This window comes from Leptolyngbya sp. AN10 (assembly GCF_050565645.1).
Taxonomy (GTDB): Bacteria; Cyanobacteriota; Cyanobacteriia; order Leptolyngbyales; family Leptolyngbyaceae; genus Leptolyngbya.
Genome location: NZ_JBNXVP010000047.1, coordinates 1 through 51,602 on the forward strand (window position 1 = coordinate 1; position 51,602 = coordinate 51,602).

At 46.7% G+C, this 51,602-nt stretch carries 54 protein-coding genes and 1 pseudogene; 27 read left to right on the forward strand and 28 right to left on the reverse strand.

What is annotated here, in order from left to right:
* The first annotated feature begins 141 nt into the window (after positions 1 to 141).
* Entirely contained in the window at positions 142 to 351 is a 210-nt protein-coding gene (locus ACQ4M5_RS35520) for a hypothetical protein (protein WP_430680511.1), read from the forward strand.
* Positions 348 to 689: a type II toxin-antitoxin system VapC family toxin gene (locus ACQ4M5_RS35525; protein WP_430680512.1), complete on the forward strand. Its 342-nt coding sequence runs from the start codon at positions 348 to 350 to the stop codon at positions 687 to 689. The genes ACQ4M5_RS35520 and ACQ4M5_RS35525 overlap by 4 nt, the downstream gene beginning before the upstream one ends.
* A gap of 249 nt (positions 690 to 938) precedes the next feature.
* Here the strand turns inward: ACQ4M5_RS35525 and ACQ4M5_RS35530 are convergent, their stop codons facing one another.
* On the reverse strand, positions 939 to 1,142 hold the full coding sequence (locus tag ACQ4M5_RS35530) for a hypothetical protein (RefSeq protein WP_430680513.1): 204 nt from the start codon (positions 1,140 to 1,142) through the stop codon (positions 939 to 941).
* Positions 1,143 to 1,289: 147 nt separating this feature from the next.
* On the opposite strand from ACQ4M5_RS35530, the gene ACQ4M5_RS35535 reads away from it, so the two are divergent.
* From ACQ4M5_RS35535 to ACQ4M5_RS35555, 5 genes are all read left to right on the forward strand, one after another.
* A complete protein-coding gene (locus ACQ4M5_RS35535) occupies positions 1,290 to 2,177 on the forward strand; it encodes an alpha/beta fold hydrolase (protein WP_430680514.1) in 888 nt (295 codons plus the stop codon).
* An 87-nt stretch (positions 2,178 to 2,264) separates the two neighbouring features.
* A complete protein-coding gene (gene pyrH, locus ACQ4M5_RS35540) occupies positions 2,265 to 2,993 on the forward strand; it encodes a UMP kinase (RefSeq protein WP_430680515.1) in 729 nt (242 codons plus the stop codon).
* A complete protein-coding gene (gene frr / locus ACQ4M5_RS35545; RefSeq protein ID WP_430680516.1) occupies positions 2,980 to 3,528 on the forward strand; it encodes a ribosome recycling factor in 549 nt (182 codons plus the stop codon). The genes pyrH and frr overlap by 14 nt, the downstream gene beginning before the upstream one ends.
* A 362-nt stretch (positions 3,529 to 3,890) precedes the next feature.
* The gene (locus ACQ4M5_RS35550) at positions 3,891 to 4,664 is read left to right on the forward strand and encodes an ankyrin repeat domain-containing protein (RefSeq protein ID WP_430680517.1); all 774 of its coding nucleotides are present in this window, start codon (positions 3,891 to 3,893) and stop codon (positions 4,662 to 4,664) included.
* 172 nt (positions 4,665 to 4,836) lie between these two features.
* On the forward strand, positions 4,837 to 5,313 hold the full coding sequence (locus tag ACQ4M5_RS35555; RefSeq protein ID WP_430680518.1) for a nucleoside deaminase: 477 nt from the start codon (positions 4,837 to 4,839) through the stop codon (positions 5,311 to 5,313).
* On the opposite strand, the gene ACQ4M5_RS35560 is transcribed toward ACQ4M5_RS35555, so the two are convergent.
* The 13 genes from ACQ4M5_RS35560 to ACQ4M5_RS35620 all read right to left on the reverse strand — a co-directional run bounded on the left by ACQ4M5_RS35560 (position 5,310) and on the right by ACQ4M5_RS35620 (position 17,905).
* Positions 5,310 to 6,038: a DUF928 domain-containing protein gene (locus ACQ4M5_RS35560; RefSeq protein ID WP_430680519.1), complete on the reverse strand. Its 729-nt coding sequence runs from the start codon at positions 6,036 to 6,038 to the stop codon at positions 5,310 to 5,312. The two genes, ACQ4M5_RS35555 and ACQ4M5_RS35560, sit on opposite strands and share 4 nt — an antisense overlap.
* An 84-nt stretch (positions 6,039 to 6,122) precedes the next feature.
* On the reverse strand, positions 6,123 to 8,327 hold the full coding sequence (locus ACQ4M5_RS35565; RefSeq protein WP_430680520.1) for a CHAT domain-containing protein: 2,205 nt from the start codon (positions 8,325 to 8,327) through the stop codon (positions 6,123 to 6,125).
* Entirely contained in the window at positions 8,324 to 10,570 is a 2,247-nt protein-coding gene (locus tag ACQ4M5_RS35570) for a filamentous hemagglutinin N-terminal domain-containing protein (protein WP_430680521.1), read from the reverse strand. Before ACQ4M5_RS35570 ends, ACQ4M5_RS35565 begins: the two co-directional genes overlap by 4 nt.
* Positions 10,571 to 10,765: 195 nt before the next feature.
* Complete coding sequence (locus tag ACQ4M5_RS35575; protein WP_430680522.1) at positions 10,766 to 11,116, reverse strand: thioredoxin family protein; 351 nt, start codon at positions 11,114 to 11,116, stop codon at positions 10,766 to 10,768.
* 47 nt (positions 11,117 to 11,163) lie between these two features.
* The gene (locus ACQ4M5_RS35580) at positions 11,164 to 11,877 is read right to left on the reverse strand and encodes an NnrU family protein (RefSeq protein ID WP_430680523.1); all 714 of its coding nucleotides are present in this window, start codon (positions 11,875 to 11,877) and stop codon (positions 11,164 to 11,166) included.
* A gap of 30 nt (positions 11,878 to 11,907) precedes the next feature.
* Complete coding sequence (locus ACQ4M5_RS35585; RefSeq protein WP_430680524.1) at positions 11,908 to 13,713, reverse strand: serine/threonine-protein kinase; 1,806 nt, start codon at positions 13,711 to 13,713, stop codon at positions 11,908 to 11,910.
* Positions 13,714 to 13,732: 19 nt separating this feature from the next.
* Positions 13,733 to 14,389 (reverse strand): V4R domain-containing protein, encoded by a 657-nt coding sequence (locus ACQ4M5_RS35590; protein WP_430680525.1) that lies wholly within the window; start codon positions 14,387 to 14,389, stop codon positions 13,733 to 13,735.
* 4 nt (positions 14,390 to 14,393) lie between these two features.
* The gene (locus tag ACQ4M5_RS35595) at positions 14,394 to 14,888 is read right to left on the reverse strand and encodes a hypothetical protein (protein WP_430680526.1); all 495 of its coding nucleotides are present in this window, start codon (positions 14,886 to 14,888) and stop codon (positions 14,394 to 14,396) included.
* A 16-nt stretch (positions 14,889 to 14,904) separates the two neighbouring features.
* Complete coding sequence (locus tag ACQ4M5_RS35600; RefSeq protein ID WP_430680527.1) at positions 14,905 to 15,210, reverse strand: hypothetical protein; 306 nt, start codon at positions 15,208 to 15,210, stop codon at positions 14,905 to 14,907.
* Positions 15,207 to 15,887 carry a V4R domain-containing protein gene (locus ACQ4M5_RS35605; protein WP_430680528.1) on the reverse strand — a complete coding sequence of 227 codons (681 nt, stop codon included), beginning with the start codon at positions 15,885 to 15,887 and terminating at the stop codon, positions 15,207 to 15,209. Before ACQ4M5_RS35605 ends, ACQ4M5_RS35600 begins: the two co-directional genes overlap by 4 nt.
* Before the next feature lie 298 nt (positions 15,888 to 16,185).
* The gene (locus ACQ4M5_RS35610) at positions 16,186 to 16,659 is read right to left on the reverse strand and encodes a phycobilisome protein (protein WP_430680529.1); all 474 of its coding nucleotides are present in this window, start codon (positions 16,657 to 16,659) and stop codon (positions 16,186 to 16,188) included.
* Between the two features lie 49 nt (positions 16,660 to 16,708).
* On the reverse strand, positions 16,709 to 17,194 hold the full coding sequence (locus tag ACQ4M5_RS35615; RefSeq protein ID WP_430680530.1) for a 2Fe-2S iron-sulfur cluster-binding protein: 486 nt from the start codon (positions 17,192 to 17,194) through the stop codon (positions 16,709 to 16,711).
* Between the two features lie 6 nt (positions 17,195 to 17,200).
* Positions 17,201 to 17,905 carry a hypothetical protein gene (locus ACQ4M5_RS35620; RefSeq protein ID WP_430680531.1) on the reverse strand — a complete coding sequence of 235 codons (705 nt, stop codon included), beginning with the start codon at positions 17,903 to 17,905 and terminating at the stop codon, positions 17,201 to 17,203.
* 203 nt (positions 17,906 to 18,108) lie between these two features.
* Here ACQ4M5_RS35620 and ACQ4M5_RS35625 point away from each other — a divergent pair, with 203 nt between their 5' ends.
* Positions 18,109 to 19,131: a LysR family transcriptional regulator gene (locus tag ACQ4M5_RS35625; RefSeq protein ID WP_430680532.1), complete on the forward strand. Its 1,023-nt coding sequence runs from the start codon at positions 18,109 to 18,111 to the stop codon at positions 19,129 to 19,131.
* Between the two features lie 53 nt (positions 19,132 to 19,184).
* On the opposite strand, the gene ACQ4M5_RS35630 is transcribed toward ACQ4M5_RS35625, so the two are convergent.
* On the reverse strand, positions 19,185 to 19,874 hold the full coding sequence (locus ACQ4M5_RS35630) for a Bax inhibitor-1/YccA family protein (protein ID WP_430680533.1): 690 nt from the start codon (positions 19,872 to 19,874) through the stop codon (positions 19,185 to 19,187).
* A gap of 793 nt (positions 19,875 to 20,667) precedes the next feature.
* Between ACQ4M5_RS35630 and ACQ4M5_RS35635 the strand changes: the two genes are divergently transcribed.
* The 5 genes from ACQ4M5_RS35635 to ACQ4M5_RS35655 all read left to right on the forward strand — a co-directional run bounded on the left by ACQ4M5_RS35635 (position 20,668) and on the right by ACQ4M5_RS35655 (position 24,697).
* Positions 20,668 to 21,654, forward strand: coding sequence for an RNA polymerase sigma factor, RpoD/SigA family (locus tag ACQ4M5_RS35635; protein WP_430680534.1), 987 nt, complete (start codon positions 20,668 to 20,670; stop codon positions 21,652 to 21,654).
* Between the two features lie 269 nt (positions 21,655 to 21,923).
* Positions 21,924 to 22,412: a hypothetical protein gene (locus ACQ4M5_RS35640; protein WP_430680535.1), complete on the forward strand. Its 489-nt coding sequence runs from the start codon at positions 21,924 to 21,926 to the stop codon at positions 22,410 to 22,412.
* A gap of 18 nt (positions 22,413 to 22,430) precedes the next feature.
* Positions 22,431 to 22,853: a roadblock/LC7 domain-containing protein gene (locus ACQ4M5_RS35645; protein WP_430680536.1), complete on the forward strand. Its 423-nt coding sequence runs from the start codon at positions 22,431 to 22,433 to the stop codon at positions 22,851 to 22,853.
* Between the two features lie 5 nt (positions 22,854 to 22,858).
* Entirely contained in the window at positions 22,859 to 24,037 is a 1,179-nt protein-coding gene (locus tag ACQ4M5_RS35650; protein WP_430680537.1) for a tetratricopeptide repeat protein, read from the forward strand.
* Between the two features lie 51 nt (positions 24,038 to 24,088).
* Positions 24,089 to 24,697, forward strand: coding sequence for a chorismate lyase (locus tag ACQ4M5_RS35655; protein ID WP_430680538.1), 609 nt, complete (start codon positions 24,089 to 24,091; stop codon positions 24,695 to 24,697).
* Positions 24,698 to 24,702: 5 nt separating this feature from the next.
* Here ACQ4M5_RS35655 and ACQ4M5_RS35660 read toward each other — a convergent pair whose 3' ends face one another.
* From ACQ4M5_RS35660 to ACQ4M5_RS35670, 3 genes are read right to left on the reverse strand one after another with little or no spacing between them, the layout of a single operon-like run.
* Complete coding sequence (locus tag ACQ4M5_RS35660; protein WP_430680539.1) at positions 24,703 to 24,921, reverse strand: type II toxin-antitoxin system HicB family antitoxin; 219 nt, start codon at positions 24,919 to 24,921, stop codon at positions 24,703 to 24,705.
* Positions 24,918 to 25,184, reverse strand: a complete 267-nt coding sequence (locus ACQ4M5_RS35665; protein ID WP_430680540.1) for a type II toxin-antitoxin system HicA family toxin — start codon at positions 25,182 to 25,184, stop codon at positions 24,918 to 24,920. The genes ACQ4M5_RS35660 and ACQ4M5_RS35665 overlap by 4 nt, the downstream gene beginning before the upstream one ends.
* A 2-nt stretch (positions 25,185 to 25,186) precedes the next feature.
* Positions 25,187 to 25,399: a helix-turn-helix domain-containing protein gene (locus tag ACQ4M5_RS35670; protein ID WP_430680541.1), complete on the reverse strand. Its 213-nt coding sequence runs from the start codon at positions 25,397 to 25,399 to the stop codon at positions 25,187 to 25,189.
* A 112-nt stretch (positions 25,400 to 25,511) separates the two neighbouring features.
* Between ACQ4M5_RS35670 and ACQ4M5_RS35675 the strand changes: the two genes are divergently transcribed.
* The 3 genes from ACQ4M5_RS35675 (at position 25,512) to sat (ending at position 27,511) form a co-directional block, all read left to right on the forward strand.
* Positions 25,512 to 25,736: a hypothetical protein gene (locus ACQ4M5_RS35675; protein WP_430680542.1), complete on the forward strand. Its 225-nt coding sequence runs from the start codon at positions 25,512 to 25,514 to the stop codon at positions 25,734 to 25,736.
* Positions 25,737 to 25,769: 33 nt separating this feature from the next.
* On the forward strand, positions 25,770 to 26,246 hold the full coding sequence (locus ACQ4M5_RS35680; RefSeq protein ID WP_430680543.1) for a hypothetical protein: 477 nt from the start codon (positions 25,770 to 25,772) through the stop codon (positions 26,244 to 26,246).
* A gap of 101 nt (positions 26,247 to 26,347) precedes the next feature.
* Positions 26,348 to 27,511 (forward strand): sulfate adenylyltransferase, encoded by a 1,164-nt coding sequence (gene sat, locus ACQ4M5_RS35685; protein WP_430680544.1) that lies wholly within the window; start codon positions 26,348 to 26,350, stop codon positions 27,509 to 27,511.
* Between the two features lie 40 nt (positions 27,512 to 27,551).
* On the opposite strand, the gene panB is transcribed toward sat, so the two are convergent.
* Positions 27,552 to 28,331, reverse strand: a complete 780-nt coding sequence (gene panB, locus ACQ4M5_RS35690) for a 3-methyl-2-oxobutanoate hydroxymethyltransferase (protein ID WP_430680545.1) — start codon at positions 28,329 to 28,331, stop codon at positions 27,552 to 27,554.
* Positions 28,332 to 28,405: 74 nt separating this feature from the next.
* Between panB and ACQ4M5_RS35695 the strand changes: the two genes are divergently transcribed.
* Positions 28,406 to 28,663, forward strand: a complete 258-nt coding sequence (locus ACQ4M5_RS35695; RefSeq protein WP_430680546.1) for a type II toxin-antitoxin system Phd/YefM family antitoxin — start codon at positions 28,406 to 28,408, stop codon at positions 28,661 to 28,663.
* A 2-nt stretch (positions 28,664 to 28,665) separates the two neighbouring features.
* Complete coding sequence (locus ACQ4M5_RS35700; protein WP_430680547.1) at positions 28,666 to 29,052, forward strand: type II toxin-antitoxin system VapC family toxin; 387 nt, start codon at positions 28,666 to 28,668, stop codon at positions 29,050 to 29,052.
* A 3-nt stretch (positions 29,053 to 29,055) separates the two neighbouring features.
* Here the strand turns inward: ACQ4M5_RS35700 and ACQ4M5_RS35705 are convergent, their stop codons facing one another.
* A complete protein-coding gene (locus tag ACQ4M5_RS35705; RefSeq protein ID WP_430680548.1) occupies positions 29,056 to 30,084 on the reverse strand; it encodes a ligand-binding sensor domain-containing protein in 1,029 nt (342 codons plus the stop codon).
* 176 nt (positions 30,085 to 30,260) lie between these two features.
* On the opposite strand from ACQ4M5_RS35705, the gene ACQ4M5_RS35710 reads away from it, so the two are divergent.
* The 3 genes from ACQ4M5_RS35710 to ACQ4M5_RS35720 all read left to right on the forward strand — a co-directional run bounded on the left by ACQ4M5_RS35710 (position 30,261) and on the right by ACQ4M5_RS35720 (position 34,864).
* Complete coding sequence (locus tag ACQ4M5_RS35710) at positions 30,261 to 32,348, forward strand: protein phosphatase 2C domain-containing protein (protein ID WP_430680549.1); 2,088 nt, start codon at positions 30,261 to 30,263, stop codon at positions 32,346 to 32,348.
* Between the two features lie 40 nt (positions 32,349 to 32,388).
* Positions 32,389 to 34,014 (forward strand): CHAT domain-containing protein, encoded by a 1,626-nt coding sequence (locus ACQ4M5_RS35715; protein ID WP_430680550.1) that lies wholly within the window; start codon positions 32,389 to 32,391, stop codon positions 34,012 to 34,014.
* A gap of 241 nt (positions 34,015 to 34,255) precedes the next feature.
* Positions 34,256 to 34,864: a hypothetical protein gene (locus tag ACQ4M5_RS35720; protein ID WP_430680551.1), complete on the forward strand. Its 609-nt coding sequence runs from the start codon at positions 34,256 to 34,258 to the stop codon at positions 34,862 to 34,864.
* 57 nt (positions 34,865 to 34,921) lie between these two features.
* Here the strand turns inward: ACQ4M5_RS35720 and ACQ4M5_RS35725 are convergent, their stop codons facing one another.
* The 3 genes from ACQ4M5_RS35725 to ACQ4M5_RS35735 all read right to left on the reverse strand — a co-directional run bounded on the left by ACQ4M5_RS35725 (position 34,922) and on the right by ACQ4M5_RS35735 (position 37,909).
* Positions 34,922 to 35,686, reverse strand: a complete 765-nt coding sequence (locus tag ACQ4M5_RS35725) for a hypothetical protein (RefSeq protein WP_430680552.1) — start codon at positions 35,684 to 35,686, stop codon at positions 34,922 to 34,924.
* Positions 35,687 to 36,184: 498 nt separating this feature from the next.
* On the reverse strand, positions 36,185 to 36,565 hold the full coding sequence (locus tag ACQ4M5_RS35730) for a Mo-dependent nitrogenase C-terminal domain-containing protein (RefSeq protein WP_430680553.1): 381 nt from the start codon (positions 36,563 to 36,565) through the stop codon (positions 36,185 to 36,187).
* 462 nt (positions 36,566 to 37,027) lie between these two features.
* Entirely contained in the window at positions 37,028 to 37,909 is an 882-nt protein-coding gene (locus tag ACQ4M5_RS35735) for a DMT family transporter (protein WP_430680554.1), read from the reverse strand.
* A gap of 150 nt (positions 37,910 to 38,059) precedes the next feature.
* Between ACQ4M5_RS35735 and ACQ4M5_RS35740 the strand changes: the two genes are divergently transcribed.
* Together ACQ4M5_RS35740 and ACQ4M5_RS35745 are read left to right on the forward strand one after the other, a co-directional pair.
* Positions 38,060 to 38,962, forward strand: coding sequence for a LysR family transcriptional regulator (locus tag ACQ4M5_RS35740; RefSeq protein WP_430680555.1), 903 nt, complete (start codon positions 38,060 to 38,062; stop codon positions 38,960 to 38,962).
* Between the two features lie 77 nt (positions 38,963 to 39,039).
* Entirely contained in the window at positions 39,040 to 40,269 is a 1,230-nt protein-coding gene (locus ACQ4M5_RS35745) for a CAP domain-containing protein (RefSeq protein ID WP_430680556.1), read from the forward strand.
* Between the two features lie 271 nt (positions 40,270 to 40,540).
* On the opposite strand, the gene ACQ4M5_RS35750 is transcribed toward ACQ4M5_RS35745, so the two are convergent.
* From ACQ4M5_RS35750 to ACQ4M5_RS35770, 5 genes are all read right to left on the reverse strand, one after another.
* Complete coding sequence (locus ACQ4M5_RS35750; RefSeq protein WP_430680557.1) at positions 40,541 to 44,824, reverse strand: ATP-binding protein; 4,284 nt, start codon at positions 44,822 to 44,824, stop codon at positions 40,541 to 40,543.
* 53 nt (positions 44,825 to 44,877) lie between these two features.
* Entirely contained in the window at positions 44,878 to 45,600 is a 723-nt protein-coding gene (locus ACQ4M5_RS35755) for a Uma2 family endonuclease (protein ID WP_430680558.1), read from the reverse strand.
* 62 nt (positions 45,601 to 45,662) lie between these two features.
* Complete coding sequence (gene mnmE / locus ACQ4M5_RS35760; RefSeq protein WP_430680559.1) at positions 45,663 to 47,021, reverse strand: tRNA uridine-5-carboxymethylaminomethyl(34) synthesis GTPase MnmE; 1,359 nt, start codon at positions 47,019 to 47,021, stop codon at positions 45,663 to 45,665.
* Complete coding sequence (gene rimJ, locus ACQ4M5_RS35765; protein WP_430680560.1) at positions 47,018 to 47,584, reverse strand: ribosomal protein S5-alanine N-acetyltransferase; 567 nt, start codon at positions 47,582 to 47,584, stop codon at positions 47,018 to 47,020. Before rimJ ends, mnmE begins: the two co-directional genes overlap by 4 nt.
* Before the next feature lie 4 nt (positions 47,585 to 47,588).
* Positions 47,589 to 48,995: a protein adenylyltransferase SelO gene (locus ACQ4M5_RS35770; protein ID WP_430680561.1), complete on the reverse strand. Its 1,407-nt coding sequence runs from the start codon at positions 48,993 to 48,995 to the stop codon at positions 47,589 to 47,591.
* Positions 48,996 to 49,089: 94 nt separating this feature from the next.
* Here ACQ4M5_RS35770 and guaD point away from each other — a divergent pair, with 94 nt between their 5' ends.
* From guaD to ACQ4M5_RS35790, 4 genes and pseudogenes are all read left to right on the forward strand, one after another.
* The gene (guaD, locus tag ACQ4M5_RS35775; protein ID WP_430680562.1) at positions 49,090 to 50,421 is read left to right on the forward strand and encodes a guanine deaminase; all 1,332 of its coding nucleotides are present in this window, start codon (positions 49,090 to 49,092) and stop codon (positions 50,419 to 50,421) included.
* Positions 50,418 to 50,603, forward strand: coding sequence for a hypothetical protein (locus tag ACQ4M5_RS35780; protein ID WP_430680563.1), 186 nt, complete (start codon positions 50,418 to 50,420; stop codon positions 50,601 to 50,603). Before guaD ends, ACQ4M5_RS35780 begins: the two co-directional genes overlap by 4 nt.
* Before the next feature lie 271 nt (positions 50,604 to 50,874).
* The gene (locus ACQ4M5_RS35785) at positions 50,875 to 51,018 is read left to right on the forward strand and encodes a hypothetical protein (protein WP_430680564.1); all 144 of its coding nucleotides are present in this window, start codon (positions 50,875 to 50,877) and stop codon (positions 51,016 to 51,018) included.
* A gap of 93 nt (positions 51,019 to 51,111) precedes the next feature.
* Positions 51,112 to 51,477 (forward strand): annotated as a pseudogene (locus ACQ4M5_RS35790) (IS4 family transposase); the annotation flags it as partial.
* Positions 51,478 to 51,602: the final 125 nt, after the last annotated feature.

Here is a 51,602-nt window from a genome sequence, read left to right on the forward strand (position 1 = left end):
CAACTGCATAAGATTGCTTTGGTGTAGGAACTTGAGCATCTCACAATTTGCCCCGCCCAAGCTATTCTTGTCTCACATAAGACTCTCGATAAACTAATCGTTTCAGGACTTTTCTACATCACTAAGGATGAACTTCTCAAAGTGCTAGAGACAGCACCTGATAGCGCCGTAGAGCAAACGCTTCAATACTTGAAATCGATTCTGCCAGATCTTTCGCATGAAGACTCTTCCATTTCACGCAGTCGATCGCGATCGCAGTGGGTCGATCAATTGCGCCAACGTCGAGCTAGGGTTTCGGTCAGTCATGGAGAACAAACGGTGATTGAAATGCGGCAAGAGGAACGATTTTGAGCTATTTGGATACAAGTATTATTGTTCCAGCATATTGTACAGAGCCTCTAAGTAATCGCGTTGACGAAGTTTTGCTACAAGAAGTTGAACTGATAATTAGCAATTTGACTGAAGTGGAATTCTATTCTGCCTTGTCCCGAAAGGTGCGACAACGGCAATTAACGTTAGATGAAGCACAGCAGATCTCGATCGATTTTCAGTCGGATTTAGATGCAGGAATCTACCAGCGATTACAGATTGAAGCGGTTCATTCATTATCAGTGGGCGCGAGACTGGATTTGCCGATTCGATACAGCGTTGAGAACACTGGATGCTTTACATTTAGCGATCGCGCATAAATCTGAAACGAAGATAACAACAGCGGATGTCGGATTAGCTCAGAGTGGGCAGGTTTTGGGGCTGAATGTTGAATTAATTGTGCTCTAGAATGGCACTCCCTTCCTGGCTGAAGCAAACAGCGAAGGTAACTTTGAAATCGAGGTCAAATGCAAATTTCCCAACAAATAACTCGATTCAACTTCGTTCGCAGCCAGAACCGTATCCGCTTCGCTTGTCGTCGCATCCATTCAACCTGTCGTCGTATCCGTTCAACCTGTCACCACGATCGTTAAACCGTTCTTCGTGAAAACCGCAGCATTCACCACGAACATTACGACATTCATCACAAACATTACGACATTCATCACAAACATTACGACATTCATCACAAACATTACGACATTCATCACAAACATTACGACATTCATCACAAACATTACGACATTCATCACAAACATTACGACATTCACCACAAACGTCGCGATTTTCTCAGTAAGACTACTCGCTGTCGCTTCATTGCTGCGGGAAATGCTGAGAAAGAAGCTGATTCAGTCCACGTTGCTAGGTAAGCGCAAACATCGTTTTACAATAATGTAGAAGCCGCATCTCTTGTATTGATAATGTTTGAAAGCTTTCTCCCGTCCGAAGTTGCTCAACTCACTGAAGAAACCTCGATCGCTCTTGCGCGTCAAATTCGTCGATCGCCGATTCCCACTTCAATCAGTCTAGAATCGATCGGAACTGCATACGTGCATCAAGGCACAGGCGGTATTCCAATCCTGCTCATTCACGGCTTCGATAGTTCAGTGTTTGAATTCCGCCGATTGTTACCGAAGCTTGCAGAACATCACGATACTTGGATAGTTGATTTACTCGGATTTGGATTTACCGATCGACCCAAAAACGTCCCTTTCAGCCCAGAAGCAATCAAAACGCATCTCTATGATTTTTGGAAAGAGAAGATTGCTCAACCTGTGATTTTAGTCGGGGCATCAATGGGAGGAGCAGCCGCGATCGATTTCACCCTCTCTCATCCCGATGCAGTCTCAAAGCTCGTTCTACTTGATAGTGCTGGATTTGCAGCGGGACCTGCGATCGGTAAATTTCTCATTCCGCCTTTAGGCTATCTCGCTACCGAGTTTTTAAGAAAACCGAATGTACGGAAAAGCGTCAGTCTCAAAGCTTACTACGATCCAAACTTTGTCACGGAAGACGCGGAGCTTTGTGCTGCTTTACACCTGAAATTGTCTCGCTGGAACGAAGCTTTAATTACATTCACAAAAAGTGGCGGCTACAACTTCTTGAGCGATCGAATTTCTGAAATTACTTGCCCGACATTAATCCTTTGGGGCGATTCGGACAAAATCCTTGGAACGAAAGATGCGAAACGGTTTGAAAGCGCGATCGCAAACAGCAAACTCATCTGGATCAAACAGTGCGGACACGTTCCCCACCTCGAAAAACCCGAACTCACTGCAAACGCTATTCTCGAATTTTCTTACGTCTAAAAAAGTTACGACTCGATCGCCAAACTGGTCACAAAATTCCGATCAACTGCTATCTTTAGTTGGAAACAACTATCGACAAAAAAATACATGGGAGTCACGTATCGGCGGATTCTGCTCAAACTTAGCGGCGAAGCTCTGATGGGAGAGCTATCGTATGGGATTGATCCTGCCGTCGTTCATGGCATTGCTGAAGAAGTGGCAGAATTAGTCAACGAAGGAATTCAAGTCGCGATCGTGGTTGGCGGTGGGAATATTTTCCGGGGAATAAAGGGTGCAGCCGCAGGCATGGAACGCGCCACCGCTGACTATATCGGCATGATTGCCACAGTCATGAACGCCATGACGCTGCAAGATGCCCTAGAGCAAATCGGCATTCAAACCAGAGTCCAAACCGCGATCGCAATGCAAGAAGTGGCGGAACCGTATATCCGCCGTCGCGCAATCCGGCATTTGGAAAAAGGTAGAGTCGTTGTCTTTGGGGCGGGTTCTGGTAATCCGTTCTTCACCACGGATACGACCGCTGCCCTCAGAGCCGCTGAGATCAATGCAGAGGTCTTGTTTAAAGCTACAAAGGTAGATGGGGTATATGATTCTGATCCGAAGAAAAATCCAGATGCCAAACGGTTCAAGAGTTTAACCTACTCGCACGTTTTAACGCAGGATTTGCAGGTGATGGACAGCACAGCGATCGCATTGTGCAAAGATAACAATATCCCCATTATCGTATTTGACTTGTCTGTGCGCGGAAATGTTAAGCGGGCAGTCACAGGAGAATCTATCGGAACCATTGTCGGAGGTTTTTGTGAAGTTTGCTGATGTTGAAGACCACATGAAAAAGGCGATCGATTCGGTTCGTCGGGATTTCAATACAATCCGAACAGGTCGCGCCAATTCGAGCTTGCTCGATAAAATCGTTGTTGAATATTACGGCTCAGACACGCCGCTGAAACAGTTGGCAAACATCTCTACGCCCGATTCGACGACGATTCAAATTCAACCCTACGATCGCAGTGCGATGAACTCGATCGAGAAAGCGATTTCACTCTCAGATATCGGTTTAACACCGAATAATGACGGTCAATCGATTCGGTTGAATATTCCACCGTTAACTAGCGATCGACGCAAGGAATTGGTCAAACTGGCGGCGAAATATGCGGAAGCGGGCAAAGTTTCGATCCGAAATATTCGACGCGATGGTGTTGATGCGGTGAAGAAACAGGAAAAGGATAAGGAGATTTCTGAAGACCAATCTCGTGATACTCAAGAGAAAATTCAGAAGCTGACTGATAAGTATATTGCTGAAGTTGAAAAGGTTTTAGCAGAGAAAGAAAAAGACATTATGACGGTCTAAGAGGATGTTTGAGAAGTAATCGTTGATCGCATTCACCCGCCCGGAAATAAATCTCCGGGCTAATCGGGGGAAGCCCACTAAACTGGGCTAAGAACTCCGTATTACGCTCTTAGTCCGCTTCAGCGGGGTTTCCTCCATTAGCCCGGAGATTCATTTCCGGGCGGACTCGCAACGCAGCAAAGCCGCTTTTTATCCTTCTCAAACATCCTCTAAGGTCCAACTTAGAGAAAGAGAGCGATCGCATTAACGCGATCGCTTTTTTGTTTTACATAAACACACTGTGCCGCCTACAAAACTGGAGGATAGGCAGGAACTCATCAGCATAGTTCAATCTCAATAGACTCAGTACTAAGGTTTAGATTATGTCTAGAACAAGCAGATGGGTTTATGCACTTCGATTTCTTGTCATTCCAATTTGGGGCTTTTCTGCTTTTGCGTTTTGGGGCTTGAACTGCATTCTGATTCTGGCATGGCTATCTCTGCTCCCGGAAGCCGTTGCGAGTCTTGCACTGATTCTTGCCAGTCGAACTGGAATAATCGTTTTGATTTGCGCCGCGATCGGGGGGAGTAGCTTATTGCTTTGGCGATCGCTCCCAGCAAAGCAAGCAGCAGGAATTGCTGTTTTAGTTCCAATTCTACTTTGGGTTTGCGGTCTATTCTTCGGTAGAGTTGATTATCAAGGAACTGATCCTTATGTGTTTGCTCCAGCCCAGCGTGGAGAGGTGCAAAACACACGCGAACAACTGGTGATTAAAACAGCGCAGTATGGATTACTCAATGAACTCCAGGCTTTAATTCAAGTAGGTACATCGGTAAATGTTCGCAATCCTAAAGGACAGTCCGCTTTGTACTGGGCGAGAGAACCAAAACAGGTGAACATACTTTTGCAAGCAGGTGCAAAACCTGACGGAGCGAGCTTAGTAGAGGCAGCGTTTTGGGGAAGACTGGACACGATGAAACTGCTGATTGCTGCCACTCCTGATGATGGCAAAGCACTGATCGCAGAAGTGGGAGATCAAGCTTTGGATGCGACAACAGGTGTGATTACGAGCGGAGAACAGGATCGCACTCAAATTATTAAACTGTTAGTCGATCGAGGAGCAAAGCGCAATTCGGATCGCAGCGATCGACCCTGAGACTCTTTGCGACGATGCTTCAGGTTCCTTGACGCGATCGACCGAGGGAATTGTTTTCAATTTGTCGATCGTGTCGCAAATTCCAATTTTCTCCAAGTGGCGGAGGAGAGATGGCAGCCCTCGGAAACTGTAGGAAGATACTTCAGGGATGATGTATCGCGAAGATCACACTATGCTAACCAACATTGAATTACAGCATTTGCGTCGCTGTGTAGAACTGGCAACCGAAGCACTAGAAGCAGGCGACGAACCGTTTGGTTCCGTTCTGGTTGCCGCTGATGGAACCGTTCTGTTTGAGGATCGCAATCGCGTTGGTTCAGGAGACCAGACCCGCCATCCTGAATTTGCGATCGCACGTTGGGCGGCAGAAAATCTGTCTCCTGAAGCACGTGCAGCAGCAACGGTTTTTACGTCTGGTGAACATTGTCCGATGTGTGCGGCGGCTCACGGGTGGGTCGGTCTAGGTCGAATTGTGTATGTTGCCTCGTCTGCACAGTTGACAACTTGGCTGACTGAATTAGGAGTCCCTGCACTTCCGGTACGATCGCTACCCATTCAAGAGATCGTTCCTCAATTGGTAGTAGAGGGTCCAGTTCCCGAACTTTCCGAGCAGGTTCGAGAACTGCATCGCCGCTGTCACCGTCCTTAATCCTTATAACTTGTATTGGCTTGAGAGATTAACCCTTTCAAATTCCCAGTCCTCACCAATTCCGCCCAAACTTGAGTGAGTTGCGGATCGTTCGGGTTAGCTTGCTGCGATCGCAAATAAGTATCAACCGCTTCGTACCAAAATCCAGCCTTCGCAATCAATCGAATCTGCTCAATGACAGTCGCTCGATTCAATTGCTGTTGAAGAACGGGATTAATCGCTTGCTGTTGAATCCAGCCCCCCGTAATCCAATCGCTAGTTCGATCATTCGGATTGCAAACGAGCGCGGCTGTCCAGTAATACGGCTGATTTTGGTTCAATGCAGGCGCAGAAGAAGGGATCGCGATCGCGACATAGCCAGTTCGATTGTTGATATCGATCGTCGTTTGATAAATGCCTTTCCGATTCTGGTCAAACAAGCTGAATTCAAGAGTCTTCGCTTGCGTAGGTGAGAGATATACCCAAACCGTCGGTCGATCGTGCATCGTGAGTCCGACCGACTGGCGAGATGCGATCGCGGTCAATGGCATTGATTTTGAGGATTGGACACAAGCACGATCGCTTGGACGACTTCCACCGCTGGTGGTTGTTTGAGGGGCAGGCAGTCCAGCGGGTGGCTCGATCGATTGGGCTAGAGTTACTTTAGAAAAGCTAATTGTGCTTAAAGTAACAATCAATGAACCTGCGAGTAACGATGCTGAATTGAGAGACTTCGGAGCTTTCATAATGATGGGAAGAAATTGTCTTGAGCGTACTTAGTGTATTTTGTTTCTCAGATAAAAGAGATGAAGCTTTGATGAAACTTCAGCTTATTGCCAGTTGCCAACCAGAACAAAAGATGCCCAGTAAAATGGGTGATCATATTTCTTTTGGTTCAGTAAATTAAGTTGAGCTTGTCGAAGTGCTTGCGATCGCGAAACTTTTCCAGATGTAAACTGAGCATAGAATTCTTTAACGAGCATTGCCGTTGATAAATCGTTGACTCTCCAAAGCGTTGCTAAAGTACTTCGAGCACCCGATCGCACTGCAACTCCCGCCATTCCTAGCGCTGCTCGTTTGTCTCCTTTTGCTGTTTCACAAGCACTAAGAACTAAAAGCTCGATCGGATTTTCTGAGTTCCGCTGAGTTAACATCGCCTGCAAATCATTCAAATTCAGCTTGCCGTCCCAAGCTTGAATAAACGTGTCTTGCGCGGTCGAACCAAATTGACCATGTGTTGCAAGGTGAACGATTTGAGCAGAATTTGATCGAAGCTTTGCCGAGAGCGATCGTACTGTAAAGCTCTGATTGATCAAGATAGTTGCAGCAAGCCTCTGACTGATTTGCTCAATTTCCTGCTGAACTCCAGGTAAAGGATCAATTCCTTGAGTCGCTTCGCTTAATCCTGCAATGATCGCGCGAGGTTGTTTTGACGCGATCGCACCTGAGCGGAACAATCGTAAGCTGGGTGTTACCGCGATCGCATACTGTTCAATCAGATAGTTCTGTCCATTGTGCAAAGCCGCGATCGGGATTCGTCGTAACTCTCCATCCATCACAAAGACTAAGGTTTTGATCGACTGTTGCTGAAGTGATGCGATCGCGGGTTGAACTAACCATTGATATAACTGTTGTGCAACCGCAAATCGCTCTTGGGGAAATGAAGTGACTCGCATCGATTGAACCATTTGATTGATCACTGTTTCCACTTGAGCTTGAGGAACTACAGTGGTGTAACGCTGAAGCGGTTGATTGTGGAGTGAGACAATGATTTCTAATCGATCGGGCAAAATAATCGGATAGATGACCGCAGCTTTTTGATCCATCTCATCTACGGCTCTTGGAACCGTATCTAGACAAGCTTCTCTGAAGAAATTGTTCAATTCTGCAAGCTGTAGAGCTTCGATCGTTTGACGAGCTTGTTTGAGAGTGTCCTGAGAAACTGTTCCACGCAGCAGCAGATCAACGAATTCTCGGTAAACAGGTTCCACTTGTTCGCGAAATGAGAATTGAATATCTTGGTCGATCGCAATCAAATCTTGGCGCAGCGATTGTAGAGTGGTGATTGCTTGTATGTAAGACTGAGACGCGGCTTGTAGTTCCTTTTTTGCGACGAGAATCCGCCCTAACTGCCATTCCCATTGATAAGAAAGCTCTGGTATTTGAACGCTTTTTGCAATGTTAAGTGCTTTTTGTGTGAGTTGCTGTGCCTCTTGCCATTGTTGTGTGTGTTCATACAAGTGACCCAATTCCCCGATCGCAAATGATGCTGCTCGATCGTTGTTCATTTGCTGTGCTTCTTGAGACGATCGAGCTAACAACTGAGCCGCTTTCTTAGGTTCACTGTTCTTGATTAATCGAGCAAACTCAATCTTTTCATACGTAGTAGCATCTTTAAGCTGAATAGAATTGATCAAGGTACTTGCATTCTGTTGTGTTTTTAACAAGAGCTTAACGAGTTGGATCTGTGCTGTTACTTTTAGAGATCCAGGAATTTGAATCGCTTCTTGATAGGCGGATTGTGCCGATTTGTATTGCTTCTGAACTGTGAACGTATTGCCTAAATGAAAGACTGCGGCTTGTAAATCTGGCAGAGATCGAAGCCGTTTTGCAATGTCATAGCTTTCTTGTAATGACTGTTGCGATCGCTCTAAATTCCCCAACAATCGAAACCCGTTACCCAAAGTCAGTAAAGTATTTGCTTTGAGTGCTGAATCGGACTGCGATCGCAAAGATTGTTCGATTGCAATCAGCAGTTCTTGACTACGACGATACAATCCGAGTGCCTGTAACGCTTTTGCTTGATTTAATCGAGTTCCAAAAACACCGATCGTATCTCCAGACTGTTGATAAAGTGCTTCTGACTGTTGCCAAAGTTGCAAAGCGCGATCGGGTTTCCCTTGTTCAAGCTGTTGTTTCCCTTGATTGTTCAAATTCTGAGCTTGTTCGAGCGCTGGTACTGCGATCGCAATCTGATGAATCATCAAAACGAAACAGCAACTCAAAACAACACAGATTAAATAAGGTCTTTTCATTGTTTATGCTCACACACGACTGGACTGATCATTTGAGCATTTGAACCCTCATGCACAAGCTCAATCTGACCTGCTGAGTTTCTAATCCAACCTGTCGCTTCAACAATCTGAGTATCTTTCTCTACAACCGCAGAACTTTGAGAACTTCGACTATCAATCCAAACCGGAGTCGATCGATTACTTTCAGCTAAATCTGGAGCAATTCCACCCCGTCCAGTTCTCGTAAAACTATTAATTCTCGATCGAGCCGAACAAGTTTGATCAATTTGAGTCGAACTATCGGTTACTTCTGTTGGCAGCTTCACCGCTTCAGAACCTGGATCAGACTGAAGAACAGTCAGTTTCACTTCTCCACTCATCCCAAACCTGGAACTCGCACTAATATCGCTTTCAGTCGTTTGTACGGATCGATTTTTAATGCCAAACATCGATCGAGCCGTAATCTGAATGTTGCCGCCTCGACCCTCAGAGGCATTCGCAATAATATCGCTGTTCTCATTCGATTTTGCAACAATCAATCCCGCATTAATATTGACATTGCCGCCATCAGCGTTGTTATAGGATCGAGCCGCGATCGTACTTCCATTTCGCAATAGCAACACGTTAGGAACATTCAGCGTAATCGTTCCACCTGTGGCATATCCTGTTCCTGCAACAATCTTGCTTTGATCTAATCGAAGGTTCGGTGTATCAATATCTAGATCGGCTCCTCTTCCAATCAACACACTGGCAAACAGATAGCTATCTTTCACTAAGATGTTTTCAGTTGCGTTCAGTCGAATCGTTCCACTATCTCCAATTCTCCAGTTATTGGAAGAAATCAATGCTTGATCGACGATCGCAATGTTCGGTGCGTTTAGCTGAATTGCTCCGGTTCGCCCTGTTGCTGATCCTGCTAACACACCTGTCTGTTTAGTTGTAGAAGCAATCACATCGCTGATAGGAAACAAAATCCGACCTTGATCTCTAACTAAACCGTCATAAAAGGTCAAGTTCTGACTCACAAGCAAAGTCGAGAGCAATTCTGTCCAAATCGGATCAACGATTCCAGTGCCTTGAATCAAAATGCGATCGCGTGCCGTTACATTAATTCCGCCTCCAGTTCCCGCACCGTCCGTATAAACATCAATCTTGGCTCGATCGAATAACGAAACCGTTTGCGCCGTAATCCGAATATCGCCACCTTGCCCAATTCCTTCTGAAGTTACAGCACTCCCAATTCTGGTTTGCTGACTGCCCGCACCTAGTAGCTGAACATCATTCCTCGTCGCGATATCGATCGAGCCACTCTGACCCGTTCCATTCAAAACCGTAAAAATCTGACTCCCGCCCGACATTTGCAGCGAATCACCACGAATCGTGATGTTTCCGCCAATTCCTTGTCCGTCGATCGTACTGGTAATGCCGCTTGGAGTTCCACTTGGAGATTGACCGAGAATTGTCAGCGTATCTTGAATATTGAGATTGATGTTCCCTGATCGACCTTGTGAATTCGCTGGAATGCTTGTATTAATCGTTGCACCGTTCAGAAGTGTGAATGATCGAGCATTAACATCAATATCGCCAACCGTTGAATCAATTCGACTGTCGCTCAAGGTGGCATCTTGAACATCCAAACCAATTCCATTCGGGGCTGAAATTCTTGCTCGATCGAGCGTCAGGGTATTCGTCGTAATTCCAATCCGATTTCCAGCGGTGAACTGTCCTGAACCTGAAACCGTTCCAGCCACGATCGACAAATCCCCGCCGACGTTCAAGTTCCCCAGATTCACGATCGGCGCACTGATCGTCAACAAAGGCGGCTTAGATTGATTCACGCTATCGGTAAATCGCCACCCTGGATCAGTAGATGCAAAAAATGAACCCGCGATCGCCAATGAAGCATTCTGTCCAAAGACGATTCCATTCGGATTGATGAAAAATAAATTCGCGTTGCCATTTACCGCGATCGTGCCATCGATTCGAGAGGCTTCCGTACCTGTTACCCGCGTGATAATGTTCGCGATCGAGCTATCAGGCGCAAAAATTGCCTTCTGTCCTGAACCTAGCGAAAAGCGATCGAAACTATGAAACAAATTACGACTTTCCGCGCTACCTCCGGTAATTAAAAGTTGAGTATTATTTGGTGAAGACGTAACTTTAGAATCAGATGTGCTATCAGGCACAATTTGAGCAACCGTAACTGGGGGCGCAAATATAGAAAAAAGCGCGTGAATCAAGACAGCTAAAGTATTGATACGCATTTGGAGACACACGATAAACGGCGGAGTAGCGTGTCGATTAAAACATGTTTTTCTACCCGAAATGAATCTACACCCAGTGTAATCCCGTATCCGGACAGTCCTACTCACGATCGCCAAATGAACACATACTGAAATCACCAATAAAAAAGCGATCGAATTTAGTTCGACCGCTCTCAAATTATTTTTTAGTCGTGACTATAGACTCTTCACTTTCACGCTTACAGGCGCGACCAAAATTTCTTGAAGAATCGATCGTAACTCCTCACGCCGTTGATAGCTATCCAAGCGATGCAACACTTGACCACCTTCAAACAGCAGCACCGTCGGCAAGGTTGTAATCCGATACCGACTAGCCAGCTTTAAATTGTCATCTGCGTTAATGCCGACAAGCTTTAATCGCCCTCCATACTCCTTCAAAAGTAAATTCAGCGATGGCTCGATCAGCCGACAGATGCTACACCAAGGTGCCCAAAAATGCACAAGAACCGGGGTCGCTGACTCAAGAACCTCTTGCTGAAACGCCCCTTCACTAATTCCTGCTTGCATAGTTCTCCAAAGATATTATTTGTTTTTTACTAAGACTTGGGATCATGCTACCAGGGTACGTTCCCAGATGCACGAATTACAAGAGGGTGAAGCCACCAAAACAACAGCGTAAATGCCGCCACGCCAAGGTATGCAGGACGTAAAAATTCTTTGAGTTCCAGCGTCTGTTTGCCTTGGGCGATCGCTCCAAACGGAAGGATCGAGGTTCTAGCTTTCACGGCTTCAAACGCCTCGCCAAATCTTAGGGTCAATCGTCGATCGCCGTTCCACACCCCAAATAAGTGATGCAAAATCAGCGCGATCGAGGTGACGATCATAAAACTTGTCCCAATCCATACTGTATGAGCAATGCACCAAATAATCTGTCCGACCATTTGCGGATGTCTGGTAATCCGAATAATTCCAGTTTCGTACAAATGCACTTGCGGTTTTTGCACCGCTGCGATCTCTAACAGGTTAAAAGTCGCTGGATAGAGAAACAGAAACGAAATTGCCGACAGTATCCAAACCGATTCGGACACGCCCGGAATTCCTTGAACGTTCCAAAGCTGTAATCCGTCGTACCGATGATTGAAAAAATAAATCAGCATCGGAACCGCAATTCCCAAACTGACAAGCGCAAAAATCACCCGATACAGTCTTGCACCGATTCGTTTTTCTGCCGCCATTCGCAACGATGCCAAACCACTATGCGCGATCGCAAACCCCACAAGCCACCCAAACATAATGAAATGGCTAGGAGTTAACCAGTCAAAACCCATATCTTACTAACTCTGAAGACTAGATCTAGATTACAAGTTTGCGGTACGAATCGACTCAAGGTTCAGCGTATAGAGTTTGCTTTGTGCTTGATGCCAGGTCGCGATCGCTAATCCATTTTCTCCATAAGCCGCGATCGCGCACGTATGAATCGGAATGCTCGATCGTCCAATCTGTTCCCCTTCGTAATTGAGAGCGATCAATTGATTCTCACTGCAAACCACCACGCCCCAAGAGAAAGCAGCGACAAACTTGGGAGAAATCGCGATCGCGATCCGAATCAATCGATAAGGCTTGAGGTGAATCAAGACGATCGAGCGATCCTGTTCGTGCTCGATGCCAACGAAACAATAAGGCTGCGAGGTTGAGAAAATTTGCTTGAGTTGAATGGGTAAATTGAGTGTGCCAAACTTCCGTCCGCGACGGTTGAATAGATCGAGCCGAGTGGATTGCTCGTCTCCTGAAATCAGCGCAATGTGCCGAGCGCTCAACGCCACGATCGCAATTAATTCACCCAAACCAGATTCGCAAATTGTTGGACGCTGTAATAATTTCGCTTGTGGAAGCGTCCAAACGCTCAAGAGTTTTGCAGTATTACAACTTCCAAGAGTTGCTACTGCCATCCACCGTCTATCTGGCGCGATCGCAATTCGAGAGTTTTGATGCAATCGAGTTAATAACTGCGGAGCTTGTTCTGAAAGTTTGTAAATCGATCGCTCTGTCACCGCGAAACAAGTTTGCGATCGCACAATTAATTCTCGAATCGGTTCCGCGATCGTCATAACGGATAAAGCTTTTCCATCACGCCGATCGAAAAATCCCATCGGATACGATCGCGCCATGAGTGTCTGATCTTCACCGAGAAAAATCGTCATCGATCGACGCAGATAGCGATCGTATTCAGGCAGCGGAGTATCTTCGACAATTCCAATGAGTTCGATCGGATAGTTCGATCGTTCTTCTCGCAGTACGATTGCGGAATGAACTTTAGGCACGATCGCAGTCGCTAACTCGTTTCTGTAGAATTCCGATCGACCTTCAACCGCTGCTAAAAGTGCTTCTCGCATCTGAGCCGCTGACTGAAATCGCCGCGCCTTCAATTTCTCAAGCGCCGTAAAAATCACGCCTTGAATTGGAGCGGGAATATGGGCTGGAATTTTTACTCGATCGTTGAGGTGCGCTGCCATTAATTCCGCTGGCAATCCCGAAAACGGACGATATCCCACAAGCAACTCAAATAATAAAATCCCGATCGCATATAAATCAGTCGAATGCGAGTACTGTCCATAAAACCGCTCCGGAGCCATATACGCAGGCGATCCAGTCAAATTCGCAGGTTCAGGTGAAATGTCTTGACTCAGCCGCGAAATGCCAAAATCCGAAATTCTTGCAATCCAGCCCTCCGGACTCAGACTCAGCAAAATGTTCTCCGGCTTAATGTCGCAGTGAACCACTCCTTGGCTGTGTGCGTGTTCCAATCCCGCCAGCACATCACAGATTAATTTCACACTCAAGGCAGGATGTAACCGCTGATGATTTTCCATCAACTGTCTGAGCGTTCCGCTCTCACAATAATCCATCACGAGATAGCGCTTTCCCTGGAAATGCTCGATCGCTTGACACATCACAATATTGGGATGCTGAAGCGTCACGAGAAAGCGCAATTCTCTCAGAAATTGATGCGTTGGGAGAGCCGCCCGATCGAGCGCTTTGAGCGCGACAAATTCACCTGTCTGGCGATCGAGCGCACAATAAACCCGCCCAAATTGCCCCCGACCCACTAATCCCAAAATTCGATAATTCGATCGTTTCGTTTCAGAACCTAACAGGGTAGACACATCCGCCATTCACCTCGAACTAAACAAACAGACGAGGCAAAATCGATTCGTGGTCAAGCTGTTTTTCGACCAAAATCTCAGCAGGGTCTAACCGCTTCTGCAAGCCAATCACAAATAAATTGCTTTCGGCTCCCATCGATTCACAGCGCGTTTGCACACAATGTAACTCTCGTCCTGCAAGTTGGCTAAACACCGAAGTAAAAATTCCCGCTTCGAGATAGCAAGACGGCAATGTTGCATCTTCCACCAATCGAGCAAACGGCGAATTCTGAGTTTCAACGATTAAAAAACCTCGATCGTGATAACTCTGATCCAAGCTCACCGTTCCCAATCCATACGTAATCCAACACTGTTTCAGAGCTTGCAAAAAGTCCGCCATCTGCATCTCAACCAGCGGCGTTCCATAATAATCGCTCACTTCATCCCGGAACCGATTAAAGAAGTTTTTGCCCCACCAGCGACCGCAGTTAAACAAGACCAAACGAGAAGCCTGACCCGTTTCTTTGTTCAGTCCAGCATAAATCGCTTGAATCAGCGTCTCAGGCAGAGAAATTAATCGATCGCCCCGACGACTTTCGAGTAAACCCATTTCTAAATCTCCCCGCACATACACATCGCTGGCGTAATAGTTTGCGGGAAGTCGATCGTGAATCAGTAAATCACTAACAGAAATCATAGTCCTAGAAAATCCCTGCGACGGTGAGCATTTCTTCTTCTTGTGCTGGCATCACGGTTTCAACCTGAGCGAGAAACGGTTCTAAGAGTGCCATTTGTTGAGCATTGAGAGACAGTAAAAGCTGCTGTTTCACCAATCCGAAGAAGGCAGCATCCGCACCGTGAGCTTGATGAAGCTCGATCGAGTCTTTTAACCAACCTAAAAGCCGCTTCTGCACAAAGTTCGGATCGTTCAACAACATCGCCATTCCACAATGCCGGAGTGTTAACATTCCGTTTTTAATGGCGCGTTCTAATACAGCGGTTTCGACTCCAGGCATTTCTAGCTGAAGTTGGTCAGCGGCTGGCTGGATGAGTTCGAGTTCTCGATCGCGCAGTACCCGATAAGCACTCATGCGGTCTGCGATCGAGGCAACATACTGCCCGATGCTTTGGAGTTCTTCGGGTTTGAGGTAGCGGTTTTCGGCTTCGTCAAAAATGCCGTCGATGGGAGATTGCATAAGCGTTTTAGGGGAATCAGAACAAATCAGAAAAATCGGTCAAAGTAAAGCCGTCAGAAGGTTCTAGCGTGGGTTCTTCTTCAATCACAGAAGGAACTGGGGCGATCGCACTTCCATCCCAGTTAACCGCAGCGAAAAATTGCCGAACTCGCAGATCGAAAGAGAGTTCAGTCACGGATTCGATCGTGACTGCTTGTTCAAGACGTTGAATTTCTGGAGTCGTGGCAACGGGCTTATTTTCCCAATTGCAGGTTGTAAAAAAAGATTGAACTGAAGAATGGAGCCAAATCTGAGTATCGTTGGGGGCGAGCGTCGGAATCATTTGAGTTCTCCTGCTCTGAGCCGTTTTTCAATGTCTCTTGCCGTTGCACCTTCATTCAGCCAAAACGATGCCGCATCAATCCGCTCTTGTCCACCAAGGAGAAATTTACAGTAGGTTTCGCCCATCGAATAGCACTGGATTTCAATGCAACTAAGCTGTTTTTTCACAAGTTCCGTAAAGAAGCCCGCGAACAGTCCAGCGTACAAGAAACAAACAGGTTTACCCACATCGCCAAGCGTTCGAGCCACTGCGGAATCAAACACATTAATGAACATGAAACCTTGTTTACGATCGCCCAAGTCAACTTCCCATCGTCCCCAACCTTGAGCCGTAAACGACCACCACCAAGTTTCCAATAGAAACATTAGATTGGTTTGGCGCATCGGTCGATCGTATTCTTTCTCGAACCATTTCTCAAAGAAGAAGGCATCTTTCTGACCCCATTCACACCCGATCGTATACATCGTGGCAGCAGAGGCATCTCCAACCTCTTCTTCGAGTCCTTCCACTAATCCAATAATGAAATCTTCGGAGGTCAGGATGTTTTGGCTATTGTTCCAATCTACGATCGTGCCTTTATCTGGATCGAATTGGTAGAAGTCTCGGAAGCCATAGTGATTGTGCTTCTTTGGGTTCTTCAGTTTCGCGGAGGTTTGGTGAGACAGTATAAGCGACATAGATTGTACCGGGGGAGTCGATCGAGTAAAACAAAGTGAAGCGACAACGGTTGCGCTGATTAATTTCAGTGTTCCCAGTTTAGAAATTCGGATTTAGAGCCTGTTTGAAAAGTATCGTTGCTTGCATTGTCCGCCCCGGATTAGAAATCCAGGTCTATCGGTGCAAAGTCGGTTGAAACCGACTGAAGAATTTGAGATTGCTGCATTTCAGTCCCCTTTAGTGGACTTCTCTCAGCTAGACCGTGATTTTCAATCACGGGCGGGTGCAGCGACAACCAAGCACTTCCCAAATACCGTCTTAAACCGTTCCAAGCATTCGACGGTTTACTTCCAAAATAGGCAAGATTAAACTTGCTTCACTGGGAGTTAGCACTTGTTTAATCACGTCTTGCATTACCGTGTAGGTAACTCCGCAGCTTTTCTGAGCATTAAACGCTCTCATAATCGTTTGGAACCAGAAGAGAAATCGCTCTCTTAGCGATTCTGGATCATCAATCAACATTGCCGCCGCAGAATACCGCAGAACCCGCAATGTATCGCGTTTCCACTTATTCGTTAAATCCTCATTACCTTGACGGAACAAGGTTGGATCGATCGCTCTCATTTTGGCTTGTACCTGCTGGACAATGACCATCTCAGAGGCTTGTAATTTCTGATAGGTTTGGACGCGCAACTCATACGATCGAGCATAATCCGCTAAAAAACGAAGCTCTTCATCGGTGGCATAGCGTCCTTCGGTGTCTTGACTTAACCGCTGGATCTGGCTCAACATATTGCTTTTGGAATGAATTTAATTGCAGCGTTCCCGGATTTGAGAAGATCTAAACGCCCGAAGAATTCGAGAAATAATTTGACATATTGAAGCTCGTTGTATCCTCGATTTTTTTCAGCATCGATCGAGTAATTAATTTCCCAGATTCGACCAGTACTTGCCCGGTTAAAGGGTGCAGCAAATCCTGTTCCGCTCTCCGTCCGATTAACGCTTCGATATCCTTGATCGAATTGATGTACATCCCTGGCGGCAGTTCAACCACGACTCCGCTCCCGACCACTCTCGCTTGACACGCGAGACGGGAATTCGATTTGCAGGAAGTAATCACTTCCAAAGTTCGCTGCTCTCGACGGTTAATCGGAGTGAGAGAATCCATTCCATCTTTGACGTAAACGTGACAGGTCGCACACATTCCCCGACCGCCACATTCTTTTAGAACATCTAAGTCTTTATTGATCAGAACGGAGAGGAGATTCCCCATTGTTTCGATCGAGCTATCTTGAGCGATCGGTTCGAGGCGGACTGTTTTCACCATGACGGGTTAGGGCAATAAAAGGGCTTTTTGGGTGTCGGTGAGTGCGTTTTGCTCGACAAGTGCAGCATAGTCGCGCACCGCTTGAGAACAACGGCGGATAAATTGAGCGACCCAATGCCGAAACCATTCTTGCTCTTGGACGCTTACCGATTGTTCTAACTCTGAGGGTTCCCCAATTAGCGTAATTTGTCCCGATCGATTGACCTGAAATTGCTCCATCCATTCGATCGCAGGACGGCTCGACTTTAGATAGTTTGTAATTACCGCAATGCCCAGATATCTTGTTGTGAATTGGCTCAATTGATTAAAGGCTTCGATTAAATCTTTGAGCGTCGGCAAAGGTACGGTCGGTAACGTTTGAAATTGCTCGATCGCAGTTTTTGGATCTTGCTCAATCCACGATCGTAAGTTTTGAAATGCACCTGTAAATTTCTCATCTAGTTGAGACTCATCTTTAATCACTAGAATGATGAAATTTCTCGACAATCGATGCAGCGCAATCTGATTTTTAGCAAAGCGAAATTCAAGCGTCTCATACTCCGGTGGAATCGTTTCGACAACTTGTAGAATGCCCTGAGAGAGCAATTCTGGCTGCCCCTGAGAAAACGCAGGATCATGACTATAAAAAACTGGCTGAGACTGTCCACTCAGTAGGGCGATTCCCACAATTCCTGGTAAATTCAGAAAGTCTCGAATAACTTCCTGGCTCATAGGCTGATACGCTCATCGTTCTGTACAATACTTGCCACGTTTATTATTCACGGAGATGTGTTTTGGTGCGGTGACGCAACCGTTCTTTAGATTTGATTAACAATTGTTCACAGAATCTAACTGGTAACTCGGTTTAGAGTGGACGCATTCCATACTTCCCGGTGTTTTTCCTCCAAGCTCCTCACACTTCTAGGCTTATCCGTATGTCTGACCTTCCTTTCACTCTAGATCAGTTACGCATTTTGAAAGCGATCGCGTCTGAGGGTAGCTTTAAACGGGCTGCTGATAGCTTGTATGTGTCTCAGCCAGCGGTAAGTCTGCAAGTCCAAAATCTAGAACGACAATTGGATGTGCCGTTGTTCGATCGAGGTGGGCGACGAGCGCAATTAACTGAGGCGGGTCATTTACTTTTATCTTATGGTGAGAAGATTCTCACGCTGTGTCAGGAAACCTGCCGAGCGATCGAAGATTTGCAAAATCTTCAAGGTGGAACCCTGATCATTGGAGCCAGTCAGACAACAGGAACCTATTTGTTACCTCGTATGATTGGCATGTTTCGGCAGCAGTATCCGGATGTAGCAGTCCAGTTGCACGTTCATTCGACACGTAGAACGTCTTGGAGTGTGTCAAACGGTCAGATTGATTTGGCGATTATCGGGGGTGAGATTTCCCCAGAGCTTCAGGACTCCCTCGAAATTATTCCCTATGCTGAGGATGAACTCGCATTAATTCTTCCGCCATCTCACGCGCTCTCCCGACTAGAAACGATTCAGAAGGATGATTTGTATCGCTTGCAGTTCATTGCACTCGATTCTCAATCCACGATTCGGAAAGTCATTGATCAAGTTTTGGGACGTTGCGGGATTGAAACTCGTCGGCTCAAGATTGAGATGGAACTGAACTCGATCGAGGCAATCAAAAACGCGGTTCAGTCCGGTTTGGGTGCTTCCTTTGTCTCGGTTTCTGCGATCGAGAAAGAATTACAGATGGGAATGTTGCATCGCGCCCGAATTGATGATGTGGTCGTAAAGCGCAATCTATCCGTCATTATTAATCCGACTCGTTATCGATCGAAGGCGGCTGATGCCTTCTGTCGCGAGATTCTGCCGAAGTTCACGAATTTACCCCTGAAGTTTGAGCGTCCAACTCCTGCATATCCCGAACCTCAGAGCCTCAAAGCAATGTTGCAAGCGGCAAGTAATCGAGCGCTGACAGAATTGGAATAAAAAAATTCCCAAATGTACGAGACACTTGGGAACTCAGAGGGGAATTGAATCGATTAGCGACGGGAAGATAGCGCCATCACGATTCGCAGCACGTACCAGAAGAGCAACGCCACAGATGCGAATAGCTCTAAGGAAGCTGCGACGTGTTGATGCGTCGCATAGTGGTGCATAATCTTTGACGTGTCATACAGAATCGCAGCAGAGGCGAAAAGTACCATCACGACCGAGAAGATCAATCCGAGCGTAAAGCCGAAGATTGCGCTACAGATGATTAAACCCAGTGCGATAAAGCCGCCGATCGTTAAAATGCCGCCCAGGAACGAAAAATCTTTTTTCGTGGTAAATGCAACCGTTGTGAGTCCAGCAAACAAGAGCAGAGTCAGGATTGCAGCCGTCGGAATCACTGTTGGATCAGAAAACGTAGCTGCAATGTAGAGAATCGGTGCAAAAATTAGCGCTTCTGCGACCATGTAGAGTCCTAAACCCACGTATTGAGTTTGGACAGAATCGGCTTTGGCAGCCAGCGATCGAGATAACCAGCCCAGCAGCGCAAACCCACCCAGAATTGCCAGCCAGGTGAACCGACTAGACGCAACGAAGCTAGTAATCGCTTCAGCAATCCCTGTATAAAACAGCAGAAATTCAAAACCAATGAATGCGCCAACGGCTCCAGCCAAATGCAGATAAGTCTTTTGAATGAACTGAGCGCGTTCTGTCGGTCGAGATTGAGCAACCGTGAGCATAAATCTTTCCTAAATGAAACTCAATGAATCAATATCTCTTTCAGCGTAGCGAACTGATGCAGGAATTCGGATGAGTACAAATGCCATTTCTGTCAAATTGGGGACGAAGGATTGATGAATCTGGATACGCTTAAAACATAGAGCGATCGACATTTTTCTTTAACAATTGTCATCTCAATGTCACTGCATTTTCATATTCAAAAATTAGAGTAGAATTCTGTTGATCTAACTGACACAAATTCTGCTAAAAACTATCACAATCTCTTGTCTCTCAAAATCCTGAAAGCATTATGGAAAGCTACTTTCAAGGCTTCGGAACTTTCGGAAAACTGCATGGTCAGAGATCCTCACTCTCTCGATTAAAAATGGTACGGTTATCCCTCCGCAGAACCTCTATTCACAGATTCGCAGACCCGTCATCATAGAAGAGTGATTAAGAAGACTTTTTGTGCTGTTTTTGGACGATTCCATCATGTCTCGCCTTCTGTGCCATCTCATCTCATCTTTCCAGAACTTTAGCCAGAAAGTCCCGCGAGACTCTTTACTTTTGTTTGAGTCAGTCCTATTATTAAATTAAAGTCGATGTGACTTCGAGATAGGAACTCATCACCTCCCTTGATCGTCAGGTTTAATACCTTCACCTCATCCCCTTCAGTTCAGGTTGACCTTAATCCATCGGGCACTGCTTTTCCCAGAGATTGGCTCAAGCGCCCCACCTGAGTTTTTCACTCTACTCATCGATTCGAGTTTTTCACCGCCCCCCATCGTTTTCATTTCACGGAGTTGACTGCACATGGCTACTGCCAACACCAAATCTAAATCCAAATCCGCTCCCGCCTACAGCGCCGACATGGTGCGTACTTACCTGCATGAGATTGGTCGTGTGCCGATGCTGACCCACGAGCAAGAGATCCTTTACGGTAAGCAAGTCCAGCAGATGATGACGCTGGAAGAGAAGAAGCAGAAGCTTGCTAAGAAGTTGGGTCATGAGCCGACACAGCAAGAGTTTTCTGATCACGTTCATCTGAGTGATTCAGAGTTGACGGGCATCTATCAGCGGGGTCGTCGCGCTAAGCAGAAGATGATTGAAGCGAATCTTCGGTTGGTTGTGTCGATCGCGAAGAAGTATCAGAAGCGCAATCTTGAGTTCTTGGATCTGATTCAAGAAGGCTCACTCGGTTTAGAGCGCGGCGTTGAGAAGTTCGATCCGACTCGTGGGTATAAGTTCTCGACCTACGCTTACTGGTGGATTCGTCAGGCGATCACAAGAGCGATCGCTCAACAAGCCCGGACGATCCGCTTACCGATTCATATTACTGAAAAGCTGAATAAGATTAAGCGCGTTCAGCGTGAGTTGGCTCAAACGCTCGGTCGGGCTGCGACTGCCTCTGAGATTGCTGCCGAATTAGAGCTTGAGCCGGAGCAGATTCGTGAGTTTCTGATGATGTCTCGCCAGCCTGTCTCGCTCGATATGCGAGTCGGTGACAATCAGGATACCGAGCTTCAAGAGTTGCTCGAAGATGACGGTCCTTCGCCGGATACGACTTTGACTCAAGATTTGCTGCGTCAGGATCTTGAGACGCTGATGACTGACCTGACTCCGCAGCAGCGTGAAGTTTTGAGCTTGCGATATGGCTTGCGAGATGGACATGAGTTGTCGCTGGCTAAAGTCGGCGATCGCTTAAATCTGAGCCGTGAGCGTGTTCGTCAGCTTGAGCGCCAAGCGCTGGATCATTTGCGCCGTCGTAAAGCGAATGTGCGCGAGTATATCGCCAGCTAAGTTTCGTTTCTCACATCAGTTCTAGGAACCTCGATCGAGGTTCCTTTTTTTTGTTAATTTTGGACAAAGTTTAAGACCGCTTGATTGAATTGCTCTGGATATTCCGAGTGCTAAAAATTGGCTGATACACGGAAAGTTCGATCGACTATCCTGATCGCTCCTAAGCAAGCGTGTAATAAGAAATACGGCATACAAGAGATGAACGGTCTGAGGTTCGAGAGAATGATTTCGGCTTTCTAAATGTGTTCTCTACATTTAGGAGTGCGATTATGCAAGTGGCTGAGCGATCGGTGCGGTCTGAGCTTGGCGAATTTATTAGCACCGTCTGCTTTCGAGCAGTCATCACCGGAGTTGAAGAAGCACTGGGTGAAAAGGCGGCTGCGATCGCGTTTATTTCCGCAGGTCGTCAGCGAGGTCGAAATTTAGCAGATGAACTGGGACTCGCCAATCGAGGCGCAGAATTTTCGCTGGAAGAAGCGACCGAAAAAGTGGCTCATGTGTTGGGCTATAACGGGACGCGGTTGTGCTGCGTCGATAAGATTGAAGCTCTTCCAGAAGGATTCAGGGTCTATACCCGTGAAACAATCTGCTCATACCAAGAAGCCGAAGGTTCGACACGGAAATGTACCTACACCTTGGGAGCAATTCAAGGGTTTTTAGAAAGTTTTTTTAACACCCGGTTGCGCGGTCAGCAGGTGGGTTCTGTCCTGCGCGGCGACCAGCACGATATTTTCGAGTTTTATGCTCGATCGATTTAATTTTTGGAGTCTTTTACGATGGCGATCGATATCGAAAAATTGAATACAATCTTACATACTTTTGCAACCACGACTCCGGACATTCAAGGTGTCGCATTAGTCACACCGGATGGATTACCGTTAGCATCGAGCTTACCCACTTCTATGGATGAGGAAAGAGTAGCTGCAATGTCGGCTGCAATTTTATCAATGGGCGAACGCATTGGATTAGAACTGACACGCGGCGCGATCGAGCGAATCTATGTCGATGGTGAGCAAGGACCTTGCATTCTGACTAACTGTGGAGAAGATGCGGTTTTTCTTGTCTTAGCGACTAAACAATCAAAACAAGGAATCTTGGCTCTCGAAATTAAACGGGCAGTCAATGAACTGAAAAGAGCGCTAGGATATCCGGTCTCTGACACGTTTCGACTCGTCAGTGGATCGCCCAAAATCGGATAAACATCATGACCACAGTGGGGTATCAACTCCAGTTCCAATGCGCGATCGAGCATGAACCGTGGGATCTCGGTCATCTGCTGCGCCAACTGCGTCACCATTTGCCCCAAACGCCTCGATTGCGCCACTTCTCCGAATCTCAGATTGACTTTGAATCTGCCTATCGTCGTTTGGATCACTCTGCGGCGCGATTGTTACGATCGCTCGGATTGCTGGTTCAACCCTGTTTTAGTTCTGCGATCGCTGCCGTTCTCTTGGATTGCGAAGTGGAACAAGCCACACCTGCCATTCAGCAACTCATCCAGGTCGGATTGCTTGATCCAGTTAGTCCGACTTGGTACTGCTTGGTGCATGACACGATTCGAGAACAGGCACGATCGTGTCTCATCGAAGACGATATCGAGTTTCGCAATTCAACCCGGATGCGAATCATTCGCTGGTATCTCGAACTGTGTGAGCAAATGAATCTTTGTCTCGATCCAGCGACTCGATTTCAAATCGCACTTGCAGCCCGGAAAGGCAATTCTTTTGTTGCGACTTTATCAACGGGAAAACGCTCTGAAAGTGTAGCTCAGACTTTATTTTTGCTGGCGCTGGATTGGTTTGACGAAGAAAAAGCGAATTTGATTTGGGCGATCGAGTGGGCGCATCAAGCCGAAGCTTGGGACATCACGTTGCGATTGACTCAAAGTTTGGTGCGGTTTTTCGATGTCAAAGCCGATTGGCGCAACTGGGAACAGACGCATTTATTTGCTTGGGATGCGGCTCAAATGTTGCGCGATCGCGTTCAGCAAGCTCAGATTCTCAACAGTTTGGGCAATGTTTATCTGCGTCAAGGACAATGGCAACGCGCTCAGATGCGATACGATCGCGCACTCCAACTCTGTCGTGAGCAAAATCTAGTGCTTCAAGAAGCTCAAACTTTAATGAATTTGGGAATTGTCTGCCGATTAGAAGGACAGACTGAAAGCGCGATCGACGCTTGGAGAGGTGCGATCGCGCTTTTTCCGGCGGGATCGATCAAGCGCGAAAAAATCAACAAATGGATGCAATCCTCAACTCGACTTCCGCTCCAAACCGCGTTAGAAGAATTAGGCACTTCTGCAAACTCTCACCAAATTTTGAATGCTGTCGGCGGCGCGATTCGGTGGTTACTTCATCCGGGCGGACTGTACCCGCTCTGGTAAATTGCTCAGACCGCGTTATCATAAGAACAAAGTTAACTTATGTAAACAAGCGTGACTGCGACCTTTCGACCGAGCGACAGCGCAATTCTGCCGACGACCTGGCACTGCCTTGATCCAATCTGGGAAGCCAGCGAACTTGAGATCCAGCAAGGTTTATCCCATAGCCAGCTTTCTCCCGCTTGGCAAATGATGTTACTGGGCGATGGTTCTCCCACACGCCATTTGCAGCTTCTGACTGGAGAGCCAACCGAAGTCGATGTGTTGGATATGTCCCCGATCGGCTTTTCGACGGACAATGCACCCAGCGCGATCGAACAAATTCCCGGCAGTCGCTTGCGGAGACAAATTTGGCTCAAAACCGCTTCCGGTCAACGTTTAGGATATGCCGCTTCTTGGTGGGAAATGAGTCATGTAGATGAATATTTGCAGAACCGATCTGAAGGCGTTTGGGTGAATTTATCGCGATCGCGCCTTGAACTCTATCGTGAGATCAAAGGATTGCACTATGGTCGATCGGCTGCATTAGAAGCGGCATTTGGCTATTCTGCTCCATTTTGGGGACGGCATTATTTGTTCTGGCATCATGGCAAACCGTTCACGCTAATTTATGAAGTGTTTTCGCCTTATCTTGAAAAGTATTTGGGGAAAGCGCAGGGTTGAGCGAATTAGCTGACCTGATAAATGACAGGACGATACTTGGGTTCTGGTATCGGTTTACCTGCGGATTTTGCTGCTTCGAGCCATGCAGCTTTTGCAATTTCAACCTCACGAACTGCTTCCTCTGGAGTCTCACCAAACGCAGAGCAAAACTTCAAATCTGGAATGTCAGCGATGTATCCTTCATCTTCTTCGCTGTAAAACACATTGATATGGTAGTCTTTCATGCTTCTTCTCCAGAGTCTTCTAAAGTAAGACTATATTGCTCGATTAGTGTGAGAAATTGCCGAATTTGATAAGGTTTTGCCTGTCCTTTGCGATTTTGAAGATTCACGAGTTCAGGAATATTTGGATGCTCAAAAATGTGGTGACTCCCACTCACTCTTGAGCGTGAAAAGCCGAATGCTTCAACCAGTGTAACCATATCTTCAAAATCAATGTTCTTCTGATTATTGAGGATCTTTTCGAGGAGTTTCCGCTTTTTCGTCATCGTTATTCCTCAATCACCTCGACTAAATCTTCGATCGACACTTCAAACACCCGCGTCAACTTAATCAATGCTGTAATATCAGCCGTCGCAATTCCAGGTGAACGCGCATAAGTCTTTAAGGTGCTGTAGTTAACTCCGGATCGCTCAGAAACTTCTTTCAGTGTCCAGCCTTTTGTCTGAGCTAATTCTCGAATCCGCAGCCGCGCTAATCCCATGCTTGACAAGGACTAATATTAGTCCTTAAATGAAAGAGTTCCAAAGCGCGATCGCTCTTGAGTTTTCCAGACGTGAGAGCGATCGCGGATCTCACAATTGGAGACGAAACTTATGATACCAGCCCATCCCGAAAATGATGCGGTTCCGAATTCCGCTGCCGAAAATTACCGGATTCGACTACACCCGTGGTGCATTATTCGCCTCTTGCCCAAAATGCAGCGGATCGTGTTAGCAAGATTTCGCACTCGGACTCAAGCTGAGGAATATCTCAGAATCGTGAAAAACCTGATGCCAACGGCGGCTCACCAGATTGTGTTCGATCCAGAAACAGAATAGATTAAGAGATGTAAAGTTCTCTACGATCGACTCATGCCACCTCTCGGAAAACCTCGTCCACTCTGGAAAGTGATTCTTTTCTCTGCTTTGAGCGGATCGCTCTACTACGGTTATTACAAATGGATGATTCAAGACGAGCTACGGGCATACAACGGCAAAGGATGGTCAGGCGCATTGTCTCTAAGCCCGTTTGTGCTTGGGGTTGCATTGCCGCAAATCTTAGCCACCTTTGATCCAGATGTTCCAGACTGGTTTCGGTGGTTCTCGATTTTGGGAATTGTTTGGATTTACATTGTGCAGTTTCGACTGTATCGGGATGTGAATGAACTGTACGATCGAGCCAACCTGAAAAAACCGCTAATCGTCTGGTGGCTCTTCATTCCAGGTCTGAATCTGATTGTTGGATTACGCCAAATTCATTTTCTTGCTCAATATTGGGCACAGCAGCAAGGCGAAACCGTAAAAGATCCGATCGCTGATCCAATTCCTTTCTTGTCTAGCAACGCTTAGGCAAATTGGTCACTCAGATCAGTCCACATCCTGCTAAGTTTAATAAAGACCGCTTTCCCGATGAGAAAAGCGGGAATTAGCCCTTTCACTCTCTAAACCTCATGAGTCATTCTGACGGCATTGCACCTCACGGCGGACAACTAATTAATCGAATTGTTACGGGTACTCAGCGCGAAGAACTTCTTTCTAAAGCAGATTTTCTGCCTCGTGTTCAACTCGATGAACGAGCAGTTTCGGATCTGCAATTAATCGCGATCGGTGGATTCAGCCCTTTAACCGGATTCATGGGCAAAGCCGATTACGATCGCGTTGTGGAAGAGATGCACTTGGCGAATGGTTTACCCTGGGCAATTCCGATTACGCTGTCAGTCACCGAGGAAGTCGCTGCACCGCTGCAAGAAGGGAGCCTCGTGCGGTTGGATGATTCGACAGGTCGCTATATCGGCGTGTTGCAGTTGAGTGAGAAATATACTTACGACAAGCAGCGCGAAGCCGTGAAAGTGTACCGCACCGATCAAGAAAAGCATCCGGGTGTGGCAGTGGTTTACCGTCAGGGGAACGTGAATTTGGCGGGTGAGGTGTGGTTATTCGATCGCGATCCGCATCCGTTGTTTCCGACTTATCAAATCGATCCAGCATTTTCTCGTGCAGCATTCCAGGAAAAAGGCTGGAAAACCGTTGTCGGATTCCAAACTCGTAATCCCATTCACCGAGCGCATGAATACATTATTAAATGTGCTTTGGAAACGGTAGATGGCTTATTCCTGCATCCGTTAGTGGGCGCAACGAAAGAGGATGATATCTCGGCTGATATTCGGATGCGCTGTTACGAAATCATGTTGGAGCATTATTTCCCCAACGATCGAGTCATTCTCGCGATCAATCCTGCTGCAATGCGCTATGCCGGACCGCGTGAAGCAATTTTCCATGCCTTGATTCGGAAGAACTACGGCTGTACTCATTTCATCGTCGGACGCGATCATGCAGGCGTGGGTGATTACTACGGAACCTACGATGCTCAATACATCTTTGACGAATTCGATCCGGCTGCCTTAGGTATTCAGCCTTTGAAATTTGAACACGCTTTTTACTGCAAGCGCACCCAAGGAATGGCAACCACGAAGACCAGTCCGAGTTTGCCCGAAGAGCGGATTCACTTGTCAGGAACGAAGGTGAGAGAAATGCTGCGTCGTGGAGAATTACCGCCGCCTGAATTCTCGCGTCCTGAAGTTGCCGCTGAATTAGCGAAGGCAATGAAGGTTTAGAGATTTAGATAGTGCGAGGCAATTCAAACCTCGCACTTTTTTATTCAGTTGGAAATTTCTTTGATCGCACATCTTCGCAATATTCCTGCACCGATCGCGCAATTAACCCATTCAAATCGAGATACGTTTTGGCAAATTTCGGCTTCCAAGTTCCCAAACCCAAAACATCAGAAGTGACCAAAACTTGACCATCGCAATGAACACCCGCGCCAATCCCGATCGTAGGAATCGTTAACCGTTCTGTAATGGTTTGTGCCAAATCACTTGGAATATGTTCAAGTACGATCGCGAATGCTCCTGCTTGTTCGAGCGCGATCGCTTCCGATAAAATCTTTTCTCCTGCTTCCGTCGATCGACCTTGCTGGCGAAATCCGGTTTGCCTCACCGATTGCGGCGTTAATCCGACGTGACCCATCACCGGAATTCCCGCTTGCACCAATCGCGAAACGGTTTCCGCGATCGCAGGATACCCGCCTTCTAATTTCACTGCACCCGCACCCGTTTCTTTCAGAATTCGTCCCGCTGAGTGCATCGCTTGTTGAACACTTTCTTGATACGTCAGAAACGGCAAATCCACGATCAAAAGTGCCTCTTTCACCCCGCGCCGAACGGCTTTTGCATGATGAATCACTTCATCGAGCGTCAGGGGCAGCGTCGTATCATGTCCGAGTGCCACCATCGCCATCGAATCCCCGACGAGAATGGCATCGATTCCAGCACGATCGAGAATCGACGCGATCGCATAATCCCAAGCGGTAAGCACAGCAATCGATCGCTTTTGTTGTTTCCACTGAATCAGTTGTTGCGGCGTGACGGGCATCGGACACCAAGAATGTAGAGGGTGAATCTATCTTAATCGTTCGCTCTCCCTGTTTGATCGGCTTGCCCAGTAGAATGAAAGCAAAGCGACACGGACAGACTATGACGCTGAAAATTAATCTTCCTGAAACCCCAGACCAACTCAAAGATTTGATTCAGCAAATTCAAGCAGGCGAAGAAATTTTGCTGTCTCAGAATGGAATTGCGATCGCGCGTCTCACTCCAATTCAGCCTCGTGTTCCAGGTCAAGATAAAGGAAAGATCTGGGTATCACCAGAGTTCAATGAACCTTTACCAGACGATATTTTGAACGATTTTCTTGACCCCCAGTAGACATGAGAGTTTTATTAGACACTCACGCCTTTCTTTGGTGGATGAGCGATGATTCACAGCTTTCAACGGCTGCGAGAGCAATCATCTCTGATCCAGAAAATACGATTTTTGTCAGTGTCGTTAGTGTGTGGGAAATCATCATTAAGCAAGGAACTGGAAAGCTGATACTTTCAGAACCTGCGGAAGATTATGTTCCCGATCGTATTCGCTCGAATCAATTCAGTACGCTCTCAGTTGAGATGCGGCACATTTTAAGAATTGCGTCATTGCCTGCGCTCCACCGCGATCCATTTGATCGGCTTCTCATTGCTCAAAGCGAGTGTGAAAACCTTGCAATCATCAGCGTGGATCATTTAATTCAGCAGTATTCTATTACCGTAATTTGGTAGAGACTACTCAATTCGACGGCTGAACATTAAATGCGATCGCGTTTCGTAAGTGGTCATGCTCACCCAAGCAAGTCCTTCACTGGTTCCCACCCATAATTTGTTTCCAGTGTCAGGAGCCAGCGATAAGACGCGGTTTGAAGGCAGATTGGGGATTTGACCCACGATCGCACCATTGTAAGGATTCACTCGCAGCAATCCGGTATTCGTTCCGACCCAAATACTGCCAACCGCATCGAACCCCGTCGAGAGAATTTCGCGACCCTTGAGGGAAGTCACCGATCGTAAACGGCGGCGATTCAGCGGATCGAGCTTGATCAATCCATTCGTCGTCCCAGCCCAGAGTGAGCCATGTCGATCGAGCGATAATGCCTGGACTGCTCCTTCGAGTGTGGAGGTATGAAGCACTTTGGCGCTGGCAGTATCAATTTGCGCCACACCTTCAAGTGTTCCGACCCAAAGCTGACCTTCTGGATCTAGGCTCAAAGCATTCGCACTCACACCCGGTAAATTTTTCAAAGTGGTCATTAGCAAGCCTTGATCGGGGCTGACGAGCGCTAAACCCGAATCAGTTCCGACCCAGAGAAAACCGCGTCGATCGACTAACAAAGACAAGACGCGATTCGAGGGCAGGAATAAATTCTGAGCCGTGACGGTATTTGTTTTTGGATCAATTCGCCAGAGTCCTTCGCTCGTTCCCACCCAGATTCGACCGACGCGATCTTGCGCCAGAGCAGAGATCGGAAAATTCGGCATTTGTGCCCGTGAAATCATGCGTCCGGTATCCGGATTGATTCTGACCAAGCCTTGGGGCGAGGCGACCCAAAGATTTCCCTGAAAATCGCGCTGAAGGGCTGCTACCCGGTAATCTGGTTCAACCTGTTGCGGTAAGGCGGGCGCAACCGGAGGCGGAGCCGTGGGCGTAAAAGCAGGAGCAGCAAGAGCTTCGCTGCACAGGATGTTCGTTCTCGGCGCAACAATCACCAGACTCAGTACGGCAGAAGCGAACCCGAAGCGACGATACACGGAAGACATAGCCAATCTCAGTAAAAACTGGTTTATTGTGCCTAAAAAATCCGCGATCGCAACGGGGGGAAACGCGGAAATGCAACCGTAGAATCCCCGCTCGATCGACAAAAATTGCTAGAGTGAGAAGTGCTCAAGCCCCACCGACTTGGAACTGAGCCAACCGTAGAAACTCAACTTTCTCAATGCAAACTGATCCGATCGTGCAATGCCCCAATTATTTCTGTCAGGCAGTCAACCCTGAAAGCCAAGCGTTTTGCAGTCACTGTCAGACGCGCATTCCGAAACGCTATCTCTGGGCAGTCGGAGCGACCGAGCCAGCAGGAACGTTAATTGACGATCGCTTTTTGCTCAAGTCGGATCGGATTGCACTCGATACAAAACCAGGACTTCCTCCGACCGCGATCGAGGTTCCGCCACCACTGGAGCCGTATTTGCATCTAATGGGTGAACGTCCGGCGATTCCTCAACCTTACGCGGTTGTCAATGACGTTCTATTGCTAGAATCTGCTCCAATTTATCCGAGTGGGGCGCGATCGGAACGCGGAGAAGATCTGTCCGGACAATTGATGTCGCGATTAGAGCAGGTGTGGACTTCGAGCAGCGGATTTCGTCAGCTTCATTTTTTGCAACAACTGGCACAACTTTGGCGATCGCTTTCTCTTGAAAAATCCGCCTCAACATTATTAGATCCAGATCTCGTATTTGCCGATGGCGACACGGTGAGAATCTTAGAACTGAAATTTGAACCCGCCACGATCGTTGATTTAGGAAAGCTTTGGTCAACTTGGCAAGTTCAACCTGCGATCGCGGATTTCTTTAGCCAAGTTTGCCAGAATTTGATGCAGGGAACGAGCATTGATGACTTGATTCAGATATTGGATTCTGCGATCGCGTCTCAAGCTTCCCAGCAATCAAGAAAAATTCAAATCGCTACCCTCACCGATCAAGGTCCTAGTCGGCAAAGTAACGAAGATGCGTGTTATCCACCGAGCGGAACGAGTGGGGATCAGTCCCTCGTGATTGTCTGTGATGGAATTGGAGGGCACGAAGGTGGAGAAGTTGCCTCGAATTTGGCGATTCAAACGATCGTGCAAGAGCTTCAATCGATCGATCTACACAACCTGGAGCCGGGATTAGAAGAAGCGGTTTGCGCGGCGAATGATGCGATCGCACAAAAGAACGATGCGGAACGACGACAAGAACGGCAACGCATGGGAACAACCGTCGTCATGGGCATGGTTCGAGATCATGAACTTTATCTGACTCATGTGGGGGACAGTCGCGCTTATCGAATTACTCGCCAAGGCTGCTATCAAGTCACACTGGACGATGATGTTGCTTCTCGTGAAGCCCGACTGGGTTACACCCTGTATCGAGAAGCATTACAGCGACCGTCAGCGGGTTCACTGGTGCAAGCCTTGGGTATGGGAAGTTCGAGCTACCTTCGCCCAACGGTAACGCGATTTATCTTGGATCAAGAGTGTATCTTTCTGCTGTGTTCAGATGGATTGAGTGACAACGATCGAGTTGACGAATACTGGCAAAGCGAGATCGTGCCAATTCTAGATGGCAAAACGAATTTGGCAACCGTCGCAAAACGATTAGTCGAGATTGCCAATACGCAGAACGGACACGATAACGTCACGATCGGGTTAATTCACTGCCAAACTCACGAAACTGGAAAATCAACCGCTGTTCGATCGACGATCGCCAAACCCGTTCGCACTCAAATGGTTGTCCCTGCAACTTCTCCTCCTGGATTAAGAACGGAAATCCAACCCCGTCGAACTCCTTGGCTCAGAATCGGGTTGACGCTTTTGGCAATGTTTGGAATTGCAGGCGCGATCGTTGCCCTATTCGCTCCTGAATTGCTCACTCGGTTGGGCACGCAAGCACCAGTCGCAACACCTCCCACCGTTCCCCCAATTCCCGCCGCCTCTCCAGAACCCTTAAACTCTGGCGTAGTCGTCCGCCTCGATCAAGACGGAGTTCGACTTTTCCGCAAGCCAGGGGAAACAGGCGCATTCTATTCCGTTCCTCCCGGAACCGTGTTGCAAGTCGAGGGACAACAGCGATCGACTTCAGATGCTGCCCCTTGGTTACGGTTCAAAGTCTGTACGGCTCCGACACAATCCCCGAATTCAGTTCGACCCGGAAATATCGGTTGGCAACAGGAAACCGCGATCGCACCCTTTACTCGAATCAACCTTTCACCCGATCAGCTTGGAGCCTGCGCCCCTGCTAAACCGAGCGCCCCGCCCACGCAATAGATTAAGATTAAAATTCCGGAGTTAACCCACCTGCGAATTCATGTCACCGTCTGAACTACCCTGTTTAAGTCTTGCGATCGAGCGACTACGTGCCTCTCAAGCTCAACATTTTGCGATTCACGTGATCGATGCGCCGTATCGTGGAGGGTATTTGCTGCGGGATTGTCTATGGACGGACGAACTAACGCACAATTGGCGATCGTGGCAGGAGATGTTTTGTTCGCGGGGCGTTCCGGATGTGCCGCACGTTTCACAAGTCCTAGCTCCTCCAGTCGAAGCGCTCGAACTCCCGATTGGTCAACCCCTCCCGCGCAGTACTCGATTGATGCAGAATTTGGGGATTAACCTCTGGCAATGGCTATTCGATGGAGTGATTCAAGGCAGTTTGAATCGCAGTCAGGGGATTGCTCAGGGACAAAATAAGGCGCTACGGTTGCGGTTGGATGTGCGCGATCCTGATTTGATCTCGCTCCCGTGGGAGATTATGCAGAGTGATGCAGGGAAACAGGCAATTTCTCTGAGCCAACAGCTTTTATTTAGTCGGACTACGAGCGATGTGGATGGTCTACCAGGACTGCGATCGGAAACCAGTTTGAATGTGCTATTGGTTTTAGGACAAGATGCGGCTCCGGATTTACCAAGTGGATTTGATAATCACAAGCGCGATGAATTGAAGCGGCTGAAATTGGAACAAGAAGCGATCGCGTTATCGAGAATTTTACGAGAGCGTCAAGGTGCAAATCGGTTGGCGGCTCCTTGTTTTGTCGATACGCTGTTGCAGCCGACTTCGGGAGAACTTATCGATCGACTAGAAAGCGGTCATTATAATGTCTTGTTCTATGCGGGTCACGGGGTTCCGGCTCCCGATGGTGGCTTGCTGTTTCTGCGCCCGAATCAGCCAATGAATGGGACAGAACTCGCGCAGGTTTTAACGCGATGCCGCGTGAAATTAGCCGTGTTTAACGCTTGTTGGGGGGCACAGCCTGAAGAGCAAAGCGGAAAATCGATTCCTCGAAGCAGTTTGGCGGAAGTGCTGCTGCATCACGGAGTTCCAGCGGTCTTGGCAATGCGAGATTCAATTACCGACGAAGAAGCTCTGAGTTTTATCGCGACATTTGCTCAGGCGTTGACCGATCGAATGCCGATCGATCAAGCGGTCGCGGTTGCCCGTCAGCATTTACTGACACTCTTTCGATTCAATCATCAGGCGTGGACACTTCCCGTTTTGTACATGCACCCGGAATTTAACGGGGAATTGATTAAACCGATCGAAGAAGGAATGACACAGATTCCGCATACTCCAAGCCAGTTGGGGCTGCAAAATCCGGTGGCATCTTTACGATCGCTGGAAAATGCCAAAGTCTGGACGATTCGCGGCGGCTTGATGCGGGTTGGAATGAGTGCCGAAAATGATTTAGTTTTGGCAAATGAACCTGGAGTGTCTCGGAAACACGCTGAAATTTTCTACCGTAGCGCTGATACAATGCAACCGATGTATTTTCTCCGGGATTTTTCCCGGTATGGAACCTGGGTTTCGACCGTGAACGGTTGGCAGAAAGTTCACAATTATGAAGTGCCACTTTATTCAGGGGCACAAATCAAATTTGGCGGCTCACAGAACTCGGTTTTGGAGTTTTTAGTCTCACCAGCGGATGGGCGGAATTAGGAGTGGGGAGTGGGGAGTGGGGAGTAGGGAGATTGAGATTGAGACTGAGATTGAAGCGATCGTTCTCCCCACTCCCCACTCCCCACCTCCGCAATTCCCACATCTCCACCTTAAAGATTTGAAAATTCTAGGCGATTTAGCGTAAATTGATAGGTCAGTTACGGAACTGGTAACAATCGGGTTGAAGCTATATCCATCAAACACACCAACCCTAGTTCAATTACAGATGCGGATTTTTGTCATGGCACACGAAGCAAGTTCTTCTAACTCTCTTGAAACGCAGCAAGCGCTCCTCAATGCCTTGCTTGACTCGGAAGCAGTGACGGTGCAGCCAGACAATGCTGACACTGTAAAGGTCGAGGTCAAGGAGATTCCTGATAGTGCAATTTCCTATCCTTGGAATCCGGCAGATCCCGAATCTGACTCGTTTTTCAATTCTTTAGAGCAGAAGTTTCCGATCGATACCCTTTCCGATGCCGAAATTTCGGATCGTGCGGATGCTTTCTTTGCTCATCTCGATTCGCTCTTTGCGGCTCCAACGCTTGAAACGTCTTTGGCACAAAAGTTTGCGACCGTTCCCCAATCGATTTTGAATGCGATCGCTCGTCAAGCGCAAAAATTAGCAGATTCCTCAGCAACTCTGGCAGATCAACTCGTTCTCTGTGTCCAAGAAGCATTACCGCAGTGGGCAGAAGAAGATTTACAGGTGTTAGCGCGTCCGTTGGCGTATGCGATGCGGGGCGAGGAACCAACTGTGAAATCTACGGATTGGTCGAAACTGTCAGAAACCGAACAGGCGAAATTGACATTAGCGATCGCTCGTTATGCGTTGAACGAAGTCCAAGATTAATCCGATTACAGCGATTTAGAAAACTCCGGGTTTGGAAAGATCCGGAGTTTTTGTTTTTTATAGCAAATTAAATCGCTGTAATTGAGACTCGATCGCTTTCGGCAATAATTTCCGCAACTGCGTTTTGTCTTTGAACACGAGTCGATTCTGGCTCGGCATATCGAACGGAAACTGTCCCGGCATATCCGATCGATCCATTTGCACCAAGAGAACTTGATCCGATCGCTTACTTTGCAGCGCGTATCCAGTTTCTACGCAAACTTTAGGGCTAGGAATTAATAACGGTGGCGTGTCGGGAATTTGCGCGATCGAAGTTCCATCTCCAATAAATAAGAGACATTGCCGAATCGATCGCATTAACGAACTATTTAAGCGAATTGCACCTTCGCTCAGTCGGTGAGACTCTCGTAATGTGATTGCAAGCCGCGATCGACGATTCAAACTATCAATCACCGATTCGAGTTCATCGCGCAACAAATCACCGGAATCTGTAAATTCTGTTTGATAGGAAAAGAAGATTTCAGGCTCTAAATTCGCCATCACTTCTTGTTTTGAGAAATAGATTTCGTGGCTAGAGAGATCAATATTAGAAATCGCATATCCGCCACTGCCTTCGATGTAAAATTCAACCGTTTCGCCTTGGAGATAGCGTTGAAACCAGGTTGATTTCTTCACCTCGGCGCTATCTTCTAGAAAATCAGCCCTTAATCCCGATTTCAGCAGGCTATTCTTGCTCAACCGCAAATCATGGGGACGTTTTTCAAGTTCCCGAATGGGTTCATACTGTTCCAAATACCACGCCTTCAGCGCAATGATCGCCATGCTGAAATCTGCCTTTTCGTTTAAAAGTACAACAACACCCAGTGCCTAATCTCTGAGTGACTTCCTCAAGTAAATCCATTCTAGATAGAGTTGCACAAATTGGACAAAAATTAATTTTTTAGCGCCAATTTATCGCAGGACTCCCAATCAACCAGAAGAGGAAATGTCAGATTTCGAGTTTTGGGTGTTGTTGCCGTTGAACGAGACAGATGTAGAGTAAAACAGCGGCTTGACCTCTTGAATTGAACTAGATTTGGCTGTTTGATCTGCCAGGGAAGCGGTTAACTGCTTCAATTTCAAACATACCACTTTGTCCCCAGGAAGCGAGTAATTGAGATGAAAGTTTAGGAGTCTGCGATCGCTTGATTTCACCAATTTTTCGAGATGTAAACCAAGCATTTAGAAACATGAATTGAGAGTCAGTAACAGACGAAATTTATTGCAATAAAAAAGCGGTTAAAGAAACCGCTGCTGTACAAGAATAAAAACTAAGTAACTCTAGCAATATTGGCTGATATCTTCGCCACATTCATCCGCCAAATAACACAAAGCACGAAAGCGAAGTGCGACGACTTCTTCGTAAAGCGGGTTCAATTTGCACATTGGCGGAATGTGAAAAAGAGTCTGACCAAATAATTTTACATCGCGCTCAAATGGACACTGCGCGGGAATATGCTCGGCAAGAAAATGCGCCAATTTAGAGTTGTGAACTTGAAGATTATCAAGCTTGCGACGCAATGGAGCGAGGGGAGCAAACTTAGGTTTGCGGTTTTGGTGAGGTGTAGTGGAGGTGAGTGGATGAGACACCCAACCGGAAATGGCAATTCTATCGTGACGATCGCGTTCTTGAGCGAAACCGTCGAGTTTCCGAAAGCTCATGCTGAAACGTTCCTCGAACTGGTGAAGTGAACTGTGTAGGGAGTTCGTCCGTGAAGGGTGCTACAACAAGAAATGAAGCTGTTACGGGCGAGACCTTGAGACTCTGGAAAGACAAATCCAGCCTCTATAGTTATGTGTCGAACTTACTTCACTTATTGTAACAAAGCATACGGAGCAACCACGATTTTTTGAAAATTTCTCGTAGTTTCTTTAAGCTCTGCCCACTTGTTTTGTGAAGCAAACTTGACACTCAACATTCTAGTCTTTCTATCTCAAGATGGAAGTGCATTTAAAATACATTTATTCGATCTTTATTTGATTCTCGAATGAGATTAATGCAGTTTAGGAATTTCTAGGAATCAATTTGAAGATCTAGAGAATTTCTGTATCGAATACAACAAACCGATTTCTACTTTTTTAGAGCAAAGAAGGACGATCAAATTGATTTGAAACGGCTCAAATTTATTGCCGTAAATTGGGATTCTTTTTCAAAAGGGTTCTAATGGGAAATTGGCTGATTAGTGTTGCAGAAAGAATGAATGCTGCGCCGATATAGCCTCGAATTCCTAATGCTTCATTCAGCCAGAAAAATGAAAAGAGACTGGCAAATACAGGTTCTAATGTGTAGAGTAATGCAGCCTCAGAAGCGCTGACCCATCGTTGTGCCTGAGTTTGAGTCCAGATCGGAACTGCGGTAATCATTACACCCACATACATCAGAATATTGAGATGCGAGGCGATTCCAGTAAAGGGAAACTGTCCATTCAAAATTGCCCAGACGATCGATAATAAAGCCGCGATCGCAAGTTGAACCGCAACCAGCGGCAAGGTCGGGTGCTTTGGAGTAATCGCTTCCATTGCCAAAATATAAATCGCAACGCCGATCGCACAAGCTAACGTTAAAATCTCACCAGTTCCAAAGCCGCCGCCTTCCCAAGACATAATGCTGATTCCTGCGATCGCAATTCCGACCGCAATCAAAATTTGCCTCGGTAAACTTCGTCCCAACACGGTTCCAAACAGAGGCACAAGAATCACATTCAAGCTAATCAGAAAAGCAGAGCGATTAGCAGAAATTGTTTCCAAGCCGATTAATGCGAGCAAGCATTCTATAAAGTATATTCCGCCGAGAATTGCACCATCGCGAATCAAATTCCGATTGAGATGGCGGAGATATGGAGAAAAAACAATTGCCGCGATCGTAAATCGACTTGCCAGAATCATCGGAGCAGGCAAATCATTTAAAGCACCTTTGAGCAATGGAAAAGAAGTTCCCCAAATTGCGGTTGTCAAAATTAGCAAGAACACACCCTGGCTGTGATGCGGTTTAGAAATCGCTGTCATATCATTACTCGATCGCAATTTGTAGCTTTCATCGTGACGAAGCAAGACCCTGAACCGCAAACAATCGGGTGAATCTCATATATCAGTGCATTCGATGGATTTATTTTCTTTTTTTGCGACAATGCAGAGACGTGAAACTCGGTGATTGATATGAGTTTGGAACGCTTAAGTCAACTCAAACTTTCACATCTACGAATTTTCGCTGCGATCGTAGAGTGTGGAAGTTTTAGCGAAGCGGCACTTCGACTTCAGTTATCGCAATCAGCGGTGAGTTATGCGATCGCAGTTTTAGAAGCAGAACTGGGAGTGGTATTACTGGCACGAGGAAGATATGGAGCGCATCCCACACCTGTCGGAGAGCAAATTGTCGATCGAGCTTATAAGATTCTGCATCTGATCGATGACATGGCAAAACAAGCCAATCTCGCGAAAGGGTTAGAAGGTGGGCACTTGAGAATTTCATCATTTCGGAGTGCAGCAACTCATATTTTGCCGGATGTCCTTGCAGAATTTTGTCGTCGATATCCAGCGATCGCGATTACGTTGACCGAACATGACGATCGACCGAATGTAGAAGAAGACTTGTACAAAGGACGCGCAGAAATTGGGATTACATACGCGCCTGTAGGATCAGATCTTAAAGCTTGGGAGATTATGCGCGATGAATTTGTTGTACTATTTCCGCCTGGGTTTCAGCGGAGTGAACCAACCTTAGATTGGAAAGAGTTAACCTTGCATCCGTTGATCATGGCTCCAGAGAATGATGGCTGTGATGCAATGGTGTACGCGCATTGTGCGAGCTATGGAATTACGCTTCATGCGACTTATCAAGTGAGATCGGATGCCACGATCGTGAGTATGGTTGCAAAAGGGCTAGGAGCGGCAGTCAGTCCTCGATTAGCGGCAGAACCGATTCCCGCAGGTGTCAAGGTTTATAGTCTACCAGTGCCATTGTTCCGGAACATTAATATTGCTGTGGTTTCGGATGCACTACTCCCTCCTGCGGCGTTTGCATTTCTGGAATTGGTGAAAAGGAGCATGAGAGTGGAATAGCGGTTTTCCTCGATTTGGGCACTCTAAACAGCGTCCAGGATGATCCCGTGAAGGATCATCATCTTGAGGAGAACTGAATGATCCGAGTGAGAAAATCTGAGCCGCGATCGACATTCATTGCTGCTCTGTTGAGTACTGCCACTGTGATGTTTAGTCATCATGCGGTTGCTCAAGTCGCCCCCACTTTTGAAGCATCCGTTCTCAACGAAATCAACCAAATTCGAGCAAACCCCCAAGCTTACGCAGACTGGCTAACCAACCAAAGACAGAACTATCAAAACAATCTGCTGCGCCTTCCTGGAAACGATCGCGTTTTAACTCATGAAGGTCTTTCTGCGCTGAATGATGCGATCGCATTTCTTCGCACTGCTCCCACGCTTCCGCCTTTGTCTCTTTCTCCAGAGTTATCCAACAGCGCTCGGAACTTTGGCAAAGTAGATCGAAGATACGATCGCGTTTCTGGAAATGTTGCTGAACTTCGGAGTCGTACCCAGAAAACGCCATCTGCGACCGTTTTATTAATGGTGCTGAATGATGGTGATCCAAATCGTAGTGTTCGCCGTTCATTGTTCCAACCGAACTATCAGTCTGCTGGAATTGCTTGCGGTGTTGCTTTCCGATTGAATCAATTCTGTGTTGTTGCGCTATCAAGTCCTCCAACTCAGCAAGCTAAACGTCCGATTGAGTTTGCACCTCAGCCTTCAGTGAAACCTGCACCAAGAGTAGAAAATAGTGATGAGGTTGAAAGAGCGATCGTAGAAGAAACGAATCGTCTCCGAGCTAATCCTCAAGCGTATGCTGCTGAACTGGCTGAACTTCGACAGTACTTCAGCGGTAACATTCTGAAGGTTCCAGGCTATCTAGCATTAGAAACTCAGGAAGGTGTAGCCGCTGTGGATGAAGCAATTCGAGATCTCCAAGCAACGGCTCCATTACCCGCATTATCGATTTCACAAGGCTTGTCTTTGGGAGCACGAGATCACGTGCTGGATTTGGGACCCAAAGGTAAAGCTGGACATTATGGAACCGATGGTAGTGATCCGTTTCAGCGGATGAATCGATATGGCACTTGGAAAGGGAGTGCAGGAGAAAATATCAGCTTTAGTCCGATCGCGACTGCAAAATGGCACGTGAGGCAATTAGTGATTGATGATGGAGTGCGAAATCGAGGACATCGTAAAGCACTATTGAATCCTGATTATCGGTTGACGGGTTCCGCCTGTGGCAATCATACAGTCTACGGTCAAATGTGTGTGATGACTTACAGCAAAGACTATCAGGAAGGAAACGTTCAGGGGAGACGATAAGCGAGGTGCTTAAAGATAAGATCCCAACGAGAGTAGCTCTGTTCTGAGTGCTATCTCGCCCCGGACTGGAAGTCGGGGCTAATAGAACAAAGTCCACTAAAGGGGACTGAAGAGCCTGAAGTTAAAATCCTCAGTCCGTTGAAACGGACTTCGCCCAGTTAGCCCCGACTTCCAGTCCGGGGCGAGGCAGTGCAATGAACGGCGGGATTTTATTAAGTGGCAGCTTCCTGAGTTGTAGAGGGACATCGATCGATGTCCTTTTTTAATCAATTCACACTGGAGGTCGATCGATTAAGGTTTGCACTGTTTGAACTAATGCTTCAGGTTCAACAGGTTTCGCTAAATGTCTTTGGAATCCAGCCTCGATCGCTTGTTTTTGATTCAGTTCTCCAGCATACGCAGTGAGCGCGATTGCATTTAGAATCGCAGATCGTTTCCGAATCTGTTCCATTAACATATAGCCATTCATGTCAGGCATTCCAATATCACTGACTAGAAGATCAAATTGCTGCTGCTCGATCGCTTCAAGAGCTTCGATCGCAGAACTTACAGCAGTCACAATTGCTCCCGACTGTTCTAATACAAAAGCAACAAGATCGCGGCTATCTTGCTCATCATCGACGACTAAGATTTGAATCCCTGTGAGCGAAGCCGTAGGAGCAGATTTTGAATCAGGACGATCGCAGTTCACATTAGCACCAGTTTTCAAACAAGGTAACTGTACTGTAAACGTTGCGCCTTGGTTTTCACCTGAACTTTCTGCTTGAACAGTTCCTCCGTGAAGTTCGACTAATTGACGCACGATCGCAAGTCCGAGTCCTAAACCGCCAAATTTGCGCGTTGAGGCACTATCCGCCTGACGGAAGTATTCAAACACATGCGGGAGAAAAGCGGCTGAAATACCTTGACCTGTATCGCTAACTGTAATCTGCACTTGAGTTCCAATTTGTGCGATCGCAATCGTAACGCTGCCCCCTTCTGGCGTGAATTTGATCGCGTTTGAGAGTAGATTCCAGACAATCTGTTGAAGGCGGGCAGCATCGCCTAAGACTTGCGGAGTTGCAGTGAAATCAGTGTGTAGCTGGATTGATTTCGCTTCGGCTGCTAGTTTGACCGTATCTAATGCAGAACGCACGATCGATTCCACATCGACTGGAGCCATCGTCAGACTAAGTTTGCCGCGTAGAATGCGCGAGACATCGAGCAAATCTTCGATTAGTTGAGTTTGCAGTTTGGCATTGCGCTCAATAATGTCGATCGCATAAGCTGTTTTTTCTGCATTCAGGTTGCCGCCTTTGAGCAATTTAGACCAGCCCACGATTGGATTAAGCGGCGTGCGTAGCTCATGAGAAAGAACTGCTAAAAATTCGTCTTTGATCCGGTTCGCGGTTTCTGCGGCTTCACGGGCAGCATACTCTCGTGCTAGAAGCTGCTCTTTTTGCTGTTCCGCCATTTTGCGATCGTGAACATCAAAACAAGACCCGATATAGCCTAAAAATTCGCCATCTGGAGTAAACCGAGGCACACCGACATCATAAATCCAGCGATATTCTCCATCAAATCGTTTGAGCCGATAGTCCATCTCAAACGTGATTCGGGCATCAAACGCAGAGGTATAGGTTTCTAAACAGCGATCGAAATCGTCAGGATGAACACCTTTTGCCCAACCATGACCCGTTTCTTCCTCGATCGTGCGTCCGGTAAAGTTTAGCCAAGATTGATTGAAGTAGTTACACAGCTTATCGATTCCCGACATCCAAACCAGCATCGGAGCCGAATCGGTTAACTGTCGAAAACGCGCTTCACTTTCTCGTAAGGCTTCTTCTGCCCGTTTTCGAGCGGTGATATCTCGATAAAAGATTCCTAAGCCTTCATCGAACGGATAAGCATGAATTTCTAGCCAAACATTGTGATCGGGTGGTTCAAAGTAATGCTGCTCAAAGTGAACGGGAATTTGTTCTGCGATCGCACGACGATATGCCCGCTCCGAAACCGAGCCAACCGCAGCAGACCATTCTTCCCAAATTGTTTTTCCGATGACTTCAGAGCGCGGTTTGTTGTTAATCCGTTCAGAAGCAGCGTTTTGATAGGTAATTCGCCAGTCTCGATCGAGTGCGACAAACGCATCGCCCATACTTTCGAGCAGTTGACCCAGGCGGCGATAGGCGGCTTCAGCTTCTTGTTGGGCAACTTCACTGGTCGATCGTAAAGCCTGCTCTCGCTGAAGCGCTTCCTGTCTAAGCTTAGATAGCTTTAGAGTTGCTTCCACTCGTGCTAAGAGTTCTCGTGCAGAAAATGGTTTGGTGAGATAGTCATCGGCTCCCGCTGCTAATCCTTCGATTCTTGCTTCTTCTCCGGCTCGTGCAGATAGCAAAATTACAGGTAATTCTCTTGCATTCAGTTGAGTTTGCAGATCAGAGCCTTCAGGTGGATCGCGTAGGACTTGTAATAGTTCAAATCCATCCATTTCTGGCATCATCACATCTGAGAGTACGAGATCGGGTATGTGTTGGCAAATTGCTCTCAAAGCGGCTGCACCATCTGGAACGGCTTCAACTTCGTATTGTGGACTGAGCAATCGAGTTAGATAGTCCCGCATATCTGCATTGTCATCTGCTAGAACAATTCGAGTCGTCGATCGATGAATTGATGCTGCAACAGGAATTTCTGAGGAAACCGTTGGCGCAGAAGGCAACCAGCGCGAAGCTTCCTCAACATAGGATGTCGCTCTAGTCGCTGTGGAAACGAGATTGCGCTGAGTACGATCGACTTCACTGCGTCGAACACGTTCGCTAGGTAAATGCTCATAGCCTGTTGGAATTGAAACAGTAAAGCAGGTTCCTTGATCAATTACACTGCTAACTTCGATCGTTCCGCCATGTAGTTTGACTAATTCTTGTACGAGCGATAGTCCAATTCCAGAGCCTTCATAGCTGCGTCCTTGTGCGCCTTTGACTCGGTGGAATCGCTCAAATACTTGCGCTAGTTCGGTTTCTGGAATTCCGGTTCCGGTATCTCGAACCTGTAGCTGAATGCGATCGTCTTTTGCACTCAAGCTCACAACAATCTCACCCTCGAAGGTGAACTTAAACGCATTCGAGAGCAAGTTGAGAACAATCTTTTCCCACATTTCGCGATCGACATAAGCAGGCTCAGACAAGGCAGCACATTCGACTCGTAAGCTCAGTCCTGATCGTTCAATCAGCGATCGAAACATTCCTGCTAAATCTGCGGTGAATTCAGATAGATCCGTCGGTTCATACACCGCTTCAATTCGTCCTGCTTCAATTCGAGAAAAGTCGAGCAGCGTATTGACCAGTTTTTGCAGTCTTAACGCATTGCGGTGAATCATCCCTAAGCGATCGCGCTGTTCCCCGGATTCTGCTGCGTTTAGGGCATCTTCCGCAGGTCCAAGCATGAGAGCCAACGGAGTCCGAAATTCGTGGCTCACATTCGAGAAAAAGAGCGTTTTTGCTCGATCGAGTTCTGCTAATTGTTCGGCTCGTTTGCGTTCTTCTTCATACGATCGAGCATTCGCGATCGCGGTTGAAATTTGCCCTGCAACTTGGGCAAGAAAGTCTTGATAGTTCTCGTTCAATTCCAGGCGCGGACTGATTCCAGCAACGAGCACTGCCGCGAGTTTCGTTTGTCCCGTTGCTGCGATCGGTAAAATCATCGCTTTCTGAATCGGTTCTTCCCAAAGCGCTCCAGAAATCACCCCGAAACGGTTGACTAAGTTGTGAATAATTTGCGGCTCCCCAGTTCGCACGACTTCAGCAATTCGCCAATCATCATTTGTATTGAGATCGATCATTTGCGGACTTTGTGCGATCGCTTCTCCTGCACACAGTCGAGCCTGATGATTCTCGACCAAATACAACATCGAAAATGGAATATCTGCTGGATCGGCTTGCAACATCGAAGCCATGAGTTCACAAGCCTCTTCTGCGGTTTTTGCAACTCCCGTTTTGGATGCTACTTCGCGCAGCAATCGCGCACGTCGATCGTTCAAAACTCGATAAGTCGTCTCGGTGACAATGTTGAGGACACCATCGACGACTCCTTTTTCGCCTTGAATCGGATTAAAGGTATAGTCAAAGTAGCATTCTTCGGTGTAGCCAAAACGACGCATCGATAGCAATTCATCGTTATGAAAGATTCCTTGCCCTGTGCTTAAGACGCTGGCAAATTCGGGTCCGACTGTGTTCCAAATTTCAGACCAAACTTCACGAGCAGGGCGACCCAAACCCCACGGATGCTTATCTCCTAGAATCGGTCTCCATGCGTCGTTGTAGAGTAAGAGATTGTCTTTTCCCCAATAGATTGCGATCGGGAATCGAGAATTGAGGCAAATACTGATCGACGATCGTAAACTTTGAGACCACTGTTCAACGGCTCCAAAGGGTGTGTTTGACCAGTCCAAGGAGCGCATCAACTCTCCCATTTCTTCGCCACCCATCAAGCATTCATAGCCTTCAGGCAAGGCGTTAAACGACTCGATCTTGCTACTCCCTAGCCCTTGTTCAGACACTGCAATTCGCGATTGATTAAGCACGATGATGCTACTGTCGATCGGCAAGGATAGGCTTCTGTCTCAAGAGCGATTTTCTAGAGTTGGTCGGAATCGACTCCGAGTTCCCGTAGTTTTGCGGCTAATCGATCGGCTCTTTGAGCTTCCTGTTCAGCCCGGAGTTCTGCGGCACGACGAGCGGATTCTGTTTCTTCGAGTCCGAGTAATTGAATTCCAGAGCTTGCTTCAAAGAATTTGAGATCTTGATTCTTTAAGCACAAGTCAATGCCTAACACTTCACTTCGTAATGAGAAATCGTTTGGTTGATCTAAAGGAATTTGAGGAATTGGAAAATAGTTGCCTTCAATGAGTCGGAAGCCTTGAAGCCGCGATTTGAGATAGTCACCTGTGGGATCGTACTGAAAATATTCCTGAACGCCCCAGAAGGCATATAGTCCTTTCTTAGAGCCTTGATCCTCGTTTACTGTGGATTTTGAGGTGATTTCTAGAACAAAGTTTGGGTATTTTTCGCCTTCTTCCCAAATTTTGTACGATCGACGTTTCCGCTTGTCCTGATTTTGCACGACAAACACATCAGGAGAGATGCAAGCTTTCGGGTTCCCTTCTTCGTAGTAGATCAGAATGTTGCCGGAGACATAAACATCGGATTGATTCTGAAAGTAAAGATCCAAGACGCTGACCGAATAGATTAAGTACGCTCGTTGAAAGTCGGTCTCTGCCATCGGTCTACCGTCAGACTCAGGATATTCAATCTCTGCGAGTAATTGGGCTAATTCGTAGGCATCTTGAGTGGTTGCCATTGCTTCACCTCGCGTTCCGAAGAATTGAAATTTAGTGTATCACGGGTAGAATAATTGTTCTACTATTTTCCAATACAGAATCGGCTGAAAATACGATCAAGAACGGATTCTGTGACATCTTCGCCAAGAATTTCGCCTAATGCTTGAATTGCACTCCGCAAATCGATCGTCCAAAAATCGAGCGGCAGTTGATTTGCGATCGTCGTCTGCACTTGTTCTAATGCAATCTTCGATCGAGTTAATGCTGCGGCTTGACGTTGATTGATCGCTAAATCTAAGTTTGCAGCTTGAATTTTTCCGGTTTGAACTGTGTTTAGGATTGCAGTTTCAAGCGCATCAATTCCTTGGTTTAAAGATGCCGCAGTTTTGACAATTTGAAGTGCTTTGGGAAGTTCACCTTCGACTTCGGATAAATCAATTTTATTAATAACCAAAATCAACGGTCGATCGCTAACTTGATCATAAATTTCTCGATCGAACTCTGTAAAACCAGCTTGAGCCTCGATTGTAAACAGCACCAAATCCGCAGATTGAGCCGCTAAACGCGATCGCTCGACTCCAATTTTTTCGACTTGATCTTCAGTTTCTCGAATTCCCGCTGTATCTAATACTTGAATCGGAATGCCACCAACGACAAGCTGAGATTCGACCACATCGCGAGTTGTCCCAGGAAGATTAGTCACAATTGCTCGATCGCTGCGACTCCAAGCATTCAATAAGCTCGATTTGCCAACATTTGGACGACCGACGATCGCGACTTTCAATCCAGTTCTGAGCAATTCTCCTCGATCGGCAGTCTCTAAGATTCGAGTCACTTCGGCTAAAACATGATGGAATTGAGCCTGAATCTCTGCTTCATCAAGCGGGGGTAAATCGTCCTCAAAATCAATTCGGGCTTCGACTTCCGCCAAGATATCTAAGCAAGTGGCGCGAAGTTGACGAATTGGAGAAGCGAGTTTTCCTTGAAGTCCAGCGAGTGCAGTTTGAGCCGCTTGAGGCGATCGCGCTCCAACTAAATCTGCAATACTTTCGGCTTGCGTTAAATCTAATCGTCCATTCAGAAAAGCTCTGAGCGTGAATTCTCCAGGTTGCGCTAATTTTGCACCTGTTTCGATACAAAGTTGTAGAACTTGTTGAACTGCAATGATTCCGCCGTGACAGTGAAATTCGACCACATCTTCGCGAGTGTACGATCGAGGAGCTAACATCACCAGAAGTAAAGCTTCATCGATCGTTTGTTGTGTTTCAGGATGACGAATGAAACCGTATAAAATTCGGTGACTTTCCCAAGTCTGATGACCTGGAGCATGGAAAAGTTTTTGAGCGATCGACACCGATTCTGAACCAGATAATCGAACAATCCCGACGCTTCCTTGTTCGGGCACAATTGCAGTCGCGATCGCAACAATTGTTTCGCTCATACGGGTCTCCAATTCGGGTTAATTAAGCTCGATCGAATGTGATCTTCCCACTTTCCGTTAATTAATAAATAGTCTCTGGCGTAGCCTTCGATCGTAAATCCTAATCGTCTTAAAACATTGCCACTTTTTTGATTGCGCGGCATATAATTCGCTGTAATTCGATGCAGATTCATCTCATTAAATACATATTGAATTGCAGATTGTAGTGCTTCATTCATATAGCCGTTTCCTTGTTCTTTTTCCGCAAGGCTGTATCCTAAACTGCACGAATATAAAATACCTTGAGTCATATTTGTAAAATTCACTGCGCCAATAATCGATCGTGGATCTTCCTTTTTAAACATAAATAATCTCAGCGATCGATCATAACCAAATTCGATAATACTCTTCTCGATTTGCTGTGACCAAAAATCACGAGTATAAAAATTTGCAGGACGAAACGGCTCGAACGGCTCTAGAAACTCGCGATTCTCAGTATAGTAATTTACGATCGCGGTTGTGTCATTGTGCTGAAGCAATCGAATAATCAACCGCGAAGTCAATAAAACGGGAGTCTGTAGCATTGTCTTACTTGCGAATTCGAGTTAACAAATCATAGAACGGTTGCCAGTTGTCGTCATCTGCGATCGGGTTCCAAACGTCTTCAATCTCTGGACGCACTAGACTAACCTCGGAATTGTATGAATTCAAGCGATCGGGAATTTGATCGATCTCAATATTGCTTAAAGTATTCAATGCTTGAGAGTAACTTTGTCGCCAGTTCTCAAACGATTGTGCTAACTCCGTATTCGAGGTTTCGTGCTGAGAAAAAATATGACTCGCGTTTTCGCTCCAACTGCGATCGAACTGTTTCGTAATTTGCCAAAAGAAATCGTGATAATCGATTTGCGATGCTTGTAAAAATTCAACGGTTCGATACACTAAATCTTTTGCGATCGATTCTTCTAATTGATCAAATCCCAATCGATACAGCATTCGTTTTTGATATGCCTTCTGATAATGCGATTCAAATTTTTCTAAGCTAGATTTCAGATCTGTTTCAGCAATGATTCGTCTTAATGGAATCTGAAGCATTTCTAAATTCCAGTAGCACATTCCTGGCTGATTCGCATACGAATACCGACCATAGTAATCAAAATAAGCCGCAGTAAAGTCTGGTTGATACGCTGGAATAAATGCAAATGGACCATAATCAAAACTTTCGCCAGTCACGGACATATTATCGGTATTCAAAACTGCGTGACAAAATCCTGCTGCCATCCATTGCGCGACTAATTCCGCAACCTTTTCGACTAATTCTGAATAAAATAGCGCGTATCGATCGCGTTCATTCATCAAATGCGGATAGTAAGTTTCAATCACATGATCGAGCAGAATTGCAATCAAATCTTTGCGGTTAATTGCATCTAATCGCTCGAATGTTCCGAATCGAATATGCGATCGACTAAACCGAATCATCACAGACGATCGAGTCGGTGACGGTTCATCTCCGCGCCAAAGTCCTTCCCCAGTTTCAACTAAGCTCAAACAGCGAGAAGTTCTCACCTTTAATCGATGCAGCATTTCCGCCGCTAGTACTTCCCGAATTCCACCTTTGAGCGTCAATCGCCCATCTCCACCCCGCGAGTAAGGCGTTCTGCCTGACCCTTTCGTGCCAAAGTCGTACAATTCACCATCGTTAGCACGAACCTGCCCATACAAAAAACCGCGACCATCTCCGAGCGCTGGATTATACGTACCAAATTGATAGCCGTGATATCTCATCGCAAGGAACGGCTCTCGTCCCTGAAACTTGCCAAACGCCTCGATAAAATGCTCGTCAGTCACATCGGTTAGACCCAACTGCGCCAAAATATCATCGTTGCGAAATCGGAGCAGATGTTGGGGAAACTCAGCCGCAGAAACACGATCGGAAAATTCGTCTCCTAATCGCTCAAACGCTGGCTCATAGTTCAGGGCAAGTAAGGGGTTCATGCACTTTAGTCATTGCTTCTTTTCAATCCTACCTGTGATTCCTGCATTCTAACCGTCTACAATCGAGCCAGAAGTTTAGCCCCCGAATTGTTCGATGACTGTTAAAGCCTTTCGCAGTGCAATTTTAGATTTTGTTGCCGATCCGTTCTCTGTGTCTGAGCTTGAAAGTGTGCGGTATTTTCCGGATGGCTTGCTGGTTATTGAAAATGGAACAGTCAAAGAACTAGGTGAATATGGTCAGTTAAAAGACCGATATGCAGGAATTGAAACTATCCATTACGTGAATGATCTGATCCTGCCTGGTTTTATTGATCTGCACATTCACTTTCCACAAACCGAAATGATGGCAGCTTACGGTGAACAATTACTCGAATGGTTAGAGAAGTTCACTTTTCCAGTAGAGCGAAAGTTTCGAGACAAAGCTTACTGCGATCGTATTGCACCCATTTTTATTGATCAACTGCTGCAAAATGGAACTACGACCGCATTAGTACTAGCGGCTGTGTTTCCCCAATCAGTCGAAGCTTTGTTTGAAGAAAGCGATCGACGAAATATGCGTTTAATCGCTGGCAAAGTCATGATGGATCGCAATGCTCCAGATTTCTTACGAGATACAGCAAAATCATCGTATGAAGAGAGCAAAGCTCTGATCAAAAAATGGCACAAAAAAGGTCGATCGCTTTATGCAGTGACTCCTCGATTTGCACCGACTTCGACTCCAGAACAATTAAAGTATGCTTGTCAGCTTCTCGAAGAGTTTCCCGATGTCTATTTACACACGCATCTATCTGAGAATGTGAATGAAGTGGATTGGGTAAAAGAACTGTTCCCAGATAGCAAAAGCTATGTTGATGTTTATGATCAATTCGGACTGGTGGGAGCGCGATCAATCTTTGCTCATTGTGTGCAGCTAATCGAAGCAGAGTTCGATCGACTCTCTGAAGCGAAATCTACGATCGCATTTTGTCCCACTTCAAATACCTTTCTCGGTAGCGGTTTGTTTAACTTAGAACGTGCGATCGCAGCCCCGATCAAAGTTGGCTTTGCCACAGATGTTGGAGGTGGCACGAGCTTTTCAATGTTCCAAACAGCAGGCGAAGCTTACAAGATTGCACAGCTACGACGACAAAAGCTTTCACCGTTTCAAGCAATGTTCTTAGCAACATTAGGAGGAGCAAGAGCATTGAGTTTGGATGATAAGATTGGCAACTTTGATGTAGGTAAAGAAGCAGACTTTACTGTGATTAATCCTCGATCGACTCCAATCATGGCATTGCGAAATCAAGGTGAGATACCGACCACACTGGAAGAATTAAGCGATCGACTGTTTAGCTTAATGATTATGGGCGACGATCGAGCAATTCAAGCGACTTACATTCTGGGTGAACTGGCGTATCAGCAATCGCTTTTTGCTGCCCACTCATGATTGTTTTACTTTTCATTACTGTGTTGAGCCTTTCAATTCGACGACTCCATCCGGTCGAGGATCTTCAATGTCTTCTGGCGAATCTTCCTCATCGTCAAAAAGTTCAGCGTCGAGAGCTTCCCACAATTGCCGCTTCTCAGAGAGGTCTAGAGCAGAAACGGCTTCTAACAGCGATCAATTAGGAGATTTCTACTTTCACGGTGTTCTCAGACATTGCAACTCTCCTTGAGTTGCCCATCCTGATTGTGCCTGGTTCAATTTAGCAATGCAAAGCGATCACCGTTAGCAAGACGATCGCTAAAGCTGCGAGATGGATTTAGGGTGCTAGATTTGTAGAGAGCCAAAAAGTAGGAGTTTTATGGTGGCTTCCAAGTGGAATGTTTTAGTCGAGGAAACCGAAGACGGTAAAGCGCTGCCTTCGGCACAGCAAAGCTGCCCGCAACCGTTCTAGAATTGCCTTCAGTTCATGCGATAGCGGATACGCGGCAGGATGCAATTACTCAGGCACAAAGCCTTTTGGCAGAGCGATTAGCCAAAGTCGAAATTATCTCGATCGAAGTCGAGCCTTCTGACCTTAGTGATGTAGAAAAGTCTTGAAAGGGTTGTGATATCTAGAATCTCAGATGAGACAAGAGTGGCTTAAGTGGGGCGAATTATGCGATGCTCAAGTTCCTACACAATCGCAACCGTATGCAAACGCCCCACCTTTATCGTCAACTAATCGACCAATTGCGTCAATGGATCGAACCGAAAGATCAACGTCACTTGCAAGGATTTGCGGAAGCAGTGGCGGCAATCTTACAATCTGAGAGTGCGTGTCTCAGCCATTGGCTGCCCTATTTGAGCCATCGTGACTGCACTGCCCGGAGTCATTTAGAGCGATTGAGTTATTTGATTCACAACCCGCACATCAGCGCTGAGACTTTTTATGTGCCCTTACTGCAACAATTTTTGCAAGCGTTTGCAGGCAGTGACTTAGTGTTAACGCTCGATACGAGTTTATTGTGGGATCAGTTCTGTCTGATTGAGGTCTGCCTTGTCTGGGGCGGACGCTCCTGAAATGAACCCTCAAAACTAGACCAGGTACTCCGAATTTTTAGCAGCATTTACTTGTTCATCAGTATACTGCTTCCTTCATTTGTTTTCAGGTTTGTCTTACTGTTTCTCTTCCTGCTCACGCT

What these genes read in the sequence shown, in the direction of transcription:
- ACQ4M5_RS35535 (WP_430680514.1), top strand. Translation starts at nt 1,290, where the DNA reads ATGTTTGAAAGCTTTCTCCCGTCCGAAGTTGCTCAACTCACTGAAGAA.
- pyrH (WP_430680515.1), top strand. Translation starts at nt 2,265, where the DNA reads ATGGGAGTCACGTATCGGCGGATTCTGCTCAAACTTAGCGGCGAAGCT.
- ACQ4M5_RS35550 (WP_430680517.1), top strand. Translation starts at nt 3,891, where the DNA reads ATGTCTAGAACAAGCAGATGGGTTTATGCACTTCGATTTCTTGTCATT.
- ACQ4M5_RS35555 (WP_430680518.1), top strand. Translation starts at nt 4,837, where the DNA reads ATGCTAACCAACATTGAATTACAGCATTTGCGTCGCTGTGTAGAACTG.
- ACQ4M5_RS35560 (WP_430680519.1), bottom strand. Translation starts at nt 6,038, where the DNA reads ATGAAAGCTCCGAAGTCTCTCAATTCAGCATCGTTACTCGCAGGTTCA.
- ACQ4M5_RS35565 (WP_430680520.1), bottom strand. Translation starts at nt 8,327, where the DNA reads ATGAAAAGACCTTATTTAATCTGTGTTGTTTTGAGTTGCTGTTTCGTT.
- ACQ4M5_RS35570 (WP_430680521.1), bottom strand. Translation starts at nt 10,570, where the DNA reads ATGCGTATCAATACTTTAGCTGTCTTGATTCACGCGCTTTTTTCTATA.
- ACQ4M5_RS35575 (WP_430680522.1), bottom strand. Translation starts at nt 11,116, where the DNA reads ATGCAAGCAGGAATTAGTGAAGGGGCGTTTCAGCAAGAGGTTCTTGAG.
- ACQ4M5_RS35580 (WP_430680523.1), bottom strand. Translation starts at nt 11,877, where the DNA reads ATGGGTTTTGACTGGTTAACTCCTAGCCATTTCATTATGTTTGGGTGG.
- ACQ4M5_RS35590 (WP_430680525.1), bottom strand. Translation starts at nt 14,389, where the DNA reads ATGATTTCTGTTAGTGATTTACTGATTCACGATCGACTTCCCGCAAAC.
- ACQ4M5_RS35595 (WP_430680526.1), bottom strand. Translation starts at nt 14,888, where the DNA reads ATGCAATCTCCCATCGACGGCATTTTTGACGAAGCCGAAAACCGCTAC.
- ACQ4M5_RS35600 (WP_430680527.1), bottom strand. Translation starts at nt 15,210, where the DNA reads ATGATTCCGACGCTCGCCCCCAACGATACTCAGATTTGGCTCCATTCT.
- ACQ4M5_RS35605 (WP_430680528.1), bottom strand. Translation starts at nt 15,887, where the DNA reads ATGTCGCTTATACTGTCTCACCAAACCTCCGCGAAACTGAAGAACCCA.
- ACQ4M5_RS35610 (WP_430680529.1), bottom strand. Translation starts at nt 16,659, where the DNA reads ATGTTGAGCCAGATCCAGCGGTTAAGTCAAGACACCGAAGGACGCTAT.
- ACQ4M5_RS35615 (WP_430680530.1), bottom strand. Translation starts at nt 17,194, where the DNA reads ATGGTGAAAACAGTCCGCCTCGAACCGATCGCTCAAGATAGCTCGATC.
- ACQ4M5_RS35620 (WP_430680531.1), bottom strand. Translation starts at nt 17,905, where the DNA reads ATGAGCCAGGAAGTTATTCGAGACTTTCTGAATTTACCAGGAATTGTG.
- ACQ4M5_RS35625 (WP_430680532.1), top strand. Translation starts at nt 18,109, where the DNA reads ATGTCTGACCTTCCTTTCACTCTAGATCAGTTACGCATTTTGAAAGCG.
- ACQ4M5_RS35630 (WP_430680533.1), bottom strand. Translation starts at nt 19,874, where the DNA reads ATGCTCACGGTTGCTCAATCTCGACCGACAGAACGCGCTCAGTTCATT.
- ACQ4M5_RS35635 (WP_430680534.1), top strand. Translation starts at nt 20,668, where the DNA reads ATGGCTACTGCCAACACCAAATCTAAATCCAAATCCGCTCCCGCCTAC.
- ACQ4M5_RS35640 (WP_430680535.1), top strand. Translation starts at nt 21,924, where the DNA reads ATGCAAGTGGCTGAGCGATCGGTGCGGTCTGAGCTTGGCGAATTTATT.
- ACQ4M5_RS35645 (WP_430680536.1), top strand. Translation starts at nt 22,431, where the DNA reads ATGGCGATCGATATCGAAAAATTGAATACAATCTTACATACTTTTGCA.
- ACQ4M5_RS35650 (WP_430680537.1), top strand. Translation starts at nt 22,859, where the DNA reads ATGACCACAGTGGGGTATCAACTCCAGTTCCAATGCGCGATCGAGCAT.
- ACQ4M5_RS35660 (WP_430680539.1), bottom strand. Translation starts at nt 24,921, where the DNA reads ATGAAAGACTACCATATCAATGTGTTTTACAGCGAAGAAGATGAAGGA.
- ACQ4M5_RS35665 (WP_430680540.1), bottom strand. Translation starts at nt 25,184, where the DNA reads ATGACGAAAAAGCGGAAACTCCTCGAAAAGATCCTCAATAATCAGAAG.
- ACQ4M5_RS35670 (WP_430680541.1), bottom strand. Translation starts at nt 25,399, where the DNA reads ATGGGATTAGCGCGGCTGCGGATTCGAGAATTAGCTCAGACAAAAGGC.
- ACQ4M5_RS35675 (WP_430680542.1), top strand. Translation starts at nt 25,512, where the DNA reads ATGATACCAGCCCATCCCGAAAATGATGCGGTTCCGAATTCCGCTGCC.
- ACQ4M5_RS35680 (WP_430680543.1), top strand. Translation starts at nt 25,770, where the DNA reads ATGCCACCTCTCGGAAAACCTCGTCCACTCTGGAAAGTGATTCTTTTC.
- sat (WP_430680544.1), top strand. Translation starts at nt 26,348, where the DNA reads ATGAGTCATTCTGACGGCATTGCACCTCACGGCGGACAACTAATTAAT.
- panB (WP_430680545.1), bottom strand. Translation starts at nt 28,331, where the DNA reads ATGCCCGTCACGCCGCAACAACTGATTCAGTGGAAACAACAAAAGCGA.
- ACQ4M5_RS35695 (WP_430680546.1), top strand. Translation starts at nt 28,406, where the DNA reads ATGAAAGCAAAGCGACACGGACAGACTATGACGCTGAAAATTAATCTT.
- ACQ4M5_RS35700 (WP_430680547.1), top strand. Translation starts at nt 28,666, where the DNA reads ATGAGAGTTTTATTAGACACTCACGCCTTTCTTTGGTGGATGAGCGAT.
- ACQ4M5_RS35705 (WP_430680548.1), bottom strand. Translation starts at nt 30,084, where the DNA reads ATGTCTTCCGTGTATCGTCGCTTCGGGTTCGCTTCTGCCGTACTGAGT.
- ACQ4M5_RS35710 (WP_430680549.1), top strand. Translation starts at nt 30,261, where the DNA reads ATGCAAACTGATCCGATCGTGCAATGCCCCAATTATTTCTGTCAGGCA.
- ACQ4M5_RS35715 (WP_430680550.1), top strand. Translation starts at nt 32,389, where the DNA reads ATGTCACCGTCTGAACTACCCTGTTTAAGTCTTGCGATCGAGCGACTA.
- ACQ4M5_RS35720 (WP_430680551.1), top strand. Translation starts at nt 34,256, where the DNA reads ATGGCACACGAAGCAAGTTCTTCTAACTCTCTTGAAACGCAGCAAGCG.
- ACQ4M5_RS35725 (WP_430680552.1), bottom strand. Translation starts at nt 35,686, where the DNA reads ATGGCGATCATTGCGCTGAAGGCGTGGTATTTGGAACAGTATGAACCC.
- ACQ4M5_RS35730 (WP_430680553.1), bottom strand. Translation starts at nt 36,565, where the DNA reads ATGAGCTTTCGGAAACTCGACGGTTTCGCTCAAGAACGCGATCGTCAC.
- ACQ4M5_RS35735 (WP_430680554.1), bottom strand. Translation starts at nt 37,909, where the DNA reads ATGACAGCGATTTCTAAACCGCATCACAGCCAGGGTGTGTTCTTGCTA.
- ACQ4M5_RS35740 (WP_430680555.1), top strand. Translation starts at nt 38,060, where the DNA reads ATGAGTTTGGAACGCTTAAGTCAACTCAAACTTTCACATCTACGAATT.
- ACQ4M5_RS35745 (WP_430680556.1), top strand. Translation starts at nt 39,040, where the DNA reads ATGATCCGAGTGAGAAAATCTGAGCCGCGATCGACATTCATTGCTGCT.
- ACQ4M5_RS35755 (WP_430680558.1), bottom strand. Translation starts at nt 45,600, where the DNA reads ATGGCAACCACTCAAGATGCCTACGAATTAGCCCAATTACTCGCAGAG.
- mnmE (WP_430680559.1), bottom strand. Translation starts at nt 47,021, where the DNA reads ATGAGCGAAACAATTGTTGCGATCGCGACTGCAATTGTGCCCGAACAA.
- rimJ (WP_430680560.1), bottom strand. Translation starts at nt 47,584, where the DNA reads ATGCTACAGACTCCCGTTTTATTGACTTCGCGGTTGATTATTCGATTG.
- ACQ4M5_RS35770 (WP_430680561.1), bottom strand. Translation starts at nt 48,995, where the DNA reads ATGAACCCCTTACTTGCCCTGAACTATGAGCCAGCGTTTGAGCGATTA.
- guaD (WP_430680562.1), top strand. Translation starts at nt 49,090, where the DNA reads ATGACTGTTAAAGCCTTTCGCAGTGCAATTTTAGATTTTGTTGCCGAT.
- ACQ4M5_RS35780 (WP_430680563.1), top strand. Translation starts at nt 50,418, where the DNA reads ATGATTGTTTTACTTTTCATTACTGTGTTGAGCCTTTCAATTCGACGA.